This window comes from Methylocystis heyeri (genome assembly GCF_004802635.2).
GTDB lineage: Bacteria > Pseudomonadota > Alphaproteobacteria > Rhizobiales > Beijerinckiaceae > Methylocystis > Methylocystis heyeri.
In genome coordinates this window covers 3,500,179-3,557,849 of the sequence record NZ_CP046052.1, presented here as the reverse complement: position 1 = coordinate 3,557,849, position 57,671 = coordinate 3,500,179, and the positions used below count along the sequence as shown (strand labels likewise).

The following is a 57,671-nucleotide window of genomic DNA, read 5'->3' as shown; positions in this document are numbered from 1 at the left end:
GGAATATTGCGGCGACTGGACCGGCGCCGACGCCACGCCACTGCGGGCGGCGGTCTGCAAGAAATGCGTCTATTGGTCTTTCCTCGAAGGCGGGTTGACCCCCGTCGACCGTCGCGACGAACTGACGTCCTGGTGGAGCGCCGCCGGCCACTGCCTGCGTTTCGCCCCGCAGCCCGCGGCGCTCTCGGGCCACAAGGCTTGCTGGAGAGTGACCCATGCGGAGGACGGGTGCTTCGACGGGGAAATGATTTCTTCGTGATCGATCGCCGGGACGCTGGAACTCTTGATGGCGAAGCCGTTCCGGGCGGCCAAGGAAGGATCGGAACGCCGGGGGCCGAGGGGCCGCGCGAATGGTTAATGCTCGGCTTCGGCATTACGCGAGGTTTACGGTGTCGCTGCGGAATCGACATGCAATTGCCACGTTGCGCCACAAGCTACTGTATACGAATGTATTTAATCGTCAGGCCGCATTTCCGCTGAACACGACCGAAGGCGTGGCATTCGCGCAACACCAAGCCCAAATTTAGTCAAAACAAAGGTTTGAGACACGACTGTTACAAAAGCGTCATGTAGCGCTTCTACCTCTTCGCGCACGGATTGAGCCGCGCGCTCGCATTTTTTCCGCGAATGGGGGGTAAGTAATGGATGTTACAGTGAAAAATCGCGCTGGCGGTCAGGGGCTGACAAAGTTCCTCGCGGGCGTGTCTTCGGCGGCGGTTTTCGCTGCTTTCTGCGCTCCGGCTCTCGCGGACGACACCAAGGCCGAGATCCAGGCCCTCAAGGCTCAGCTGCGCCACCTGGAACAGAAGCTCGAGGCTCAGGCTCAGGCCCAGAAGAAGACCCAGCAGGAGGTCGAGCACGTCGCTCACGCCAAGGGTCAGGCCGGCGTGATCAGCGACGTCCATCCGATTGGCTCCAACGGCGACGCTCCCTGGCCGGCCAAGTTCTACTACAAAGCGGTCACGATCACCCCCGGCGGCTTCTTCGAATTCGCCACTGTGAACCGCGACCACTATATCGGCGCCGACATCGCCACGCCGTTCCAGAACATCCCCTATCCGGCGAGCGGGGCTTCGAAGAACGGCGAGACCCGCTTCTCGCCCCGCCGCAGCCGCTTTACGCTGAAGACCGACGCCGATCTCGACGAAGTCACGCACGCGACCATGTATCTCGCGACCGACTTCCTCGGCGCCGGCCAGACCGCCAACCTCAACCAGAGCGACTCGTTCAACTTCCGCTTCCGCGAGCTTTATACGCAGGTGGATCGGAAGGACCTCGGTCTGCACGTCTCGGCCGGTCAGGCCTATTCGCTCATCGGCCTGAACTCGCGCGGAACGGAAGCCGCAACCTTCCTCACCCCGCCGGTCATCGACGACCAGTACATGCCGGGCTTCACCTGGGCGCGTCAGCCCGGCGTGCGCATCAGCAAGGAAGTCACCAAGGACATCGAGGCCGCGTTCGCGATCGAAAACTTCCAGACCACCTATATCGGGGTGGGCACGGACTTCCTGGGTCATCAAGGCCCCTGTCTCGCCGGCGCCACCGCCGTCGTCGCGGGCGCGACCTGCTCGGGCGGCTCGCTTCCCGGCCTGTACAATGTCGGCCCGGTTGGCGGCTCTCTCTACAACTCGCTCAACCCGGTCACCTACGGCAGCGTTCCGGACATGATCGGCAAGGTCGCCTGGGATCCGACCCTATTCGACCGCACGATCCACGTCGAAGTCGGCGGCATGCTGCGCAACTTCACCGATCGCGTCTTCTGGGGCAACCACACCACCTGGGGCTCCAACATCGAGGCGGGCATCATCATCCCGATCATCCCGAAGCTGCTTGACTTCCAGTTCTCGGGCGTGAGCGGTCTCGGCAACGGCCGCTACGGCGCCGCGCAGATCAACGACGCCACCTTCACCTGGAGCGGCGGCGCCCAGCCGATCCACGAGCGCCAGGTCATGGTCGGCGTGACCGCCCATCCGACCCCGGCGACCGACGTCTATGTCTTCGCCGGCGGCGAGTTCGCCAGCAAGAACTACACCTTCGCCGCCTGGCCGAAGACCGTGTTCGGCACCGTTCCGGGCGTCTACGCCTATGGCTACGGCAACCCGGCCTACAACAACTTCGGCTGCGCCTTCGAAGGTCCGACCACCGCCACCTGCGTCGGTCAGATCAAGGACGTGCGCCAGGTCACCACGGGCTTCTGGCATAACTTCTATGACGGCCCGGCCGGCAAGATTCGCGTCGGCGCCCAGTATTCCTACACGGTCAAGGACTCCTTCACGGGCTACTCGGGCGCCTACAAAGGCACCGAGAACATGTTCTTCACCAGCCTTCGCTACATACCCTTCAACTGATTTGAAGGCGCCGCGCAGGCTGGTTAAGCCTGCGCTTTCCGCAACTTACCTCCGGCCCGCGCGGCCGGAGGTTTTTTTGTTTCAGGCGCAGCGTTCACCGATCGAAGTCGTATCCGTCAGTCGAAGGGGGAGATCCACCCCGGGCGGGGCATGCCGGGCTGCGTTTCATTTGCACATGTATTGACCCAGTGCTCATTGGGTCCGGCGCCGACGGCCCTCAGACAGTCGAAGCACTTATATTGCTCGCCGCCGCCATTCCCTGTCCATCTGCGGCAGGCGTCCATCGCGCTCTCTTCGGCATGCGCCGGGGCGAAGGACAAAACGAGAAAGAACCCCGCGACCGCGGGAAAAACATGGCGAATTGAACGTCCAATCATAGTCTTTGCTCCCTATTCAGTCGTGCGCACCCCCCAAAGCCCCTGCTTTGGCCTATTCTGAAATCGTGTGTCATATGGCTGTCATATACAAATGAAAAAGTATTAAGTTTGCGCGCCCGCAGGATTTCTAGCTGCTTTTTCCGGGAGACGAACAACATGACCTGCGGGTTTCCCTTTCGAAAAACGATTGGAAAACAGCTGGAAGCGCGCCATTTGTTCCCTTGTCCAACAGAGCCGGTCGAGCTCCATGAGGCGCTTTTTTCGGGAGTCGTCGATGATCCGCACCAGGCTTTTAATGCTCGCCTTTGTGGTCCTGGAGCTTGGTTTGGGCGCAGCCGCCGCCCAGCCTGGGCCAAGCATGGCGACCCTTTCCTGCGCCGACTTCCGCCTCAGGCAAGACGGCGCATGGGTCGCTGTCCATCCCAGCGTGATCTACGGGCCCCACGGCCCCTTTGCTGTCGAAGCGGGCGAGATTTTCAGGATCCAGCTTGGAGGCACAACAAATTATGGGGTGAAGGTCGCCGAGATCCTCGACAGTCGCTGTCGCTGACGAGGCCTCCTCTTGTTTTCGATCGAGCGCCCGCGAATGTTGCCTGAGGCCGTTCGGCCTATTCTGCGGGCGACAGGAGTTCACCTACCACCTATAGTCTATAGATCGACTTGACTTTGTTGCCGACTCGGGTTTTTCTGGGCGCGAGCTGAGCGCATGCGGAGGTTTTCCGCAGCGGCGCAATCGTTGGGGCAAAAATTGAAACATTCAGGAAAAGGCAAACCACTTACCGTCGCCGCGCTGAGCGCATTTGCGCTCCTGCCAACGCAGGCGGCGCGGGCGGACGACACCGCGGCCGAAATCCGTGAGCTGAAGAAAAAACTCGAACAGACCATCGGCGAGGTCCAATCGCTGAAGTCGCAGTTGCACCGCTACGAGGGAAAGACCGCCGAGCAGGACCGCAAGCTGAAAGAAGTCCGCACCGAAACCCACAAAAGGAAGGTTGCGGACGCCTCGCGCGACGTCGAACCGGGGAAAAGCGGTTCCGGCCACGCGCCGCTTCCGTTCTTCATCGACTTGAGCCACGGGCTTTCCGTGCAGTCGCTCGACCACGCCGACTCCTTTCATCTGGGCGGCCGCATTTATGTCGATGGCGGCGGATCCACCCAACCTGAGAAAGGCCTTTCGGAGACCGCCAATCTCACCCAGGCGCGCCTCCAGGTCGAAGGCCGGCTGCGCAGCATCTGGGAATATAAATTCCAGTACGATTTCGTCGGCGGCAGCAACGCCGCGACGGTCGGCGCGGTCGGCGGCATCCGCGACGCCTATCTCGCCCTGATACATCCGGGGCTCAAGCCGCCCTTCCTCGATAATCCGATCGAAATCCAGATCGGCAATTTCTACCTGCCTCACGGCATGGAGCGCACCGGCTCCAAAAACTATATCGACTTCATCGAGCGCTCGCTGATGTCCGATACTTTCGGCGCCGCCCGCCATGTCGGCGTCGCGGCTCTGACCCACGGCGCCAACTGGACCTTCAAGGCGGCCCTCAGCAGCACCAGCGTCGAAGACGCAGCGCTCAAGCCGACCGCCGACTATCCGGTCCCGCTCTGGGTTCCTTCCAAGGCGGGCTGGATCTCCACGGGCGGCAGCCAGTATTTCGACGTGACGGCTCGCGCCACTTACGCGCCGATCTGGTCGGAAGATCGCCTGCTGCATTTCGGCGCCTCGGGCCGCTATCATCGTCCCAACGACTCGACCGCCGGCAACGACGACCGCGTCCTGACGCCGGGCGCCAACACCTATATGGAAAGCAACGTGCTGAAGACGAATCTTCTCGGCACGCCCGACCTTTCCTGCGGCGCCTATGGCATAGCGGGCAACCCTGCCGTCGCCGGTCATTGCGTGAAAAACCTGCTCGGCTACGGCCTCGAGGGCGTCGCCGTGTTCGGGCCGGCGTCTATCCAGGCCGAATATATGAATGCGCAGTACAACCGCGACAACTCGCGCATTCTCGAGGCCAATCTGGCCGGGATTCTTTCCCCCGGCGGCTCCTCGCTGAACTACAGCGGCTATTATGTGTCGGGGATATATTTCCTGACCGGGGAGTCCAAGGCCGCCGCTTATCAGGTCGACAACAATTCCGGCGGAGGCAGCTTCAGGCAAATCCAGATCAAGCATCCGCTCAGCCAGGGCGGCTGGGGAGCCTGGGCGCTCACCGCGCGCTACAGCGAGGTGGATTTGAACAGCGGTCCGTATCAGGGAAGCACATTCGCCAATCTGATCGCATTGGCGCCTACGACCAAGGCGAAGACCCTCATTTTCAACTCCGGGGTCAATGGCGGACGCGAACAGGACGTCACCGTCGGCCTCAACTGGTACGCCGAACCGGGCGTGCGCGTGATGGCCAACTGGACCAGAGTGATGGCGCTCGCGGCGCCCTACAGCCAGCCCTATCTCAACGGCGCGCACCCCAACACCTTCCTGGTGCGCACGCAGATCGACTGGTGACGCGGCCCGCTCGACCGGTTTACCGCTCGCGCCGAGAGATCGGCGCGAGCAGCGGCGATCGCGCGGATATTTGACCGAAGCGCAAATGCGCTTACGCTTTTGGCCCGGGGGGAAACCTTCGCCCCATAAACGGTCCGAATCCGGATTTACCGGCACTGGTCGTTCAGTATTCGGGCGATTCTCAGGTTGAAGAGATGGCCTCCGGTCTCGATGCCGAAGGATTCTCCCGGCTCGACGGTGAAGGGCCCCTGCGGCGCGGTCAGCGTCACTCGCCTGACCGGGGTCCAGGCTCCATTCGACAGCTGACGGAAGTCCTGGCAGTGAATGCCGGTTTGTTCCGGCGGCGGGGACGGGGGGATCGGGAATTGCGCGAAGACGGGGGTCGAAGAACCGACCAGGATCGCAAGCACTGCTGCGCTGCTGAGCTTCATGACGGCCTCTCTATATTCGACGTGCGATATCAGACGAAGGTAATTCAGCGGGCGGCCGACTCAAGTTAAGTTTGCTTAAATGTCGGCGCTTGCGTTCCCCTACGGACCCACGGCCGGGAATCCTTCGCGACGGCGTTTTTGATCGGAGGTCCACGGAGAGATCTTCTCCGAAGGATCAGCGCCTCCTCGGCGCCGAGAGAGCGACGACGCTCTCGCAGCGCTTCCCTTGCGCACAGTCATCAGACAAGGCGTGTCGCGAAAAACTCCGTAAGCCAAATCTATGATCTCGAAGCGCGTTCGGCTCGATTTGTACCGAATGCGCTTGAGCCGGCTTTCGTCATGATATCAGCCGAAGCCTTTGGCGATCAGCGTGACGAAGAAAATTCCGAGCGTGATCGCACCCGCCGCCATGGCGGCCCGCACACGATCGGATTTGCCTTGGATCGTTTTCATAGTGATGTTCTCCATAAGCGACGCGCCTCTCGTTCTGCCGGAATTGTTGTACCGAAAGGAAAGCGCGCATGATAAAGGAGTTGGCGCGCATTCGCCGCCACATGAACCCATATCGGTTTAGCGGCTTAGCGCCCCGACGCGGATAATATACATCGTAATACGATGTAGTTTTTCGGCGTTGAACGCAAGGACGTTGAGTGTGACGGATCGACGCAGGCGGATATGTCCGATCAGCGATCCCGATAGCCGCGGAACCGATCATACGCATAGGGTGAATAATGCTCGCCATCCTCATAGGGATAGGCGTAGCCGTTGGCGGGATGCCGATACCCGTAATCCGACGACCGATCTTCCGTATGTCGCTGATAGGCGTAAGGGTTGGCGGTTTCCCCCGAAAGATAGGAATGGCCTCCCCCGGACTCATATTGTTGCCCGGCGGCGCTCTGTGTGAGGCACATGAGACAGGCCCCGTAGCGCAGAACTCGTTTCATCAGCGAACGCTCAATTGAATGCAGGATAGTGAGCGCGAAACTCCGCGCGAACTGATCGGCGCGGAGGCGACGCCCCGATCCAACGCGGAGCCCGGTGGCGAAACGCCGAGACCGTCAAATTCGCGGTCCCGGCGTTTTTTGGAAATCGTCCTATTTCACGACGAGCACCGGGCATTTGGCGAGCTGCACGATGCGATCGGCGCGGCTCCCGATCAGCCGCTCATACAGCGCGGAATGTCCCACCGCGCCGATCACGATCAGATCGGCTTTCAGCTCCTCCCCGAGCCTGACGATATCCCGCACGGGATGTCCTTTCAGCACATGGGTCACGAGCTTCACCTGCTCGGCTTCCGCCATCGCCTGCGCTTGCTGCAGGAGCTTATCGATGCGGCGCGCCGTTTTGTCGTCGAGGACCTCCACCTCCTGCACGAATTCGGGCATGTAGGGAATTTCCTCCACGCAAACCATGTGCAGCTCGGCGCCGTCCCGCTTGGCGAGCGACATCGCCAGCGAGAAGGAGCGGAAGGCGGTCTCGGAACCATCGTTGGCGTTCAGGATTTTGGCGAACATGTGTGGCCTTCTCTCGAATCTATTGGTTCTCTTGCTCGGGAGCTTTCGGGAGCAGGTGGGTCGGCAGGAAGTAGATATTGGCGACGATGGTCGGTATCACGGCCGTCGTGATGACCGCGGCGACGAGGCTCGAATACTGACCTGCGTCGATGATGCCGTGCTTGAGGCCGAACAGCGCCGCGATCGTGCCGAAAGTCAGCCCGGTGGACATGATCAGGCTGGTGTACATCGCCTCCCTGGTCGTCGAACCGAAATGCTTCGCCACCGGAAAGATGCCCGCGGTTTTGGTGAGCACCTTGGTCACGAAGAAGAAAATCGTCGCGCCCGGCGCGGCTATCAATGCAGGCACTGAAACCAGCGACCCGACGAGTATGAAAAAGAATGGCGTCAGCAGGCCGAAGGTCAATGTGCGCAGCCGCCGAATGAGCTCGTGGTTGGAGCCGACGCTGCCGGCGAGCACCATGCCGACGACATAGCCGGCCAGCACCGCCTCGCTGTCGGCCCATGTAGCCAGAGCGGCCATGCCGAGCAGGCACAGGAGCAAAAATTTGGTCTCCAGCTCGGACAAGAGTCCGCCGAACTGCCTGAAGAAAGGAGTCGCGATCTTCGGCAGCGCCAGCAGAACCACCACCGCGATGAACACGGCCGTGAGCGTCTTCATCGTGAACGGGGTGAAGGTGAGGCCCAGCGCCAGAACCGTGGCGACATCGGTGACGAAGGTGGCGATGAGAAGCGTCTTGCCATATTCGACCTTGTTGAAGCCGAATTCCAGCGTCACCGCATAGATCACAGCGGCCGATGTCGTCGACATCGAAAGACCCGCGAGCCAGCTGCCCATGACGCCCCATCCCAGCAGAAAATGGGCGGCGCCGGCGCAGATCAGAAAGGGAGCCAGAAAGCTGGCGAAGCCGACGGAGCCCGCCTCTTTCCATTTGAGCTTGAGGACCTCGGGCTCGATTTCGGTGCCGGCGAGGAAGGTCAGAAGCACCGCGCCGACGGTCGACAGAAACTTGATCCAGCTCGCGTCGGCGCCCATGATCTCCGGACCGAGCAAGAGTTGGGCGACGACCCCGATGACGATTTCCATCAGGGCGGCGGACACCCTGAACGAGTAGGAAAGAAGGCCTGCGATCAAGGCCAGCGCGACCCATAGCGCTGCGACGGTCAAAGCTGCGGTCATATTACTTCCTGCGGATCGAGTGGTTGTCGTTCTCACATTCTTTTTTGATGCGGCGCTTCCCGGAGCCCTTTCTGCGGCGAGGAACGCGAATGCCCAGCATCGAAAAGCGCCGTGTCGGCGCGGAGCCCGACCATGCGCTTCGTGTCTGTCTGTCGCGGGAAGAACGAGGCGCCGCCCGCAATGGCTGAGCGATATCATCGTGCTACGATATATTCATGACGGATGCAACACTCGCCGCCTTTCCGCAATGACGATCATGGCGACTCCATGAGCTCCTCGGCCTGCAGATGCGCCCGATCCCCGCGCCTCCAGAAGGCGATGAGGGTCGGATGCGCAAACCAGACGAGGATCGCCAGCGCGACGAACACCGACGCGCCGAGAAGAAAGGCGTCGTTCATCCCCAGCAGCGAGGACTGTTCGCGCATCAGGTTTCCGAGTTCTCGGGTGATCGCGGCGGGCATGACGCCGGCGGCTTCGAGTTTGGCGGTCAATTGCGACACGAGGTCCAGCGAGGCGAAACGCCGTCCGCCGAGGTGGTCCGCGAGACCCAGCTGATGGAAAGGCGTCCGCCGGAACTGCACCACTGCGATCAGCGAAATGCCGAAAGCCCCCGCAACGGTGCGCAACAAGGCGAGTTCCTCCGCGGCGCGGATCAGCTTCGACCCCGAGAGCCCATGCATGGCGAGGCTCGCGAGCGGCGCGAAAAACAGGGCGATGAAGACGCCGAAGGACAGCACCGGCCAGGAAAGCTGATCGAACCAGGCGAATCGGTCGAATAGACCGAACCAGGTCAGCGTCGCCGCAAGTCCCAGGAAGTCGAAGAAGGAAACCAGCCGCACGTCGACCGTCTTGTTGAGTTCGTGGAGAATGGCGACGATGGGCCCTGCGACCGCGAACATCAGCAGATAGACCAGGCCCGCGAGCGAGGAGGAATAGCCGTTGAGCACCTGCAGCTGGCTCACCAATATCGACAGCAGGCCCTGGATGACCAGGAAGCCGAATACCGAGCTGAAGGTCGCGATGGCGTAATTGCGGTTCCGGAACAGGCGCAGGTCGAGCGCCGGGTTGCGCTCGCCGAGCTCCCAGATCACGAAAGCGGGAAGGGCGATCGACACCACGACGAGGGCCGTCTGCAATATGGGCGAGGCGAACCAGTCGAAATCATTGCCCATGTTGAAGATGGTCTGCAGGCCGTAAACCACGGCCGTGAGCAGCGCCACGCCGATGAGGTCGAAACGCACGATCCTGGCGCTGAAGCCGCGTCCGTAAAGCAGAGCGCCGACGACGCCCGCGATCAGCGCGCCCGCAATGATGTCGGTGTAGAACAGAGCGCGCCAGCTCATGAATTCGGCGAACCAGCCGGCGATGAAAACGCCGATGGTGAAGGGCGTCATGCTCAGGACGCCCCAGAATCCGACGACGAGGGTCCGGGATTGTTCCGGAAACTCCCGCAGCGCGAGCGATTGGCCGAGGGGAAGCGTCACGCCCCCGATGAAGCCGAGCACGATGCGCCCCGGCAGGAACTGCCACAGGGTTTCGCTGGTGGCGCAAATCCAGGCTGCTGCTGCATAGAGCAGGAAGGCGACGACATAGACCCGGTAATCGCCGAAACGGGCCGAAAGCCAGCGCGCGAAAGGCAGGCCCAGCGCGAGCCCGACCATGTGGTCGGTCGTCGCCCAGCCGCCGAAACTCGGCGTAACGCCGCCCAGGCTGCCGGAGACATAGGGAACGGTGATGGTGTAGCCGGGCACGTTGGTTAAGACGACCATGGTGCCGAGAGCGAGCACAGCAGTGAACAACCATAGGCGCCAGCCGCGCAGGGGCTTCTCGTCGGCGATCATCGCTCGCTCCGATGGCGCCGTGGTGGGCGCGTCTTCCGGCAGGACCTGCTTCGCGTGAGCGGGGGTCTCGGGGGTCAAGGCCCCGCCCCGATGGAAGCATCCGTGTTCCAGTCGAATTATATCGTATAACGATATATGTCAAAATCACGGCGGAGAAAGCAAAACAGCGATCGGACGAAGATGGGGAGGGGGCGACCGCCGAAGACGCGCCTTCGGCTTAAACGCAGTCGAACGCGCCCCGGATCTCATTGACGGAGCATTTTTCTTTTCCAAAAACCGCTTCGCGCTCTGGAGACCGCGCTCACCCTTTCCCGGCGAGGGCGGCCTCGCGGATCGCCGTCAGGCCGGCGGTCGGCGTGATGCGGTCGGGGTCCATCTTCACATGCAGTATGGCGGGTTTTCCGCTGGCGCGCGCGGCCTCGAAGGCCGGGGCGAAATCGTCGGTGCGCTCGACCGTCGCGCCAAAGCCACCATAGGCGAGGGCGAGGGCGGCGAAATCGGGATTTTTCAGATCCGTTGCGATCACACGGCCGGGGAAACTGCGTTCCTGATGCATGCGTATGGTGCCGTAGCTGGCGTTGTCGCAGACGATCGCGACTATGGGCAGATCATATTGAACGGCGGTCGCGAATTCCTGACCGTTCATGAGGAAATCGCCGTCGCCGTTGATCGAGAGCACCAGACGATCGGGTAAAAGCTGCTTGATGGCGACGGCGGCGGGCACGCCGTAACCCATGGTCGCGGAGGTCGGCGCGATATGGGAGGCGAAGCGCCTGAAGCGGTAGTAGCGATGGATCCAGGCCGCATAATTGCCGGCGCCGTTGCAAATGATGGCGTCCTCGGGGAGATTGTCGCTCAGCCAGCTCATGACCCGCGCGAGATCGACCTCGGCGGAAGGCTCGCTCCGCGACGAGAACTCCAGATAGGCCTCATGGGCGCGGGCGGTCTCCCCGGCCCAGGCCGGAGCTTTGGGCGGGCGCAGCGAGCAGAGCGCCTTGACGAAGGCGCGCGGCGTCGCGTGAATGGCGAGGCTCGGCGTATAGATCCGGCCGAATTCTTCCGCCTCGGGGTAGACATGAACAAAGTTCATGCCTGGAATCGGAATATCCAGCAGCCGATATGATTGCGAGGGAACCTCGCCCAGACGCCCGCCGACAAGGACCAGCAGGTCGCTTTCCCGAACCCGCTTTACAAGCTCGGGATTGGCGCCGAGCCCGAGATCTCCGGCGTAATGCGGGTCGAGCGCGTCGAACAGGGGAAGACGCCGATAGCTGGTCGCGACCGGAACAGCGAATCGCCGTGCGAATTCATGCATCAGGCGCCGGGAGTCCTGATCCCAGCGGGATCCGCCGAGCACGAAAACCGGCTTCTGCGCCTGGGCGATCAGCCGCTCCAATTCGCGCATCTCATAGGCGCCGGGCGCGGTTTCAATGTCCCGATGGGGCGGATAGGCCGGGCCTTCCGCTTTTTCGTCGAGCATGTCCTTGGGAAGAGAAAGGACCACAGGTCCCGGCCGTCCGGCGGCGGCGACCGCATAGGCGCGGGAAACGAATTCCCGCATCCGGCCGGCCTCGACGACCTCGGCAGTCCATTTCGCGACGCCGCCGAACATCCTTTCGTAATCGACTTCCTGGAACGCCCCTCGCTCGCGCAAGGAACGCTCGACCTGGCCGACGAACAGGATCAAGGGCGTCGAGTCGTGCTGGGCGACGAGCACGCCGCCGAAGGCGTTTGCGGCCCCCGGGCCGCGGGTGACGAAACAGATTCCCGGCCGGCCCGTGGCTTTGCCGTAAGCGTCGGCCATCATCGCCGCCCCGGCCTCGTTGCGGCACACCGTTATTGCGAGCTTGCGCTCGTAGCAGGCGTCGAGAACCGAAAGATAGCTCTCTCCCGGAACGCAGAAAATCCGGTCTGCGCCGTTGACGATCAGTTGATCGACCAGGGCCTGCGCCGCGGTTGCATGTCCTTGCGTCATGATGCGCTCTTTGAAGCTGGTTGTCGGGCGGTTGGTTTCTCAGGGGCCGAAGACGACCGATTCGCAGAAGCTCAGATCGCCGATGCGCGGGCGTTCCGGGCCCTTGAAATATTTCGGTCCGCGCTCGGGGCGATAAAGCCCTACCGTTCGGGGCGGCTTTCCCTCGGAATCGACGATCGCGGCGAAATAACCCCTGCGCCACAGCCTGCGGCCGAGCGCTCCCGAAAAACGCACATAGTCCTTCAGCTCCCGGCAGTAGATGAGTTGCAGCGCGGGCAGGACTTCGGAAAACAGACGCCTTTCCAGAAAGACGAAAGGATGGGTCTCTCCTTTTTCCCGGACGACGAGGGAAAGGCAGCCATAGTTGCGATGCGTCTCCAGAATGTTTCTTTCTGCGCTGGTCAGGGAGGGGCCGTAATCCTCGTCGCTTGAAAAGTCCTGCACGCCGGCTCCCGGCGCCCATGGGCCGAGGGCGGGGATGGAGACGACCTGCCCGGAGCAATAGCGCCGAAACCCCTGAGCCTCGATGACGGGCCAGGTGTGGATCGCGGGCGAGACGTTCATATAGGTCACGTCTTTGAGGCGCACCGCTGCGGCGATCAGAAGCGAGGCGTAGCCCTGATGGCGCGGATCGACATACCAGCTGGAGATGTTGCAGCGCGCCCTGGCGGCGCCCCCGTCCCGGCCTTTGGAGAATATCATCAGGATCACGCCGACCGCGGTCCCCCCGCATTCGAGCATATAGCCGAAGCGGGGACAGCCGGGCGGCGTCTCCCGCTGCGCAAGCCTTTCGAGCGCGCGAGACCAATATTCTTTCGGTCGCGAAGGGAATCCCCGGGCCAGCAGCCCGGTTATTTCAGGGGCGTCCTCCTCGGTGATCAAGCGGCACCGAATGCGAGGAGCCATATCGCCGGTCATTTGTTCACCATCAATTTCCGAACAGCTTGCACGGCTCAGACAAAAAAAGAAAACTATTGAAACTCTGAGAACGGCGGGACCGATACGTGTCTATAAGATTAACGATCACTTCACAGATTCAAAACATCGCCGCCGAGCAGCACAAGAAAATCGCGCCGCTCGACGACAAGCTCCTTCTTTCCGAATCCGGGCTGGATTCGCTGTGTTTCGCGATATTGGTCGCGCGTCTCGAGGACGAGCTCGGGGTCGATCCCTTCACCGCGTCCGAAGAAGTTTATTTTCCGACCACACTCGGCGAGTTTATCGAACTTTATGAACGCCGCCCCGCCTGAAACCCTTCGCGCGCTCCTCCGCTCGGGGCCCGGCCTGCGTTTCGAGACGGCGGCCGGGTCGCTCCTCGGCGACGCCCCGCGGGGTCATGTCCGCGGAGCCGCGGCGCTCGCCGGCCGCTCGGTTCTGATCGGCGCGCGCTCGCAGCTCGCGGCCGCCCGGGCCTTGGTGGAGCTCGACGGCCTCGCCGCGCGCCTCGTCATCTGCCCGCCGGACTTTACAGCCGAACGCCTCGCCAGCGCCATTGAACAGGCAAATGTCGAGGTCGTCGCGAGCGACGATCCGCAAAAAGACTTCGGTGTCCCGCGCCCGGTGGCGGAGATCGCAGATTGCAGCGCCCGCCAGGATGAGTCGGCGTGTTCGGCGCCGCTGCACAGCCAGTGGTTGCTACCGACCTCCGGCACCACGGGCGCTCCCAAGCTGGTCGCCCACAGTCTCGCCAGCCTTCTCGGCGCGATCAAAGCTCCCGGCGACGCCCGGCCTCCGGTCTGGGCCACCTTTTACGATATTCGCCGCTACGGCGGCCTGCAGATTTTCCTGCGCGCCTGCGTGTCCGGCGCAGTCCTGCTGATCGCCGAGGCGGAAGAAACGCTCGATGAATTCATCCTGCGCTGCCGCTCGGCCCGCGTCACACATGTGTCGGGAACGCCCTCGCACTGGCGCAAGCTTCTGATGCATCCCGGGCGCAAGCTGCTGGAGCCGGAATATATTCGCCTCTCGGGCGAGATCGCCGATCGCGCGATCCTCTCCGCCTTGCGCGAGGCCTATCCCGGGGCGCGCATCGTCCACGCCTACGCCTCGACTGAGGCCGGCGTCGGATTCGAAGTGACCGACGAAATGGAAGGATTTCCGGCGTCTTTCCTGGACGGGTGCGGAGAGGTCGAGCTTCGCCTCCGCGACGGCTCGCTACACCTGCGTTCGCCGCGCACCGCGGCGCGCTATGTCGGCCGCGACGATCTGAAGCTGCTTTCCGAGGACGGCTTCGTCGACACCGACGACATGGTCGAACGGATAGGGGATCGCTGTTTCTTCAAGGGCCGCCGCGCCGGCGTGATCAATATCGGCGGCCTCAAGGTCCATCCGGAAGAAATCGAGCGCGTCATCAATGCGGACGAAAGGGTGAGGATGTCCCGCGTCGGCGCAAGACGCAATCCGATCAGCGGAAACATCGTCGTTGCCGACGTCGTGTTGAAGGACGCGGCCGACGGCGACGAGGAAACGAAGCGGGAAATCCTCGAGAGCTGCCGGGCGCAGCTCCCGCGCCATATGGTCCCCGCGGTAATGAGGTTCGTCCCGCATATCGAGGTTCTCGCGAGTGGAAAGCTGGCCCGCAACCATGCGTAACGTCATTGTCACTGGAGCAAGCCGCGGCCTCGGACTCGCGATGGCGCAGCGCCTCGTCGGCGACGGATTCCGCGTCGTCGCGGTGGCCCGGCGCGAAAGCGACGATCTACGCCGAGAGATGGGGAACGCGCCGGAAGGCGCGCTCTGCTTCGAACCCTTCGATCTTTCCGATATCGACGCCTTGCCCGGCCTCGCAGCCTCGATCAGGAAAAAATACGGCCCGCCTTTCGGCCTCGTGAACAACGCCGCCTGCGGAACCGAGGGGCTTCTCGCGACCATGCATAATTCACAGATCGAGGAGCTGCTGCGCCTCAACGTGACCTCTCCCATCGTGCTGACCAAATATGTCGTTCGGCAGATGATGGCGGCGGGCGGAGGCCGGGTGGTCAATATCTCCTCGATTATCGCCGGAACCGGCTATAACGGGCTGAGCGTGTACGGAGCCAGCAAGGCGGCTCTGGTCGGGTTCACCAAATCGCTGGCGCGCGAGGTTGGCGGGCTCGGGATCACGGTCAACGCCGTGGCGCCCGGCTTCATCTCCACTGAAATGACCGCCTCGCTCGACGAGCGGGACCGGGCGAAGATAGCCGGCCGCGCCGCCCTGCGCCGTCTCGCCGAGCCTTCGGATGTCGCCAGCGCGGTCGGCTATCTGCTCGACGACCGCGCCCGCAACATCACCGGCACGGTGCTGACGGTGGACGCCGGCGCGACGGCCTGAAGCGCCTCGCATATTGAAGCGTTTCCAGCCGAAGCGGACACGGGTTCGGCGTGGGAAACGCAGCGTGTTTTCATGTTTCCGTGAAACATGAAAACACGCTGGGTGACGAACGCGTCGAGCGTTCGAGAAGCCTACCCTTCCTCCAAAGCCAGATAGCGGCCCCAGAGCGGGGTCTTGCCGATCGTGCGGGCGAAGGCCCGGTGCGCCTCGGCCTCCTCGGCGGTGAGCCGCGGGGGCAGAGGCTGGGGCCGACTTTTGAGCAGGCCTTGCTGGGTTTTCGCCACGACCCTGCTCTCGACGCTCAAGGACAGCGCCGCCTGGCGCCCTCCCATCAATTCCGCATAGACTTCGGCGAGGAGCTGGGCGTCGAGCAAGGCCCCGTGCTTCTCGCGCCGCGAGGCGTCGACGCCGTAGCGCTGGCACAGGGCGTCGAGCGAATTCGAAGCGCCCGGATGTCGGCGACGCGCCAGCGCCAATGTATCGGTGACGCTCGATAAATCTATCCCGGGCAGGCTCAGCCGCGACAATTCCGCGTTGAGGAAGCGCACGTCGAATTCGGCGTTGTGGATGATGAGTTCCGCGCCAAGGATGAATTCGTTGAAATCCGCAGCAATCTCCGCAAATTTTTTGTGCCCGGAGAGAAATTCCGCGGAAAGCCCATGGACCCTGAAGGCCTCCTCGGGCATGTCGCGTTCCGGATTGATATAGACGTGAAAGACGCGCCCCGTGGGGATGAGATTGGCGATCTCGACGGCGCCGATCTCCACCACCCGGTCGCCCTTGGAAGGATCGAGCCCGGTCGTCTCCGTATCCAGCGCGATCTTGCGCATCAGCAGTTTCCTTCTTTCTCGGGGCGAAGCGCCCGCAATATGGCGCGGACCTCCTCGCGCGCGGCGTCAAATCCCTTGTCGGTGTGAATAATGAAATCGGCGCGCCGGCGTTTTTCTTCGTCGGGCGTCTGCCGCGCCAGAATGGCCTCGAATTTTTCCTCGGTCATATTGGGGCGGGCCAGCACTCTTTCCCTTTGCAGCGATTTCGGCGCCGTCACGACGACGATTTTGTCGACGTCCTTTTCCGACCCTGTTTCGAACAGCAGGGGGATGTCCAGCACCGCCACGTCCTGCCCGAGGCGCTCCTGCTCCTCGAGGAATTTGCGCCGCCCCTCCCAGACCAGCGGATGCACGATGGCTTCAAGCCTCTTCATGGCTTCGGGATCGTTCAGGACCATGCGGGAGAGAAGACTGCGGTCGACCGCGCCCTCCCGGGTCGAACCGGGAAAAGCCTTTTCGATCTCCTGCGCTGCGGCGCCGGCGTAAATCTCATGCACGAGCCGGTCGGAATCATAGACAGGCGCTCCCTCGCTGCGAAAAATTTCGGCCGTTGCCGATTTGCCCATTCCGATGGACCCCGTAAGGCCGACGAGAATCATGTCGCGAATATCCTTTGGTCAGCCGGCGAGCGCCGATTCGCGCCGCAAGGCTTCCAGCACCGGCAGCAGGGGAAGCCCGAGGATGGTCCAGTGATCCCCCGAAATCTCGCTGAAAAGATGAACGCCCAGTCCCTCGATCTGATAGGCGCCGGCGCTGCCGAGCGCCGCCTCGCCGACCGTCCCGAGATAGGCCTGCAAAAAATCCGCGCTCAAGGGGCGCATGGTCAAATCGGCGTGGCTGACCGTCTCGAATCCTACGATCCCCCCGCGCGCCAGCGCAACTGCGGAATGCAGCCGGTGGACGCGCCCGGAAAGAAGCGACAATTGCTCCGCCGCCGCCGGCAGATCCTTGGGCTTTCCGAACAGCCGTCCTTCGCAACTCGCGACCTGATCGGCGCCGAGGACGAAGCAGTCGGGCGATCCCGCGGATATTTGCAGCGCCTTGGCCCGCGCCAGCCCCAGGGCCACCGCGTCCGGACCGCCCCCTTCGGCGCGAATTTCGCGTTCCAGCGCCCGCTCGTCGATCTCGGCGGGAACGCAATCGAAGGGAATGCCGGTCTGTTGGAGAACGAGACGCCGGCCCCAGCTTTTGGAGGCCAGAATCAGAGGTTGATCGCGGCGCCACAGCTTTGCGCCCGAAGCTTTGGTGTTTTGCGAGGTCACGAGGGCTCCGTCCACAGCGCCTGGGAGAAAGTGGAATAATGGGGAAAAATCAAAGCCGAAACCAGGGCGGATTGTATGGCTTCGGATAAGCCGGGCGATCTTTCAACAGGCGTTTTGCTCTGGGTTGGAATCCGACCGGAAACGTTGTTCAACGGGCGCCGTCTACGTGTTGTTACGGAAGGGAAAGCCGCATATCCCGTAAGACACTGATAAATCACAAAATTATAAAGTTTTCCACATTTTCACAGGAAGGGCTGGGGGATTTTCCACCGTGGGATAAGCTGTGAAAAAAGCGTTAAGAAAAGTTTACCAACGATTCGAGCGTGCCAATAAGAAACATTAATATCTTATTAGTATTCTCTTTCTTTTTACTTTCATCCGGTTTAGGCCGTTGTCTGTCCACGTTTTCCGCCGCAAACCGAAGCGGCTTCCTCCGCAGTCGGTCAGGGCCCTCGCGCCGCCGCACTGGGCCGTCACCCCGCATTGGGCCAGCACATGAACGAACAAAAACCGCTGCTGTCTGTTCTGAGCGGAAACAAAACCCCGGTTCCCCCGCTCTGGCTCATGCGCCAGGCCGGACGCTATCTTCCCGAATACCGCGAGCTGAGGTCGAAGGCGAAAAGCTTTCTCGATTTTTGCTATTCGCCGGCCGCCGCCGCGGAAGTCACCTTGCAGCCGATCAGGCGCTTCGGTTTCGACGCCGCCATTCTTTTCAGCGACATTCTGGTGGTGCCGGATGCGCTGGGGCAAAAAGTCTCCTTCGAGACGGGCGAGGGGCCGAAGCTGGAGCCCATCGAGCTGCCGGAGCAGCTGTCCCGCCTGCAGCAGAGCATCGACCTCGCGCGTCTCGATCCCGTGTTCGAGACCATCGACCGGGTGAAAGGGGCCCTCCCGCGCGAAACCGCCTTCATCGGCTTTTGCGGCGCGCCCTGGACGGTGGCGAGCTACATGATCGCCGGCCGCGGCACGCCGGATCAGGCGCCGGCGCGGCTGTTCGCCTACCGGCATCCGGAAGCCTTCGAACGGCTGATCGGGCTCCTCGCCGATGCTTCCGCCGCCTATCTCCTCCGGCAGATCGAAGCGGGAGTGGAGGCGGTTCAGATCTTCGACAGCTGGGCGGGGGTGCTGCCGCCTGCCGAGTTCCGCAAATGGGTGTTCGCGCCGCTGCGCAGAATGGTGCTGACGATCAAGAAGGAGCGTCCGCAGACGCCGATCATCGCTTTCGTCAGAGGGGCGGGGACCCATCTGGTTGAGCTTATCGACGGCCTCGGCGCAGACGCCTATGGGCTGGAGACGGCGGAGGACCCCGTGTGGGCGGCGCGCCTCGGCGCAGGACGCACGGCGCTGCAAGGCAATCTCGATCCGCTGGCGCTGCTCGCCGGGGGCGAAGCGCTCGATCGGGGCGTCGACGACATCTTGGCGGCTTTTTCGGACTGCGCGCATATTTTCAATCTCGGCCACGGCATTCTGCCGCAAACGCCGATCGAGAATGTCGAGCGGCTGGTCGCCCGCGTGCGCTCATCGGAAAATCGATTTTCATAAGGGATCAAAATGTATCTCTGGATCAAAGCCCTGCATGTAATCGCCATCATCGCCTGGATGGCGGGCATGTTCTACCTGCCGCGGCTCTTCGTCTACCACGCCGGGGTTCCGGCCGGGAGCGGGCAGTCGGAGCTGTTCAAGACGATGGAGCGCAAGCTGCTCCGCATCATCATGATCCCGTCGATGCTGCTCGCCTGGGCGACCGGACTGACGCTGGCCTTCGAGGCGGGTTTTTTTCACGCCGGCTGGTTTCACGCCAAGCTGCTGGCGGTCGTGCTGATGACCGGAGTGCACTTCTACAATGGGCGGCTGGTCGCCGCATTTGCGGAAGACCGCAACGTCCGGGATCCGAAATTCTATCGTTTCTACAACGAAGTCCCGACCGTGCTGATGATGGCGATCGTTATCCTGGTGATCGTGAAGCCGTTCTGAACCGTGCTTTGCGATCGATTATGGCCCGGGTGCGCGCGACCGCGCCGTTAAGCCGACGGCGCTTTCCGGCCGTCGTCGGAGCCGTAGCGGAGCCCACGATCGGCCTTGGGCGGCAAATCTCTCTTCGCGGGAGGGCCTTGCGTCTTGCGCTCGGCGCGAAAAGCGTTTATTGCACAATTGTCTCACCCGAAGGCAGAATGTTGCAGTCGCGACCGCCGGTCTTTAGCCGACGCATAGGGTGTCGATCTCCCCTCTTTCCTGCCATCTCTCCGCTCAATCCGCTCGCCTATCTATTCGAGGCTTCTCCCCATGCGGGAAATCAAACTTTCAGAACTTAAATCGAAAACCGCTGCAGAGCTGCTGGCTTTTGCGGAAGAGCACGAGGTCGAGAACGCCTCGCTGCTGCGCAAGCAGGAGCTGCTGTTCGCAATACTGAAGCAATTCGCCAGCCGCGACGTCGAAATCGTCGGCGAAGGCGTGGTGGAGGTTCTTCAGGACGGTTTCGGCTTCCTGAGGTCGCCCGACGCGAACTATCTCGCGGGCCCAGACGACATCTATGTGTCCCCCTCCCAGATCCGCAAATTCGGCTTGCGCACCGGCGACACCGTGGAGGGCATCATCCGCAGCCCGAAGGAGGGCGAACGCTATTTCGCGCTCCTGAAGGTCAATACGATCAATTTCGAGGAGCCCGAGAAGATCCGGCACAAGGTACCGTTCGACAATCTCACGCCGCTCTATCCGAATGAGCGCCTCAAGCTCGAGATCGACGATCCCACCCGCAAGGAGCTTTCGGCCCGCGTCATCGACATCGTGGCGCCGATCGGCAAGGGCCAGCGCGCGCTGGTGGTGGCCCCGCCGCGCACCGGCAAGACCGTTCTGCTGCAGAATATCGCCCAGTCGATCACCACCAATCACCCGGAATGTTATCTGATCGTTCTGCTGATCGACGAGCGTCCCGAGGAAGTGACCGACATGCAGCGCTCCGTGCGCGGCGAAGTCGTCTCCTCGACCTTCGACGAACCGGCGGTCCGGCATGTGCAGGTCGCCGAAATGGTGATCGAAAAGGCCAAGCGCCTGGTCGAGCATCGCCGCGACGTGGTGATTCTGCTCGATTCGATCACGCGTTTAGGGCGCGCCTACAACACTGTGGTGCCTTCCTCCGGCAAGGTTCTCACCGGCGGCGTGGACGCCAACGCCCTGCAGCGTCCCAAGCGCTTTTTCGGCGCCGCCCGCAACATCGAGGAAGGCGGTTCGCTCACCATCATCGCGACGGCCCTGATCGACACCGGCTCGCGCATGGACGAAGTGATCTTCGAGGAATTCAAGGGCACCGGCAATTCCGAGATCATCCTCGACCGCAAGGTGGCCGACAAGCGCGTCTTCCCCGCCATCGACATCACGCGCTCCGGCACCCGCAAGGAGGAATTGCTGGTTCCGACCGATATCCTCAAAAAGACCTACGTGCTGCGGCGCATCCTCAACCCGATGGGCACGGTGGACGCGATCGAATTCCTGCTCGGGAAATTGCGCGAGACGCCGAAAGGCAACGCCGCGTTCTTCGATTCGATGAACACCTGACCCGGACGACGACAAGTCCCGGAAACGACATGCAAGGGGCTCGCGAAGCGCATTCGCGAGCCCCTTTCTTTTGGATAAGCTGCACGGTTCGTTGTGATACGAAATCCAGTTGATCTGCTCGGGAGCAGCCATATCGAGAAAATAAGTCCCCTCGCCCTGAGAGCCCGTGCAGCGGGCGTCTCGAAGGGCGGTCGACTGCCGCGTCTGCTGGAACATTCTTCGAGACTTTTTTGCGTTCCACAAAAAGCGCCTCAGGATGAGACGTCGGGCGGGCGGCTCGGCTCGCGGGCATGGCCTCTTAAGGCGAGGCGATGGCGATATGGGTCTTGCAATTTTGCGGCTGAATCCCCCAAATCCTTGGTGGCGCATCCCATAAAAATTGACGCGCATTTGCGATGAATGCGCTCCAACGTGATCCGGCGCGATTTCTTCAGGCTCGAACGGTTCCGTTCGCGGGTGAGCGCGCCAGGGTGAGGTCGAGAATGCCAGCGGATACTATCTTTGCTTTGGCGACGGGGGCCGGCCGTTCTGCGGTCGCGGTCGTGCGCCTTTCCGGGCCTGAGGCGGGATCGACGCTGAAGGAGCTGACCGGCGTCGCTCTAAAGGCGCGTCACGCCCATTACGCTTATTTTCGCGATCCGCAGACTCTGGAGATATTGGACCACGGTCTGGCGCTCTATTTTCCTGCCCCTGGTTCTGCAACCGGAGAAGATTGCGCCGAGCTGCATCTGCACGGCGGGCGGGCGATCGTCGAGGCCGTCCTGTCGATGCTGGCGCGCTTTCGCGGCTTGAGGCCAGCGGAGCCCGGGGAATTTGCGCGGCGGGCTTTTCTGCGCGGGAAGATGGATCTTTCCCAGGCCGAGGGTCTGGCGGATTTGATCGACGCCCAGACCGCTTTTCAGCGGCGCCAGGCGCTGCGGGTGGCCGAGGGCGCACTCCGGGAGAGGATGGAGCTGTGGCGCGCGACTCTCATCGGGGCGCAGGCGATGACGGCGGCCGAGCTGGATTTTGCCGACGAATCGGACGTTGGAGTTTTTTCAATCGATTCGCTCACCGGGCTTATTGCGCCGATGCTGCTCCAGATGGAGGAGGCGCTGAAGGCTGCGCCGGCCGCGGAACGACTGCGCGAAGGGTTCCTGGTCCTGCTGCTCGGACCGCCCAACGCGGGGAAATCCACTTTGATGAATCGCCTTGCGCAAAGGGAAGTTGCGATAGTGTCGGAACTGCCCGGAACGACCCGGGACATGATCGAGGTGCAGCTGGATCTCGAAGGATTGCCGGTGATCGTGGTCGACACCGCCGGCCTGCGGGACAGCGGAGACGAGATCGAGCGGATCGGCGTCGCCCGCACAAGGGCGCGCGCCGGGCAGGCCGATCTGATCTTATGGCTATCCGAAGGGGGGCGCGCGCCGGTTCCGTCCTTGGGTGGGGATGCAGAAGTCATCAGGATCGGGACCAAGGCCGACATAGCGGAAACGGCTCCGGGCGTAATTTCGATCTCGTCGGTGAGCGGGGAGGGAGTCGAGGCGCTTTGCCACGCGATCGCTGAGAGAGCTTATAAGGCTTTAGGTGGCGGAGAAACGGCTCTGCTGATCCGGGAGCGTCATCGCGCGGCGATCGAAAGCGCGCGAAGCCTGTTGGAAGGTGCGATGGTTCGGGATAAACCGCTCGAGATCGTTGCTGAAGACATCCGATTGGCCTCGCGGCAGTTGGAGAGGATTCTCGGCGCGGTGGAGGTCGAGCAGGTTCTCGACGCGGTTTTTTCCCGTTTTTGCATCGGGAAGTGAAGGATTGTTTCACGTGAAACAGGCGCGAGCCTTTGACGTTGTGGTGATAGGGGGAGGCCACGCCGGCTGCGAGGCCGCAGCCGCATCGGCGAGGCTCGGCGCAAAAACCGCGCTCATCACCCACTCATGCGAGACTATCGGCGCCATGTCCTGTAATCCGGCCATAGGCGGGTTGGGCAAGGGGCAGCTGGTTAGAGAGATCGACGCACTGGACGGCCTGATGGGGCGAGTCGCCGACGCTGCAGGAATTCAGTTCAAGGTCCTCAATCGCTCCAAGGGGCCCGCAGTCCGGGGTCCACGCGCCCAGGCCGATCGCAAGCTCTATCGCCAGGCCATGCAGGCCGCCATAGCCGGAACAGCGGGGCTGAAGCTTCTGCAAGCCTCGGTCGAGGATCTCCTGATCGAGCAGGGGCGGGTGATCGGCGTTCGCCTCGACGTAGGTTTTATCGAGGCGGGCGCGGTCGTGCTCGCGACCGGCACATTCCTCGACGGCGTCATCCATATCGGACCCAAGCGCATCCCTGCCGGCCGTATGGGAGATCCAGCCGCAATCGGCCTCGCGGCGAGCCTCCGCAACGCGGGCTTCTCGGTGGCCCGGCTGAAAACCGGAACCCCGCCGCGGCTGGACGGAACCACCATCGCCTGGGAGAAGCTCGAGCAACAATGGGGCGACTCCGAGCCAGAGCCGTTTTCGTCTTTGACCAAGGTCGTGGTCAATCGGCAGATCGCCTGCCATATCACTCGGACCACGGCCGAGAGCCACAAGATCATTCGAAAGGATCTGGATCTATCGCCGATGCGCACCGGCGCTATCTCGGGCCCGGGCCCGCGTTATTGTCCTTCGATAGAGGACAAGGTCACGCGCTTTGGCGACCGCGATGGACATCAGATTTTTCTGGAGCCGGAAGGATTGGACGACGCCACCATCTATCCCAATGGCGTCTCGACCTCTCTGCCGGAAACCACCCAACAGGCCTTCATCAATTCAGTGCCGGGTCTGGAGCAAGCTCGAATCTTACGTCCCGGCTACGCCATAGAATATGACTTCATCGACCCTCGCGAACTTCTCGCGACGCTCGAAACCAAGAAAATAAAAGGACTGTTCTTCGCGGGGCAGATCAACGGCACTACGGGTTATGAGGAGGCTGCAGCCCAGGGTCTTGTCGCCGGCCTCAACGCCGCGACGTCGGTCGGCAATATGGCGCCGGTGCTGTTCGATAGGGCGGAAGCCTATATCGGGGTCATGATCGACGACCTCGTGACCCAGGGCGTCAGCGAACCCTATCGCATGTTCACTTCCCGCGCTGAATATCGACTCTCTCTCCGGGCCGACAATGCCGACGAGAGACTCACGCCGCGCGGTGTGATTATCGGCTGTGTGGGTAAGGAGCGGGCCGATCATTTTAAAGACAGGGCGGCGCGGCTGGAAAAAGCAAGGCGGCTGCTTTCCGGGTTGAGTCTGAGTTCATCAGCGGCCGCGCGTCATGGGCTTGCGGTGAATCAGGATGGGCAGCGGCGCAGCGCTTTTGCGCTGCTGTCTTTTCCGGCGATCACGCTGGATCGTTTGCGGACCATCTGGCCGGAGCTTGGGGCGATAGACTCCGCGACCGGAGCTCAGGTTGAGATCGACGCGCGTTATGCGGTCTATCTCGATCGGCAGGCTTCCGATATCGAGGCCTTCCGGCGCGATGAGCAATTGTCGCTTCCGCCGGAATTGGATTACGGGGCGATCTCCGGGCTGTCGGCCGAACTGAGGTGCAAGCTCGCCTTCCTCAAACCACGAACCATCGGACAGGCTCAGCGTATCGAAGGCATGACCCCCGCGGCCCTGACTCTTCTGGCGGCGAGGGCGAGACGGGCATGAGCAGGTCCGCCGCCCAGAGTGATCGGGAGATGGCTCTCGATCTTTGTCCGATTTTGCGCCCCGTGACCGCTGAGCTCGATATCTACGAAACGCTTCTGCGCGCCTGGCAGAAGAAAATCAATCTGGTATCGGCCCAGACGTTGCCCTCGCTTTGGCTGCGGCACTTCGCCGATTCGGCGCAGATCGCCGCTTCGTTCCCCGATATTTTGTGCTGGGCCGATCTGGGGTCTGGGGGCGGTTTTCCGGGCATGGTCACAGCTCTGCTGCTGAAAGGGAGAGAAGGGGCAGTGGTTCACCTGATCGAGAGCGACCAGCGCAAGGCCGCCTTCCTGCGCGCTGTTTCACGTGAAACAGGAGCCCCTGCCATTGTTCATGTCGGACGAATCGAGCAGGAACTGCCCGCTCTCGTCGGCAAAATCGAAGGCGTGAGCGCGCGCGCTCTGGCGCCTCTGCCGCAACTCGTCGCCTGGTCGCAAGAAGTTCTGTGGAAAGGGGGGATTGGCGCCTTTTTGAAGGGAGAAGACTGGCGCAATGAATTGACCAGCCTCGAGGCGGAAGGTAGTTTTCAATTCAGAACCATCGCCAGCCGCACCAATTCCGCTGCGCGGTTGATCGCTGTAGCGAAAGAGTTTCGCGCCGACCGCCAATTTTCAGGGCAAGTCTCGGGAGATTAAGTCCTTGACCGAAACCCGCAACGCCTCGCGCGTTCTCGTGCTGGCAAACCAGAAAGGCGGCGTGGGTAAAACCACGACGGCCATAAACCTCGGAACCGCTCTCGCCGCCGTGGGCGAGAATGTTCTGGTCATCGATCTCGATCCGCAGGGCAACGCCTCCACCGGCCTCGGCGTCGACAGAAAGAGCCGGACCGTCTCGACCTATGACGTATTGGTCGGCGAAAGCAGCCTGGACGACGCCATTGTCGAAACCGCCGTGCCCCGGCTGTCGGTTGCGCCTTCCACCCTGGATCTGCTGGGCGTCGAACTGGAGATCGCCGGCGACAAGGATCGCGCTTTTCGCATGAAGCGCGCTCTCGGGGAGTTGGCGGCGGTCGCCAATCATGCCGAGGGTCGTCATTACAGCTATATACTGATCGATTGTCCGCCCTCGCTGAACCTGCTGACCATCAATGCCCTGGCCAGCGCCGACGCCATACTGGTGCCGCTGCAATGCGAGTTCTTCGCCCTCGAGGGTCTTTCGCAGCTTCTGTCCACGGTCGATCAGATCAAGCGGACGCTAAACCCCAAGCTTTCAATCCATGGCATTGTGCTCACCATGTTCGACGCGCGCAATAATCTCGCGACGCAAGTGGTGGCCGATGTGCGCCGTTTCATGGGAGATAAGGTCTATGAGACCATGATCCCTCGAAATGTGCGCATCTCCGAGGCCCCCTCGCATGGCAAGCCCGTCCTGCTCTATGATTTGAAATGCACCGGCAGCCAGGCCTATTTGAGATTGGCTTCGGAAGTGATCCAGCGTGAACGGCGGCTGCGCGCAGCATAGGGCAGGCCGAGGGAAATAACACAAATGGCTGAAGAAACGCGGCCGCGCCTCGGCAGGGGATTGGCGGCTCTAATTGGCGACGCCGGCGATGATGCGCCGACTGCTGAACGCTTCCGAGGACAGCGCCGCATTCCCATCGAATTCCTGCGCCCCAACCCGCGCAACCCGCGCACCACTTTCCGCGAGGATGAGCTTTCCGATCTCGCCGCCTCGATAAAAGAAAAGGGCATCATCCAGCCCGTCGTCGTGCGCACCATCGCCGGCGTCGCCGACGCCTATGAGATCATCGCCGGCGAGAGGCGCTGGCGCGCCGCCCAACTCGCGGGTCTGGCCGATCTTCCCGTCGTCATCCACGAGGCCGACGACCGCGAGGCGCTGGAGCTGGCCATCATTGAGAACGTCCAGCGCGCCGATCTCAACGCGATCGAAGAAGCCAAAGGTTATGAAAGACTTGCGGCAGACTTTGGCTATTCGCAGTCCGACCTCGCCAAGATCATCGGCAAGAGTCGGCCTCATGTCGCCAATACGCTGCGGCTGCTGAATTTACCCGAGGCGAGCCGCCGTCTGGTGGCGGACGGCGCGATTTCGGCCGGGCACGCGCGCGCGCTTCTGGCGGTGAAGGATCCCGACGCGGTGGCGCGGCGGATCGTCGACGAGGGCCTGACGGTTCGCGATATCGAACATCTCGCTCAGCGCCAGGCGTCCGAAGCCGGGGCGAAGCCGCGCAAGCCCAGGGAAGAGAAGGACGCCGATACGAGGGCCATGGAAAAGCTCCTCAGCGACAGCCTGGGTCTTTCCGTCGCCATCCGCCACGAGGGCGAACGGGGCGAGCTCAAGATTCGCTACGAAACCCTGGAACAGCTCGACGCCTTGTGCCGGCGCCTGACCGAGTGACGTTTGGAAACGGCAGACGCGCCTTTGGTTTCGATCGCATCAGAACCGGCGCTCTAACCGTTGCCGCAATTTCCAGGTCGTCAGCTGTTTCCCCCTGTAAGCGATATTCGATCGGCGCGAGGAAAAGCCGGGTGCGCGGCTGGCGAAGTAAAAATGAGCATTTTCTTTAGCAAACGCGCGCGCGAAATTTCCCCTTAGAGCGCCGGTTTTGATTGAATCAAAACCGGCGCTCTAACTTCTTGGAGTATCGCATTTTCCGAGTCGTCAGGCGTTTCCGCCTGACTTGAAAATGCTCTAGGCGTCGGATGAACGGCATCAAACTCTCAAGAGCATGTGGCTCGATGTTTGCTGCTGATTCGGAAGGCCAGGCGCGAGTTCGATAAACGGGCCGCCTCGCCTTCGAGCAGCGGAATATGTCCGGCGCATCCTCAGATTCGGCCAATGAGCACAGTGACCGTATCGAGACAGTCGTCGCGAGCGACGGGTCTGTAGTGAGGGGTCCACTCGACTTTTCGGGTTCATCGCTCGGTTTTCCGGAGAAGTCGGCGGGATCGGCTCAGCTAGGGGATGAGCCGTTTCGCGCGCCGGAATTGGCGCTGGATACAGCCGGGCTCTCCGATGCTCTCTGCGCTAAAATCGCGTCAGTTTCTTTTGGCCACCGCGCCTTCTTGTTTGATTCCGAGGCGGAGGCTTGGCGCTGCGCCGTGGAGACGATGCGGCGTCATCATCGGATCGGCGGCCGTCCAAAGCGGCGCCGGCTCATAGTCTGCGCCGGAGTTTCGGATGGACCGGGAGGCTTGCCTCCTGGCTTGGAAGGCGATGACGAAATCACACTGCTTCAAACTGACCATCCGGGCCGATTGGCCACGGAAATCGACAATAGGGCCGCTGGAATTCTGATTGCTCCGGTGAGGACGAAAGCCGGTTTCGAGATCGTCCCGCCAGAGATGCTGGCTCGGCTGCGCGAGACCGCGGACGAATATGGGCTCGTCCTTGCTTTCGACGAAAGCGTTTGTGGCCTCGGTCGCACAGGCATGCTGTGGGCGCATGAATGGGCGGGCGTGGCCCCGGACGTGATGGTCGCCCTTCATCGGCATGGAAACGCCTCGCCATTGGCCGCGCTGGTGGTCACGCAAAAGGTGGCGCGCGGGGCGCCGGGGCGCCCGACTTTCGTCGATCGGGCGGCGCTTCTGGCCGGGCACGCCCTGGTGGATGCGCTGGCGACTCCTGGCTTTCTGGAACAGGCGCAGAATCGAAGTTGGCGTCTCGAAGATCGGCTCGCGGCATTGTTCTATAAGCGCCGCGGAGCGTTTACGGCGCGGGACGGCATTGGCCTGATGCAAGGCCTGGCATGCCCCGGAGGAGCTGAGCCAGTGCGTGCGATGCTGGCTGAATGCGGGCTCCTGACCCGGGCCATGGGATCGTTCCTTGGCCTATTTCCTCGGCTCACCGTCGAGGAAAGCGAAATCGACGCAGCGGCGTCCATCATCGACGCGGTTTGCGCGCGGGAAACGCAATGAGAGACCTGTGTCGCCCTATCCGCCATCGACCAGAGACTGCGGAACTATGCCTGTATCTGGGACGGCGTGACAGGGAAGCTTCTAAATCAACGGATTATGTCTTAACCTGGTTTTTCGCCCCCTCCCGCAACGACGCCAATTAGACCCATGCAGTCAAATCTCTTCTCCCTCTTCGACTCGTCCGCGCCAGACTGGCGGGAAAATCTCGAAGCGCGCATCCGCGTCGTCTCGAAACGCAAGGGCGGTCTCGCCGCGGAACCGGATGAGATGATAATCGATGTCGACCGGACTAACCCCGTTCTCGGGAATCCCTATGTCCTGCGTGACCAGCACGACCTGCAGGAGCGGCTGCGGGTCATCGCGGCTTATGAGAGCGACCTCGACAAGGATCTCTCAGAAAACGGCCCCAAAACCCTAGCCATAAGCGCGATCGCCGACCGTCTGCGTGCGGGCGAGAAAATCGCCTTGCGTTGCTGGTGCGCCCAACCGCCGGGCCGGCCGCAGCGGCCCTGCCATGGCGATCGCATTCGGCGCGAGGTCATCCGCCTTGCTGCGAATGAAGCGTAACGGAGGCAGCAGCGCCTTCGTCGCCCCCTCGCTTGGCGGCGGATATATTTGAGACGACTCCGACGGCTCCGAAACGGCTCACAGCCCGGCAGGCCTTGGTGAGATTGACCTTGATGCGGTCACGTTTGCGCTGATCGCGGCGAGTCATTTCGGCGCTGGCGCGGCCGAGCTGCTTTTGCACATGCGCCTCTTCGATTTGCGCCGAAGAGGCAAGGCCGGCGCGCAAGGAATGGCCGCCGAAAGTCTTTTCGCGCTCGCCCTCGGTTAGAGCGTTTTCATGTTTCATGGAAACGTGAAAAGGCTCTAAGCTTTTGATTTAACGCGTTTCCTACGCCGAACTGGCGTCCACTTCGGCTGGAAATGTTCAAAAGGAAAAGGTTTGAGGCGCGCTCTCATTTCGGCGGCGGCGATGAGCCTGCTATTCGGCGCCTGGCGCTTGTTAGACAGCGCCGTTTGGTCGTGCGGCTCTTCTCGATCCACCGACGCGACCGCTTCAAAATCAGTAATCCGAGCCGATTTTTGCAACGGGGCAATCATATCGCAAAAACAAAAAAGCCGGCCCTTTCGGACCGGCTTTTTCCTGGCTTTGCAGCCGATCAGTATTTCGCGAGAACCGGGGCCGCAGAGCCGCCGCCGAAGCGATAGGTCAGACCGGTGCTGACGACGAGCGGGTCGATGTTCACATGCCCGTGAACCGGGATGTAGAGCGGGCCAAGAGCCGGGATCTGCGGGCTGAAGGCGACGATACGAGCCTGCGCGCCGGTCTCCATCTGGATGTATTTGACGTCCAGGTTCACGCCCCAATGTTCGTTGAACATGTAGTCGAAGCCGACCTGGCCGACCACGCCCCAGGACGGGGTGATGTTGAGGTTGTAGAAGCTGGCGTTGACGCCGACGAGACCCGCAGCGCCGAGAACCGGACCGCCAACGCCGAGCAGAGAGCCCGGAACGACGTTGAGCGCCCAGTTGTTGTTGCCGGCGCGGGTGCCCCAGAAGGTGGTGAAGTTCACGCCGACGCCGAGGTAAGGCTGGAAGGCGCCGAAGTTGGTGAAGTGATACTGCAGCATCACGGACGGCGGGAACGCCCAGGTGCGGCCGAGATCGCCGCCAGCGAGCGTGCCGGTGCCCTGGATGTGATGCGGGGTGACGCAGCAGATCGCCTCGATCGCCCAGTTCCGGGTCAGGTAATAGGCGACGTCCAGCATCGGAATGACCGAGGTGGAGATGGAGGTGCTGGCGCCGGGAACCTGCGTGCCGAAGCCGCCGGAAAGGCCGGTGGCGATGCCGAGGCTGCCCGCGTTGGGGAGACCCGGGTAAACCGCGCCGGCGTCAAAAATGCTGGCGGTGCCCTGGGTGGGGACGACCGCGCCGACCTTCAGGCGAACCTGAAAAGGCTGATAGGTGTCCACGAAGACCGGGGGCGGCGGCGGCGGCGCCTTGACGGACGGAAGATCGGCGGCCAGGCCGGGAGCGCTCGCGGCGCCCAAAATTGCGGCGGCTAGTGCGCCACGAAAGGCAGTCTTCATTGTAACCCCCTGAGAGAATTTGGTATCAACCCGGGCACAGGTCCCAAGTCGAGTCGGCGTAAGGTTGCATTGATTTGCTCAAAAATGACTTGATCTTGGTCAAATTCTGGGCGGAACCAAGCTGTTTCTTCGCCGCTGTGTCTCTTTGGCAACAGGGAGAGGCGGTTGCCATATGAGAGGGCGGGCTTTAATCGGGATTTGCAGAGAGCGGCCGCGGCGGAAGAGTCTTCGATAAAGCCGCTCCGGGCGTTCAATCTCAGGATTTGCCTCAATTCTCAAGCCGGGGTGCGACCTTTTGACCACTCAAGAACCGCAGATCACCGACGTTCTCGTCGCGGCCCACGGCCTGAAGCCCGACGAGTATCAGCGCATCCTCGCCCTCATCGGCCGCGTTCCCAGCTTCACCGAGCTCGGGATTTTTTCAGCGATGTGGAACGAGCATTGCTCTTATAAATCTTCACGCGTTCATCTGCGGAAGCTGCCTACAAAAGCGCCATGGGTCATCAAGGGGCCCGGCGAAAACGCGGGCGTGATCGACATAGGCGACGGAGACGCCTGCGTCTTCAAGATGGAGAGCCATAACCACCCCTCGTTCATCGAACCCTATCAGGGCGCGACGACGGGCGTCGGCGGAATTCTCCGCGACGTCTTCACCATGGGGGCGCGGCCGATCGCCTGCCTCGACCTGCTGCGGTTCGGGGCGCCGTCGCATTCCAAAACCCGGCGCCTCGTCGCCGGCGTGGTCGCCGGCGTCGGAGGCTACGGCAATTCCTTCGGCGTGCCCACGGTCGGGGGCTCGACCGCCTTCGATTCGAGCTACGACGGCAATATTCTGGTCAACGCCATGGCGGTCGGCCTCGCGCGCGCCGATTCGATCTTCTATTCCGCCGCTGCGGGGGTCGGGAACCCGATCGTTTATCTCGGCTCCAAGACCGGACGCGACGGCATTCACGGCGCCACCATGGCCTCGGCGTCTTTCGAGGCCGACGCCGAGGAAAAACGCCCCACCGTGCAGGTCGGCGACCCCTTCTCGGAAAAGCTGCTGCTGGAGGCCTGCCTGGAGCTGATGGCCTCCGGCGCGGTCATCGCCATTCAGGACATGGGCGCGGCGGGACTGACCTCCTCCGCCGTCGAGATGGGAGCCAAGGGAAATCTCGGGATCGAGCTCGATCTCGACGCCGTTCCCTGCCGCGAGGAGGGCATGACCGCCTATGAGATGATGCTGTCCGAAAGCCAGGAGCGCATGCTCATGGTCCTTTTGCCCGAAAAAGAGAAAGAAGCCGAAGCGATCTTCAGGAAATGGGGGCTCGATTTCGCCATCGTCGGCAAGACCACCGACACGCTTCGCTTCGTCGTCAAGCACGAGGGCGAGATCAAGGCCGATCTCCCGATCAAGGAGCTGGGCGACCAGGCCCCCCTTTACGACCGCCCCTATGTTTTGACGCCGCGGCCGCAGCCGATCGACTCTTCCTCGGCGATCGCGCCGCTCTCCAACCGGGACGCTCTTCTGGCTTTGCTGGCGACGCCCGATCTTTGCTCCAGGCGCTGGATCTGGGAGCAATATGACCATCTCATTCTGGGCAATACGGTGCGAGCCCCGGGGGGCGACGCCGCCGTGATCCGGATCGGCGAGGGTCCCAAGGGCCTCGCCCTCGCGACCGACGTGACCGCCCGCTACTGCGCCGCCGACCCGCGCGAAGGCGGCAGGCAGGCGGTCGCCGAATGCTGGCGCAACATCTCCGCGCGAGGCGCCAGGCCGTTGGCGCTGACCGACAATCTCAATTTCGGCAATCCCGAAAAGCCGGAGATCATGGGCCAGTTCGTCGGCTGCCTCGAGGGGATCGGCGAGGCGGCGAGGGCGCTCGATTTCCCCATCGTTTCGGGCAATGTCTCGCTGTACAACGAAACCCGGGGCAAAGGCGTTCTGCCGACGCCCGCGATCGGCGGGGTCGGCGTCATCGCCGATGTCGCTCTCGCGGCGCCGACGGGTTTTTCTGGCGACGGGCATGCCCTCTTCCTGATCGGGGAAACATCCGGCTGGCTGGGCCAGTCGATTTATCTTCGCGATCTCGCCGGACGCTCCGACGGCGCGCCGCCGCCGGTCGACCTCGCCGCTGAACGGCGCAACGGCGATTTCGTTCGGGAGGCCGTCCTTTCGGACGCGGTCGACGCGGTTCACGATCTCTCCGACGGGGGCCTCGCCGTCGCCCTGGCGGAAATGATCCTCGCGGGGGGCGTCGGCGCCGCCGTCGAGACTTTGCCGGCAGGGCCCGTCCATGCCGTTCTGTTCGGCGAGGACCAGGGGCGCTATCTCGTCTCCTGCCCGCCGGAGAAAGCCGACGCCTTGCTCGGCTCGGCGCAGGAAAGGGGCGTCCCGATCATGCGGATCGGCTCGACCGGAGGAGACGCATTGAACTTGCCGAAAGAGGCGCCGATATTGCTCTCGGAGCTTCGCGAGGCGCATGAAGCCCCGTTTCCCGATTACATGGCGGGAAACGACCGTGCTTTTTACGACAAGGATGTACGTGAAGATGCCGATGCCCGCCGTTGAGATCGAACGCATTATCAAGACCGCCTTGCCGGACGCCACCGTCGAACTTACGGCGCTCGCGGACGACGACGACCATTGGGCGGCGACCGTCACCTCGTCGGCTTTCGCCGGATTGACCCGGGTGCGCCAGCACCAGCTGGTCAATGCGGCTTTCGGCGACAGGCTGGGAACCGAGCTGCACGCTTTGGCGCTGACGACCAAGGCGGCTTGAGGGTTTGCGGCGGGCGTGAGACGATTGTCCCGCCATAAACGCGGAACCTTGAATTCCGCAGGAAAGGACAAATAATGACCGACGTAAATTCACGCATCAAAGGCGAGATCGAAAGCGCCGACGTCGTGCTCTTCATGAAGGGCACGCCCCAGGCGCCGCAGTGCGGCTTCTCGATGCAGGTGGTGCAGATCCTCAATCACCTCGGCGCCCCCTACAAGGCGATCAACGTCCTCGCCGACGGCGACATCCGCGAAGGCATCAAGACCTATTCGAACTGGCCGACCATTCCCCAGCTCTATATCAAGAACGAGTTCATCGGCGGCTGCGACATCACCCGCGAGATGTTCCAGTCCGGCGAGCTGGCCGCGCTTTTCGACAAGGAAGGCATTCCGCACAAGCAGGCCGCCAAGGCCTGACGGCGCGAGAGCGAACCGGTCGGCGCACGCCGCCGTGGCGTGCGTTTCGTCACGCGGTCCGCCTCGTCGCGCCGGCGAATTCAATTCCGCATGCCGGATCGGGCCTGAGTCCGGTCCGGTTTTTTATTGGACCGCGCTGCGGCTTGCGGCCGCTTCTAGGTTCACTACAATTTCCTTCCGCCGCAAACCACTGAAAAACGGCCGTAAATTTGCGGCGGGGGCGTCAAAAAAGTTCCATTTGCGAGGGCGCCGGAGCGCCTTTTTGCCGTTTTTTGCCCCAAAACACCTTGATTCGAGCGAACTGCCGATCGGTGATGGCGAGAAACCGGACTTCGCCCGCCGGGGGCAGTTTTTGGCCCATTCGGGCGATGTGGGCGTCGGCGTTCTCCATTGAAGCGCAGTGCCGCGTGTAGATCGAATACTGCATCATGGTGAAGCCGTCCTCGAGCAGGTTCTTTCGAAAACGCGCATAGGCCTTTCGCGCAGCCGGCGTATCGGTCGGAAGGTCGAACATGGCGATGACCCACATGCTGCGCCATCCCCAGGGCAGATCAGGCGCCCGGAGCTTCCTGGCCATCGCCTCACCCTTCCGTATCCGCCGCGACGTCCTGGCCGAGAGGCACGCTTTTGGGCAAAACCAGCGTCCGGTCGCCGGCGGTGAGGGCGCGCGCAAGAGAAGCGGCGCCGGCTTCGATGGCGAGAAGCAGCGGCAACTTCCGGTCGCCGATCAGAACGGTTTCGTTAAACAGGGAAAGCAGGGCCGCGCGAATGGCGCGGTTTTCCAGATTCAGGGGTTCTTCCCCCCGCTCCTGCGTCAGCAGCTTCACCCGCCAATCGACCAAAGGGCGGTAGGGCTCGAAGAGATCGTCGGCGAGGCAAAAGGGGTTTGAGCGGTTTTTGTGAAAAACGCCGAGCGAGGGAATGAGTCCGCTCGCCACCACGGCACGGGCGAGCGCCGCGCGCACCACCGCGTAACCATAATTCAGCGCGGCGTTGATCCCCTCCGCCGAGCGGTCGCGTCGAAAATCCTTTCCGAAAAGCAAGGGCCAATAGCGCTGCGCGCCCTGCGCCTCCAGATTGTCGGGATCGCCAGAGCGGACCCGGCCCGCCATCGCGGCGAGGCCGTTGGGCTTGGCTCCGAAATGATCGAGCACGCGGCCTTGCTGCAAAAGCTTGTTTGAAACCAGGGCTTTCCAAATCTGTTTGCGAATGGGCTCGCTTGCTTCGATCTGTGCGCGGTGGCGTTCTGTTTGGACATGATGGGCGTCGAGCGGCAACATCATGCCGAGAGGCAGGTGGTCCGGCCCTGTCACCATGACCGTGGCGCCGGCCGCGAGCAGCTCAATGAAAACCGCCTGCGTGTAGCTCGCGCGGCGGTCGTCGACGATGAGCACGCCGATGTCTTCGATAGGTAGGGTCGCTTTGGGCTGTTCGGGCCGCTCGATTACCAGCTGGCGTAAGGCGACTGAAAGCCGCGTTCCCGGCGTCGCGATTTCGATCGTTTTGCGCAGCATGGCGGATCAATCGTTTGCTGGGCGGACGCGGCCGATGGGATCGACCGAGATTTTTTTCGCTCCGAGTTTCACGAGAGGCCCTGGACTCGGCCCCCATTGGCTTTTCGAGTCCTTTCCTGCGTCATTGATCGGTCGAGAGAACATTTGACCGTTGCCGGCGATGGAATTCACCACCCAGTAGCCGACACGCTCTCCACTTGGGACGAAGAAAGTGTCGCCGAGCGAAAGCGACATCAAAAAGGCGCCGCGTTCGTAGCTTTGGCGGCTTATCACCGGCTCATGTCGCGCCATGCGTTTTGCCGCTTCGTAGAGGCTGACGACCCGGCCCTCGATTTTTCCGTCTGGTAGCCGGTAAATGGCGATGTGATGGTTGTTTCCGGTCGTTGCGTAGCCGTTCTTGAGTGGCGCCATCCCCCGCAATTTCTGCGGCGCGATAAGGCGAGCCTTCTTGATTTCAGGGCCGTCGGGACCACGGAGCGGGAATGCAGCGAAGGCTTTTTTCGGATCGCCGCCACGGGCCTCGACCCAATCCTCGACGATGCGTCTCGCGCCTTCGTCGCGAATATCGCCCAATTCGCTTTTCGAGAGCGACGCCAGAGGCTTACGCGAGACAAAGAGGCGGTAGGTTCCGTTGCTGTTCGTCACGTCCACGCCAGTGTCGCCATAAGAGGTTTCTTTGTGCAGCGGCCCCGAAACTTTTTTGCGCACACGGTGCGAGACGATGATCTGATCGACCGCTCGCTTGGCGTCTTCCCGGATCGTCGGCCAGGGTTCGGGAACGAGCGCGGCCTCTGGCCTCGGGGTTCCATAATGCCGCGCGTCCCATTCCTTGGCGAAATATTCCGAAAGCCTTTGCGTATTGCCGTTGTCGGCGCAGGCGACGACGAGTGCGTCGACGGCGTGATGACGATGGTCCTCGCGCGTTTTTTCGCCGTCATCCGCGAGAATATGGTTGAGCCCCCAACGTCGGCGCAGTTGCGCTGTGACCTTGCCGGTCACCGGCCGCACATTGATTTCCGATCCCTTGATTTCGACATCGGGCCATAGGCGCTCCAGAAAAGCACGAGCTTCCCGGGCGGCGTAGCTGGTGTCGTTGAGCTGGCGTCCGGCGAAGTCGTCCGGCATAGATTCCGCACAAAAGCGCTTGGCCTTGCCTTTGGTCATGCCGCCCTTTGCGACCAATTTCCAGATGCGGTCCTTGGCGGCGGCCCAAGCGTCGGGTCGATCTCGAAAATATTGGAAAGGAATTCGCGCGCCCTTGTCGCGGTTCGCCCGCTTTTCGCACAGCGTCTTGTTGCGCAGAGAATTATCGAGCGATTGCGACCGTGGCCAGATGTGTTCCACTTCGAAGGCGGGATTGCCGCCGAAAAGATCGGCGAAAGCGATCCTGGCACCAGTGTAGGGGCATTCCTCGCCGCATTCCCTCCATAGCAGCCATTTTTCTACATCGTCGTCGTTCGGATCGGCGATACCCTTTTCTTTCAAATCTTTTCGCGCTTTTTCGCGCAGCCGTTCCCGATCGCGCATCCCCTTTTGCATTTCCTCGCGCTCGCGCTTCGATTTCCCGACGTCGCGCGCGAGTTCGATGCGGATGAGGTCCGGCTTGCCATATTCCCTGATCAGATTGTTGACCACTTTGCGCAGTTCGTTCTGCACCCGCACAACGGTTGGGTTGCGGACCCGTGATATTCGTTCCGCCTCTTCTTCCTGGGGGGTACTCGCATGGCGATCCGCGCGTGGGCTGGGCAGAAGATCGAGAAATTGGCCTGTCGGCTGCTCGCGTTCGGGAAAATATTCGTCGCGCCATCCGGCCCAATCCGGGCCGTTGAGGAGCGCGCCGAAGCGCGTTCCCTCTTCCAGCTCCGGCAGCATGATCCGCAGCGCCTCGGTGGAGTAGGGCTCCCAGCCTTGCGGGAAATGCAATTGCGAAAGCGATGCTGCGATTTCGTGGTTGACGGCAAATTCAGCGGCGAGCCGCGCGGCGACCTCGCGTCGCTGCTCGGCGCGTTTTTGCGCCGACCGGATGACGACGCGTTGGTCGCCGATCTCTCCGTAATCGGCGCGCCAAAGCGCCTCGGGCAGAAACTCGCGTAATTCCTGCCTGCGCGGGTGATTCGCCCAGGCCGCGCCGAAGGCCTTGTTCAGCTCGACATCCACCAGATTCCCTTTGAGGCCGGCGGCCTGATCCTTGTCGGTCTCGTGATTGAATTTGAGCGCCCTGGCGCTCTCGCCGCGTTTTTCGAACTGGGGTTCGAGGATTTTGCGGGCCTGCGCCCACGTCAGTTTCGGTTTCACCCGAAGCGCTTCGATCAGAGCCGATCGCTCCTCGGCGTCGAGCGGGCGCGCATTGCCGCCTAAAAATTCGAGATTATTGACCTTCTCCAGCATTCGCCGTTCCTGCGAAATCCACGAGCCCCTGGGGCATAGCGGACTTTCCGGCATGAAGCGGCATTTTCCCAACGTTTTCTTACGCCAGAATACCGGCCGCTGGGCGAAAATCGCCTCATGCAGCGCGCCCTTCAAGGCGGAGTCCTTGAGAACCGGATGATGCGCCTCCTGCGCGGCCAGGATTTTCTCGAATTCGTCTTCGACCAGGGCGCGGGTGGCGTGTTCGCCGCGCAGCTTCACATCGCTTTCGCGCTCGCCGCGGAGTACCGCGTCTCTCTTGCGCTGGGACAAAAACGCCCCGATGGTCTGGCCGGAAGCTTTGACCTCGGCGGTAAAATGCGCCCTCGCCTCGGCGGCTTTGGCCTCGTCCGCGACCTCTTGCTCTTTTTCGGCCTTCTGCTTGGAGATCCCCTTACGGCGCTTCGACGGCGCTTCTTCCGCCACGGGCGCCTCGGGAGCTTCGGTTTCGCCGGTTTCCGCGATATCGCGCTCCTTGAAGTGGCGGCGCTTGGCGAGGTGGTAGAGCGTCCGCCCGAGTTCGAAGGTCTCCAGAAGCTCGCCCAGCGCCCGGGTGCGCAGGGCGTAGGGATCGAGCTTCATGATCTCGTCCCACTCTTTCCCGCCGAAAGGCGGCAGAAGTCCGAACGAAGACAAAAGTTCGTTGAGCGAGCGTCGGCGTTCGCGGCGTCGGCGCAATTGCCGCCGCATCATCCGTTTTGCACGCCTCTGCTGGTTCAGGGGCGTTCCGTCGGGGTCGCGCGCCTCGGGAAAAATGCGCGCCCCAAGGCGGAGGATTTTCCCGGCCTTGCGTTCCTTGCCGAAGTCGATGACCGCGAATCCGATGGAGGTCGTGCCGATGTCGAAGCCAAAAATGCGCTGCATATCAGACGCTCAAAGTTTGAATTATCCGCAGGTTCCCAGATGCGCTGGCGGATATGTCGCCGCGTTATCCGTTCTTCAAACCGTTCTTCGCCAAATCGCGCGTTTCCTTGAAACCTGAGGAAACGAATCGCAGTAGCATCTGACGACAATTTCAATCATGGGTGTACGGTCCGGTCAACAGAATTGTTGGTTTGTTTATGTAATAAATTTTGCGTTCACCCAAATGATCCGCTACTAACGTGTGTTCATAGCGACCGTCGACCTAAGACGTTTGTTTAGCTGCGGCTTGCGATCTTTCGTCATTCAGGCTCGGCCTTGCCAAGCCACGCTTACGATGCCATTCTGGCGTCGTAGTGAACCGAGAGGCGGTCGCTTGTCGCAAGCAAATGACCCTTCGCGCGGGCTGGGCAACCCAAGGTCAGTCGCCCCAATTTAAACTCCTCCGGCTAACGCTTGGGGAGTTTTGTTGTTTTAGGACGCTTTCGGTATGCAACTCCCACGGCTGAGCGCGCCCGGTTCACTGCAGTTTGCGGCTTAGTGCATTTTCCCGAAAAGTGCGAAGCGGTTTTTGGGAAAGAACATGCTCCGTCAATGAGATTTCGAGCGCGTTCAACTGCGTTTAAACCAACTGGCGAAAGTCGTCCAGAAGCGACCCCATATCTCGCAAATCCCGTTTTCCCGAATCGGGGCGTCTGGAAAAAAATGACAAAAAAAGTCCTGGCGACTGAAAATCGACAGCATTTTTTGATGCCCCCGCCGCAAAATTACGGCGCTTTTTCAGGCATTTACGGCGGGGGCATTGTAGTGAACCGAGAAGCGGTCGCAAGCCGCAGCTGGCGGAGCTGCATCGCCGCCTCGCCGGCCATTGTAGTGAACCGAGAAGCGGTCGCAAGCCGCAGCACAGAGGCACGGATGCGATCGGCGGTTTCAATTGTAGTGAACCGAGAAGCGGTCGCAAGCCGCAGCAGATCGCGAACACGCCGCCGTCGCCGTCGTATTGTAGTGAACCGAGAAGCGGTCGCAAGCCGCAGCTCGTGTCCAACAGCGCTTCCCGCCCCGCCGATTGTAGTGAACCGAGAAGCGGTCGCAAGCCGCAGCGCACGACCGATGTTTCCGATTACGCCGGACATTGTAGTGAACCGAGAAGCGGTCGCAAGCCGCAGCACGCCATCGCGGATGCTCAGGCGCGCCCGTATTGTAGTGAACCGAGAAGCGGTCGCAAGCCGCAGCGGGTGCTCGTGATGGAAACCATCAAGGAATATTGTAGTGAACCGAGAAGCGGTCGCAAGCCGCAGCCCAATGGGCGCGCCATGTGGCCTTGTCCGCATTGTAGTGAACCGAGAAGCGGTCGCAAGCCGCAGCTGGGGGGAGCCAAACCCGATGACGGTGGATATTGTAGTGAACCGAGAAGCGGTCGCAAGCCGCAGCAAGCCGTCGAGTGTGGCTGTGAGGTAGGAAATTGTAGTGAACCGAGAAGCGGTCGCAAGCCGCAGCCGCTGGCGACGGTCAAAGACGGCAATCTGGATTGTAGTGAACCGAGAAGCGGTCGCAAGCCGTAGCTATTGCGCTTCGGCTCGCGTCCGGCGGGGGAAGTGGCTTCCCCGCGCCGGTGGTTGATGTTCCGCTGTTTCAGCGGACCAGAATATTCTTGAACTGCCAGGGATCTTCGAGGTCGAGATCCTCGGGGAAGAAGCCCGGGCGGTTCGCGAGCGGGGTCCAATCGGTGTAGACGCCGACGACCGGGCCGAGATAGGGCGTCTGGACTTCGAGGCAGCGGCCATAATCCACTTCGTCGGCCTCGACGATGCCGGCTTCCGGGTTTTCCAGAGCCCAGACCATGCCAGCCATGGCGGCGGAGCTCACCTGAAGCCCGGTGGCGTTCTGGTAGGGCGCGAGCTCGCGGGTTTCCTCGATCGAGAGCTGCGAACCATACCAATAGGCGTTCTTGCCGTGCCCGTAGAGCAGCACGCCGAGCTCGTCGATGCCGTCGACGATTTCATGCTCGTCGAGAATATGGTCCTCGGGCTGGCGCACTCCCGCCGCGCCGAACATCTCATGCAGCGACAGCACGGCGTCGTCGGCGGGATGATAGGCGTAATGGCAGGTGGGACGGTAGACCGCCTTGCCTTCGCCGTCGCGCACGGTCAGGTAGTCCGCGATCGAGATGGCCTCGTTATGGGTGACGAGGAAGCCGTATTGCGGGCCCGGCGTGGGCGTCCAGCTGCGCACGCGGGTGTTGGCGCCGGGAGAATTGAGATAGATGGCGGCGCCGCAGCCGGTCTCGTGCCTGCCGGCGATGTCCGGCAGCGACTTTTCGTGCGTGCCCCAGCCGAGTTCGGCCGGCTGCATGCCTTCCGAAATGAAGCCCTCGACCGACCATGTGTTGACGAAGACGTTGCGCGGCTTGGGGGTGCGCGCCCGCTGGGTGTCGCGCTCGGCGATATGGATGCCCTTGACGCCGAGCTTTTGCGCCAGCGCGCCCCATTCCGCGCGGGTGGTCGGCTCGGTGGTGAAAACGCCGGTCTCCCTGGCGATATTGACGAGGGCCTGCTTGACGAACCAGCTCACCATGCCGGGATTGGCCCCGCAGCAGGATACGGCGGTGGAGCCGCCCGGATTGCGGCGCCGCTCGGCCAGCACCGTCTCGCGAAGGGCGTAATTGGTGCGCGCCTCATTTCCGAGCTGGGAATCGAAATAGAAGCCGGGCCAGGGCTCGACCACCGTGTCGACGTAGAGAGCTTTCAGCTCCTGCGCCAGCTTGATGATGTCGAGCGAGCCGACGTCCACCGAGAGGTTGACGATGAAAGCCTGGCCTTCGCCCTTGGTGAGCAGGGGCGTGAGGATCTCGCGGTGGTTCTCTTCGGTCAGCGCCGCCTTGACGAAGGCGATGCCGCGAACGTCCAGGAGGCCCCGGTGTTCGTCGGAGGGATCGATGACGGTGAAACGGTTTTTGTCGAATTCGAAGTGCCGCTCGATCAGCGGCAAAATACCCCGCCCGATGGATCCGAAGCCGATGAGGACGATGGGGCCGGTAATTTTACCGTGAACGGGCCAGTGCGGCGACATTAGGCGGGTCTCCTGGGTAAATTGAATTTGTGCGGTGCGTTAAAAGCAATTGCCGCTGACTTAATCAACCCCTCGATCCCGGAAGCGGGCCGGATCTGGCGGTCGGTTGCGATATTGACCCGGCCGCGACGGGAAGCGAAATTAAGTGAACCATATATGCGCCATAGGCCGTAACGGCCGGGGCGAGAGCTGCGGCGATCGGCCACGCCGCAGGGGCCGGGCGACATTTTTTTGAGAATGGATCAGGGAACCGCTGAATGAACGACAGAGAGATCGGTTCCCTTTCAGGTGATGCGGCGTCAGGATCGAGAGCATTCCCGGTGGTCGCGCTCGGCGCCTCGGCCGGCGGCGTTCGCGCCCTGCGCGAGTTTTTCGACAATCTTCCTTTCGAGGTCGGCGCCGCTTTCGTGGTGGTCGTCCACCTCGATCCGGCTTACCCGAGCGAGCTGAGCCGGGTTCTCGCCGCCCATACGCCCATGCCGGTGCATGAGGCAGTCGGCGCGGCGACCGTCGAGCCGAATCATGTCTACGTGATTTCTCCCAATCTTCGGCTGCGCATATGCGGCGTGACCCTGAAGGCCGAAGAGTTCCGCGAGCCGAAGGCGCGGCTTACGCCGATAGATTTTTTCTTCAGGTCGCTCGCCGACCGGCCGAGCGACGACTTCGCGATCGTTCTTTCGGGAGCGGGCTCCGACGGCGCGCTGGGAGCGCGAGCGATCAAGGAGGCCGGCGGAACCATTCTCGTCCAGGACCCCGAAGAGGCAGAATACGCCTCGATGCCGCGCAGCGCGATCGCCGCCGGCGTCGCCGATTTCGTCTTGCCGGTGCGGGAGATCGCGAAGCGCCTGCCGGAACTCGTGGATGAGAGACGCAGCCTCGCCGATGAAGATCTCGCCAAGACCGACGATCACGACCGGCAGCGTATTTTATCGCATCTGCGGGTGCGAACCGGCCATGACTTCGCCAAATACAAGGGCACCACCGTGCGCCGCCGCATCGCGCGGCGGATGCAGGTGCGGCGCGCGGCGACGCAAGGGGAATATCTGCGCGTCCTGCGTGAAAATCCGGACGAGACCCAGGCCCTCTTCTCGGATCTGCTGATCTCCGTCACGACTTTTTTTCGCGATCCGGCCGCCTTCGAAACGCTCGAGCAGGCCGTCGTTCCGAGGCTGTTTTTCGACAAGAGCCCCGGCGACGCGATCCGGGCCTGGATCGCCGGATGCGCGACCGGCGAGGAGGCCTATTCCATCGCCATGCTTCTGGCGGAGGAAGCCGAGAGACGGGAGACGCCCTGCGAAATCCAGATTTTCGCTTCCGATCTCGACAGCGCCGCGCTGCTCGTGGCGCGGGAGGGATGCTATCCGCTCACCATAGAAGCGGATGTGAGCAAGGAGCGTCTGAGCCGGTTTTTCACGCGCGAGATCGACTGCTACCGGGTGAAGCCGGAGCTGCGGGAGATGGTGCTCTTTGCAAGGCACAGCCTGCTCAAGGATCCGCCTTTTTCGAAGCTCGACCTCATTTCGTGCCGCAATCTGCTCATCTACCTCGATCGCGAATTGCAGCGGCAGGTGTGCGGGGTCTTTCATTTTGCGCTCCGGCCGGGCGGATATCTCTTTCTCGGCTCCTGCGAGAGCGTCGAGGGTCCGGCGGGGATGTTCCGGGTCGTCGACCGCGAGGCGCGCATTTATGAAAGCCAGCGCCCGGTCGAAAGCTCGAAAAACATCGCGCCCACGTTGTCGGCCCTGGGCTCGCGGGCTTTCGAGCCTGCGCCCGCGAGAAGAACGCCGGCGTCCCGGCAGCGGGCCGAAGCTTCGATGCACCGCGAGGCGCTCGAACGCGCCGCGCCGCCGAGCGTGCTGGTCGATGATTCCTACCGGGTGATTCACCTCTCCGAGACCGCGGGACGTTATCTCCAGCCGTCCGCTGGCCCCTTGAGCAACGATCTCTCCGAACTCGTCCGCGAGGATCTGCGGTCGGATCTCCGCGCCGCCCTGCACAGGGCTTTTTCAAACGGAGGGAACGCCCTCGGCGGCCCCACGGCCATGACGTTCGAAGACGGCCGGCGCAGGGTTTACATTCACGTAAAACCCCTCGTTTTCGATTCCCGGAAAATCCAGACCGCCATCGTCTTCTTTTTCGAGGGCGAAACGCCCGGCGACTCCCCGGAGCGCGGCGCCGTGGAAGCGCAGGAGCCGGACCGGCGGGTCGGCGAACTGACGCAAGAACTCCAATTCATCCGCTCGCAGCTTCTCAGCTCGCGCGAGGAATATGAGACGGCCAACGAGGAGCTGCGTTCCGCCAATGAGGAGCTGCAGTCGATCAACGAGGAATATCGCTCCACCTCGGAAGAGCTCGAAACCAGCAAGGAAGAGCTGCAGTCGATCAACGAGGAGCTGCAGACGGTCAACAGCGAGCTGAAAACCAAGCTCGAGAGCGTCTCGCGCGCCCACAGCGACATCCAGAACCTGATGGTTGCGACCGACGTCGGGATATTGTTCCTAGACAGGCGGCTCCGCATCAAGCGCTTCACGCCCCGGGTGACCGACCTCTTCAACATAGTCTCCGGCGACGAAGGCCGGTCCATCACCGACTTCACGCATAATCTCGATTACGAGGGCCTGGAACGGGACGCCCAGGCGGTGCTGCGCGATCTCTCTTCGATCGAGCGGCAGGTGCGCAGCCGGGACGGCAGCTGGCGGCTCATGCGCATGAGGCCCTATCGGACGGTCGAAAACAAGATCGACGGCGTGGTGGTCACGCTGGTCGATTTCACCGAGCGCAGGCGCGCGGAAGAGGCGCTGCGCGAAAGCGAAGCCCGCTTGAGGTCGGTCATCGACGGCGTGGGCGACGCCATCGTCACCATCGACGCGTCGGGCGCGATGAGATCGGTCAACAGCGCGACCGTCAGAGTGTTCGGCTATTCGCAGGAGGAAATGCTCGGCAAGGACGCGGCCGCTCTCATCCCGCCGCCCTTCGGCTCCCGGCGAAAATCCTTCGTGCAGAATTACGCCGAGGCCGGCGCCGCCGAGATGTTCGGCTCTCCGCGCGAGGTCGAGGGGCGGCGCAAGGACGGTTCGTATTTCCCGGCGGAGCTGATGGTTTCGCAAGTCCGGCGCGACGAGGAACTGCTGTTCATCGTTTTTGTGAGAGACCTTTCCGAGAAGCGGAAGTTCGAGGCCCGTCTCGACAGGCTGCACAAGAACCGGCTCTCCTCGATGGCCGAGATGGTGACGGCGCTCGCCCATGAGATCAACCAGCCGCTCGCGGCCGCGGCGACATATCTGCAGGCGGCGCGGCGGCAGTTCGTCGTGCTCGAGGAAAAGCCGTTCGATATAGACAAGACCCTGAACAGCGCAGCCGGCGAACTGGTCAGGGCCGGGCGCATCATCGGGCAGTTGCGGCAGTTCATTTCACATGGCGAGCCCGAGAAATCGATGCAGAATCTGCATCAGCTGATCAGGCAGGCCTATGAACTCTCTCTTTCCCGCGTGCAGAAGGCCGGCGTCGAATTCGTGCTGCGCCTCGACGCCGGAGAGGACGCCGTCCTGGCCGACAAGCTGCAGATCCAGCAGGTGCTGCTCAATCTCATTCGCAACGCCAGGGAGGCCATGATCCATTCGAACGAGCGGGTTCTCACCATATCCACCCAGCTCAGGAACGGGGATATCCAGACCGATGTGATCGACACCGGCTGCGGTCTCACCGAAGCGGCGAGGGCCGAGTTGTTCGAGCCTTTCAACAGCACGAAGTCCGACGGTCTCGGCGTGGGACTGGCGATCTCGCAGTCGATCATCGAAGGCCATTATGGCAAGCTCTGGGCCGAACCCAATACGCCCTCGGGCTCCAGATTCAGCTTCACCCTGCCGCTGGCGGGAGCGATTTCCCTGGAAGAGTGACCGCCGTCCGCGTTCGGGCTCAGCCCGTCTTCGTCGGAAACTGCGCCGGATCGACAAATTGCGGCGCGTTCCCGTCAACTTTTGCGGACTGCGCCGTAATATTTTTTTATGATCGGTCGGACCCCGCCTTCGGCCGAAACGAAATCGCTCCAGATCATATGGCGGAGCGCATTTTGGTCGCAGAGCATATTGGCTTTCGCGAAAATGCGCTTTTCCGAAAAGGGACGAGCGAGATGATGCTGACGTCGACCGCTTTCCATGACGGGGCTGTCGTTCCGCGCAGATTCACCTGTGACGGGGAAAATCTTTCGCCTGCGCTTCAGTGGACCTGCGCGCCGATGGACGCCAAGAGCTTCGCTCTGCTTTGCGATGACCCCGACGCGCCCGCCGGCACATGGCGCCATTGGGCGGTTTTCGACATTCCTTCGGGGCGCAGCGAGCTGGCGGAGGGCGCCGGCCGGGCTGAAGGTTTCGAGGACTTCAGGCAGGGCGTCAATGATTTCGGCGAGGTCGGCTACGGCGGTCCCTGTCCCCCGCGCGGCCACGGGCCGCATCGTTACCGTTTCCGGCTCATTGCGCTGAACCGGGCGGAACTCGTCCTCCGTCCCGGCGCCACTTGCAAGGAGGTCGAGCAGGAGGCCGGGAAGCATCTTCTGGCGGAGGCTGTGCTGGAGGGGGTTTATCAGCGCTAAAGCGTCTTCGAGCGAAGCGGATGCCGGTTCGCGTGATGAAAACACGACTAAACAAAGAGTTCTGGAGTCTTTCCAGTTCGATCTGAACCGGAAAGACTCGAGCTCAAGGGCGTTCCGCCTCCAGCCGCTTCAACCACGATTGCGCCTGCGCCCTCACATTGGAAGGAGCGGCGCCGCCGTAGCTGGTGCGGCTCTCGACCGAGCGCTCGACGCCGAGCACGCCGAACACGTCCTCGGTTATTCGCGGCTCGACCCCCTGGAGATCGGAGAGTTCCAGCTCTTCGAGTCCGAGGCCGCGCGCCTCGGCGATTCCGACGATCCGGCCCGTGACGTGATGGGCCTCCCTGAAGGGAAGGCCGAGCGCCCGCACCAGCCAGTCCGCGAGATCGGTGGCGGTGGCGTAGCCGGCGCCGGCCGCGGCGCGCATCCGCTGGGCGTTGACGGTCATGTCGCGGGTCATTCCGCAAGCCGCGGCGATGCAGAGCGCGAGGGAATCGAGCGAATCGAATGCGCCCTCCTTGTCCTCCTGCATGTCCTTGGAATAGGCGAGCGGCAGCCCCTTCATGACGATCAGCAGCGCCTGGAGCGCGCCGATGATGCGCCCGCTCTTGCCGCGCACCAGCTCCGCCGCGTCCGGGTTGCGCTTTTGCGGCATGATCGAGGAGCCGGTGGTGAATTTGTCGCTCAAGGACACAAAAGCGAACTGCGACGTGGTCCAGAGCACGATCTCTTCCGCGAAGCGCGAAAGATGCGTAGCGCAGATCGCCGCCGCCGCCAGCGTTTCGAGCGCGAAATCTCGGGCCGAGACGCTGTCGAGCGAATTTGCGGTGGGGCGGTCGAAGCCCAGCGCCCTGGCGGTCATCTCCCGGTCGATCGGGAAGGAGGTTCCCGCAAGGGCGGCGGCGCCGAGGGGGGATTCGTTGAGCCGCCTGCGCGCGTCCTGGAAGCGGCCGCGGTCGCGCGAGATCATCTCGACATAGGCGAGCAGATGATGGCCGAAGGTGACGGGCTGCGCCGATTGCAGATGGGTGAAGCCCGGCATGACCGAGGCGGCTTCGGCCAGCGCCTTCTCCGCCAGGGCCTGTTGGAGGTCGTGCAGCTGGGCGTCGATGCGGTCGATGCAGTCCCGGATATAGAGGCGGAAATCGACCGCGACCTGATCGTTGCGCGAGCGCGCCGTATGCAGCCGCCCCGCCGCCGGGCCGATCAGCTCGGCGAGGCGCGCCTCGACATTCATATGGATGTCTTCGAGCTTGCGCGAGAATACGAAAGCGCCGGACTCGATCTCCTGGCGGATGCGAACGAGGCCGTCGGCGATTTTTTCGGCGTCTGCTTGCGAAACGATCCCGCAGGCCTCTAGCATCGCCACATGGGCGAGCGAGGCCTCGATGTCCTGCGGCCACAGGCGCTTGTCGAAATCGATGGAGACGTTGATCGCCTCGAGAACGGCGTCGGTTGCGTCTTGGAAACGCCCGCCCCATATTTTGCTCGTCATGTGACCCTTTCGAAACGCCGACAACCCGGACTCGTCCCAGATGAACGATACCAAGGCTGCGCCGCCGCAATTCAAACGCGGCGCTTTTGCTCTCGCCGCCGCCCTGCTCGTCGCGGGCGCGGCTTTTCTATACGTGAAGGCCGGCCACGGCGGCAAGAAAGCGCACAGCGCCGCCTGCGACGCCGCCCGGATCACCGCCAAGCTCGCCGGGGACATCGCCAAGGGCGACATCGCGGCTTTCGCCGCCGCCAGGGACCCCGAGCCCATGACGGCGCTGACCTTCAACGGCCCCGACGGGAAGCCGACCACGCTGGAGGCTTTTAAAGGCAAGGCCCTCCTCGTGAATATCTGGGCGACCTGGTGCGTGCCCTGCCGCGCGGAAATGCCCGCGCTCGACCGGCTGCAGAAGGCGGCCGGCTCCGACAATTTCGAGGTCGTCGCCATCAATGTCGACACCAGCCGACTCGACCGGCCCAAGGCCTTTCTCGACGAGATCGGCGTGAAGAACCTGAAATTCTACGCCGATCCCAAAGGCGAGGCCTTCGTCGCGCTGCGGCAGAACGGGGGGCTGCTGGGCTTGCCCACGAGCTATCTCGTGGACGCCAGAGGCTGCGAGATCGGTCAGCTCGCCGGCCCGGCGGTGTGGGATTCGGCCGACGCTCTCGCCTTGGTTCAAAGCGTCAGCGAGGCGTGGCGGTGACGAAAGACGCCTTGCGGCCCTGGAAGGCGGATTCTTCGCGCGTTCTGGTGGATTCGCCCTGGATCAGGCTTCGCGCCGAGCGCTGCGTCACCCAGCGCGGCGCGGTGCTCGATCCCTTTTATCTGCTCGACTACCCGGAATGGGTCCATGTCGCCGCATTCGACGATGAAGACCGCCTGCTTCTGGTGCGGCAATATCGTCATGGCGCGCGGCGGATGACGCTGGAGCTGCCGGGCGGCATGATGGATCCCGGCGAAGACGATCCGCTCGCGGCCGGCGCGCGGGAATTGCTGGAGGAAACCGGCCATGTGGCCGAGACTCTCGCCCATCTCGCCCGCCTGTCGCCCAATCCGTCGTCGCACACCAATGGTTTGCACATTCTGCTGGCGACGGGCGTGAAGCGGCGCGGGGAACTGAGTCTCGACGCCACCGAGGATGTCGTGGTCGAGCCGACGCCCTGGCGCGAGGCCGTGAGAATGGCGATCGCGGGCGAGATGATCCACGCCCAGCACGTGGGGCTGCTGTTCATCGCCTTGGCCCGGGCGAAGGGCCTGGAGTTCGCTGGGAAATAGCAGACCCCGGGCGGACGAGCCGCCGCCCGGAGTTTTTAGGCGGCGATTACGCCGCGACCTTCTGGCACTCTTCGGCGCAGGCCTTGCAGGCCGCGGCCATGGCCACGCATTCGCTGTATTGCGGGAATTTGTCGCACTCTTTCTTGCAGTCGACGCAGAGCTGCGCGACGACCTTGGCGAAAGCGGGCGTGTAGCTGGAATTCACCGAGGCGAGGGTTTGCAGCGCGCCGCAGGCGGCGATCGTGTCGTAGGTGATCTTGGTGCAATCGGCCATGCTCGTGTCGTTCATCGACAGCATGCCGAAGCAATGACGCAGGCAGTTGTCGCCTTCGGCGACGCATTTGCCGGAGGCTTCGGACAGGCCCTTGTATTTGGGCGGATGGTTATGGACGTGCTTGCCCTCTTCGGCCATGGCGGAAGAAACCGAAGCGGCGGCGGCGACCGCGCCGAGCGCGGCCATGAATTCACGGCGTTCCATTGAAAGGCCTCCCAAAATATTCAATCCCGGAATCGGATCGATGGGGCAGATTGTTCTGTTTCGCTGCTGAAAACAAGAAGAAAACTGTCGCGGCCCCGCTGCCGTCCCGGTTTGGATTTCGAGAAGCGTCAACTATTTCTTTAAGTAATGAGGGAAATTTCGATGGGCCAGCTCACTCTCGTGACCTTCGACTGGGTCCCCGAGACGCCTCGGGGACATGTGCGCGACATACGCGTGCGTTGGGCGCTGGAGGAAGCCGGACTGCCCTATCGCGTCGAGAGCACGCCGTTTCGCGAACGCAGCGCCGAACACTTCAGGCGCCAGCCTTTCGGCCAGACCCCCTGGCTGATCGACGGCGATATTTCGATCTTCGAGAGCGGGGCGATCCTGCTTCATCTGGGCGAGCGCAGCGAAGCCTTGATGCCGACCGACCGGCGCGGCCGCAGCGAAGTCATCCAATGGCTGTTCTCGGCGCTCAATTCCGTCGAGGCCGCGAGCCTGCCCTGGTCCATATTCAAGTTCTTCGGCGATACGTCCGAAACGCCGGGACGCAAGCATCTGGACGAATTTCTCGAGAGCCGCCTGCGCCACATGGAGAAGGCGTTGGCGGGCCGCGAGTGGCTGGTCGCGGGGCGATTCTCCGTCGCCGACATACTCATGGCGGACGTGCTGCGCCTCGTCGATCGGTTCGGGGGATTGGCGGAGCGCCCCGCCTGTCGCGGCTATGTCGCGCGCGCCACGGCGCGCCCGTCCTTCGTAAAGGCGCAGGCAGACCAGTTCGCGCATTTTGCTGCGGCGGACTGATGCGAAATCCGCTCGACTGGAGCGGCATTTCGTATTCGTTCGCCGCAAAAAGCGATGCCGATCGGCGATTTTTGCGGCGGTCGCTTCTGCGGATCGCGAAGCGATCTCGCGGAAGCCGTATGACCGAACGAGCCGGCAGAGATTCGAGGACGCCGCCGCGCCCCTGACGCTTGACTCTTTTCATTAAGGATTCCAGCATAGAACATATCAAGAACACAAGGCGAAGCTCGATGACGCGGAACAGCGTTTCCGAACGCATTCTCTTTTTGCGCCGGCGCATCGCCGCCCTCGAGGCGCGCGGCGGAGCGGCCGGCGGCGGCGATGCCACGGGCAGGGAAGCCGGCGTCTTTCCGGTTCTCGCGCCGCAGGATTCTCCCGAGCTTCTGCTGCAAAATCTTTCGGGGGGCGGCCTCGGCGAGATCCTTCCCGCCCATCCCCGCGACTGCGGCGCCGCGGCGGGCTTCGCCTGCGCTCTCGCCTTGCGCTCCTGCGCCGCGCGCCCGCACGGCGGCGTCGTCTGGATCAGCGAGGACATGGCGGCGCGCGAGATCGGCCTGCCCTACGGCAGGGGGCTGGAGGCGCTGGGCCTCGATCTTTCCCGGCTGGTTTTCGTGCGCACGCGCGGGCCTTCCGAAACCCTGTGGGCGATGGAGGAGGCGCTCAAAGCCCGCGCCGCGGCGGTTGTCGCCGAAAGCTGGATCGCGCCCCGGGCCTATGGCCTTTCCGCCTCGCGCCGGCTGCTGCTGGCGGCAAGCCGCGGCGGCGGCAGCGGTCTCCTGCTTCTGCTGCGCCCTTGCGGCGAGGCCGGCAGGCTGAGCAGCGCGGCGCAGCTGCGCTTCGAGGTCGCCGCGCGGCCGCCGCTCTCGCTTCCGGCGCCGGCCCGGCCCGGGGCGTCGTCTCTCGGGACGCCGGGTCCGCTCGGCTGGCGCCTGCGCGTCGCCAAGGCGCGCGCCGGCCTTTTCGGCGCGTTCGATCCCCTGGCCTGGCGCGAAATTTCCTTTGACCCCGAGAAGGCTGTGTTTCGTCATGCGTTTCCTGAGCGTGTTCCTGCCGAGGCTGCCGACCGACCGGATTTTGCGCCGGGGCGGCGACGCGGCTGAACGGCCTTTCGCGCTGTGGCGCAAGGTCAAGGGCGCCGAACGCATCGTCGCCGTCAACGCCGCCGCGCAAAGGCGGAAGGTTTTCCCCGGCATGGCGGTCGCCGACGCCCGCGCGCTTTATCCCGCTCTTGCGCTGGAGGAGAACGATCCTGAATCCGACGCCGCCATGCTGGAGGCCGTCGCCGACTGGCATCGCCGCTTCACGCCCCTGGCCGCGCTCGACGCTCCCGACGGCGTGATGCTCGACGTAACCGGGGCGGCGCAGCTTTTCGGCGGCGAAGCCAGCCTGCTCGAAGAGATCGGGCGCCGTCTCGCCGCCCAGGGATTTTGCGCCCGGACGGCTTTGGCGCCGGGACCGGCTCTGGCGCGGGCTCTGGCGCGCTTTTCCGATGTGAACATTGTTCCGGCAGAGGCCGCCCAGGAGGACATAGACGCCGCGGCGGCGGAACTGCCGATCGCCGCCCTCGGTCTCGCCGAAGGCGTGCTCGCGGCCATGGCTAGAGCCGGCCTGCGCCGCATCGGCGATCTTCTCGCCCGCCCGCGCGCGCCGCTGGCGGCGCGTTTCGGGGAACGGGCGCTGACGAGCCTCGACGCGCTGACCTGCCGCATCCGCGATCCCATCACGCCGCGTTTCGAGGCTCCGGCTTTCATGGCTGAACGGCGTTTTCCCGATGGATTGACTCAATTGGCGGACATAGAGGCGACTCTGCGGCGCCTCGCGGACGAATTGCGGCCCTTGCTGGAGCGCGAGGGCGTCGGGGCGCGGGAGCTGGAGGCGGTGTTTTATCGCGTCGACGGCGCCGTGAAGCGGGTGAGGACGGGGACCAGCCGGCCCCTGCGCGATCCCGCGCGCATATTCGCGCTCCTGCGCGAACGTCTCGCGCGGCTCCGCGAGGAAGACGGGCTGGACGCAGGCTTCGGCTTCGATGTGCTGCGCCTTTGCGCCGATGCGGTCGAGCGGATGGACGACGAGCAGAACCCGCTCGGCTTGCGGGAGGATGAATCCGCAGCTCCCGGAGCGCTCGACATAGCCCGTCCTGTATGGGCGTCCAAAGGGACGCCCTATGATCGTTCGGGCGATAAGAAATCGCATCAGAATCAAATAGCTGGAGCGCATTCTTATCGCAAAAGCCAGTCAACTTTTGCGGAATGCGCTCTAGCGCCCGACCTCGCCGATATCGTCGACCGCCTCGGAGCCCGGCTGGGATTGCGCCGGGTGCTGCGCCTTTATCCGCAGCAGGCCCATTTGCCCGAATTCGCCATCGCCGCGATCCCGGCGGCCTATCCCGCGCCTTCCCCCTCCGTTGCGCCGGATCTCTCCCATGCCGCGGCTGCGAGGGAAGGTTTCGCGCCGACGCCCTCGCGTCCCGCAAGATTGTTCGAACGACCCGAACCCATCGAGGCGATGGCCCTGGCGCCCGACGGACCGCCCTTGCGCTTCCGCTGGCGGCGGGCCCTGCACGAGACCGTCGCCTTCGAGGGGCCGGAGCGCATTGCGCCGCCCTGGTGGCGCGCGCCGAAAAACGCCTTCACCCGCGATTATTTCAGCGTCGTCGACCGCGAAGGCCGGCGCTTCTGGATTTATCGAGAAGGCCTGCTCGGCGAGGAATGCGCCTGCGCCCCCTGGTTCGTGCACGGGCTGTTTTGACCGTCGAACCGCGATTCCTCATGAATCGTCATCGTCTTGTCACGCTTTGAGCCCGAAAGTCGATCTCGGCGCCGCTTCGGCGGCGAGCGGCGCTTCGGCCGGCGCCAGGGCTCCGCGCGATTATTCGAGAGGCCGCCGCGCCGCTCCAAAGAGGAAAAAAGATGCGGGAAAGGCCTGAGTTTTCAGCGCTCCCGGCGCTTGTGCAGCAGCCTGTGCAAAGGCCGAAGCAAGGCGCGGCGGCGTTGCTCGGCGGTGTGATGAGCCTGATCCTGTTCCTTCTTGCGGCCTATACGATCGGCTGCGCCCTGGCGCAGATGCGATTCGCCGACGTCGCTACGGCTCTCGCGCAAATCCGCGGCGGCGCCATAGGCGAAGCGCTGTTCTTCACGGGCCTGTCCTATCTCGCGCTCACCGGATATGATTTCGCGGCCCTGCGCCAGATCGGGGCGCGCGCTCCGGCCGCGGCCGTGGCGATGGCCTCCTTCACCTCCAACGCCTTTTCCTTCACGCTCGGATTTCCGCTTCTGACCGGCGCGGCGGTGCGCTACTGGATCTACGCCGGGGTGGCGCTGAACGCGCGCCAGATCGCCGTGGTCACTTTCATCGCCAGCCTCACCTTCTGGCTCGGCATGGCCGGATGGCTCTGCCTGGGGCTGATCTCCGCCGCAGGGCCCCTCGCGCCGATCGATCACCTCCCGGCTGCGGCGAATTTCTTTCTCGGCGCATTTCTCCTCGCCCTGATCGCGGCCTATGGCGCATGGGTCGCCCAGGCCCGCCGCAAGCTGCGTTTCCTGCGCCGCGAAATCGATCTGCCCGGACTGCGCGCGACCCTCGTCCAGCTCGCGCTGGGGCTGGCCGACATCGGCTGCGCCGCGGCGACGCTTTACGCCCTCCTGCCGCCGGAAAGCCAGGCGCTGGGCTTTCCCGCCCTCGCGGCGATCTATGTCTTTGCGGCGCTGCTCGGAGCGATCAGCCATTCTCCCGGCGGGGTCGGGGTTTTCGAGGCCGCCATGCTCAGCGCCGTTCCGGCGCCTTCGCAGGAGGCGCTGCTCGCAGCTCTGTTGTTGTTCCGCGCGATCTATTATCTCATCCCCTTCGCGGCCTCGCTGGCGCTCATCGCCAGCCAGGGCGGCGCAGGCCTCTGGGCGGAGGCCTTCGGCGGTTTTTTCAAGGCCGCAGAGCGGAGGGGCGCGCCATGAGCGCGCCCGGCGCGGGGGGAGAAGAAACCGGCTTGAAACGCGACGCCGTCAAATATTGCTATGACGAAACCTGGCTCGCGACGATGATCGGCGCCTTGCCGGAGGCGATCTTCGTCATCGATTCCGAAGTTCACGCCGTCGCGGCCAATCCGGCGGCGCTTTCCGTGCTGCCCTCCCTGCGCCTCGGCGAGCCGCTCGCCCGCAGCCTGCGCTCTCCCGATGTGCTCGACGCCCTGGACCGCATCCTCGCCGGCGGCGGCGCGGAGAAGGTCTTATGGGTGGAGCGCCAGCCGGTCGAATGCTGGTTCGAGGCTCATCTCGCGCCTTTGCGCCTCGACGGCTATGAGCCCGCCGTCATCATCAGTCTGCGCGACCTCACCGAAGCGCGCCGGGTCGAGCGGATGCGGGTCGATTTCATCGCCAACGCCAGCCATGAGCTGCGCACGCCGCTGGCTTCGCTGCTCGGCTTCGTCGAAACGCTGCAGGGCCCGGCCCGCGACGACGCCAAGGCCCGCGAGCGCTTCCTCGGCATCATGCGGGAGCAGGCCCAGCGCATGGCCCGGCTGGTTGACGATCTTCTTTCGCTCTCGCGCATCGAGCAGCATCTGCATCTGCGGCCCGACACGCCCGTCGATCTGACCATGCTGGTCGCCCATATCTGCGACACTCTCGCCCCCATGGCCGAGGAGAGCGGACTCGTCATGGAGATCGAGCTCGCTCCCAATGTCATCGTGCCGGGCGATCGGGACGAGCTCGCTCGGGTGGTCGAGAATCTGGTCGAAAACGCCATAAAATACGGCCGCTCCTCCGACGACGGCGAGGGCAGGATCGAGGTTTCCCTGCGGACCTGCTCCGCCGCAGCGATTTTTACGGTGCGTGACCATGGCCCCGGAATCGCCTCCGAACATATTCCGCGCCTGACCGAGCGCTTTTATCGTGTGGACGCCGGCAAGAGCCGCTCGAAGGGCGGCACCGGCCTCGGCCTCGCCATCGTCAAGCACATCGTCTTGCGCCACCGCGGGAAATTGTCGATCGACTCGATCTCCGGCTCGGGCGCGGCGTTCCGGGTGGTTCTGCCGCTTTTGCAGCCCGACCAGATCGAAGGACTTTGAATCTATCCATGCGGGGAAGACGGTCGCGCAATCGGCTTGGGCCCGGGGCCGTTTTTGAATTATTGCTCTGACCGGGCCGATCGAGCCTGGAGCGCGCGGCGAACGACCGGGAAGCGGCTTTTCGCTGGAAGCTTCGCTCCAACTCTCCGCAATCGACCGCGAATTCGCCTTCGGACGGCGCGGTCTTTGGAAAAGCAATGACATACGAGGGGTCGGCTTTACCTGAGGGGACCCTTGCGCTCGCCTTGGAGGGGGCGCATTTCGGGGTCGGGACGGCCGACGCCGATCTTGTCGTCTCCCGGCGTCATGGGCCTCTGTCGCTGTGGCTGCCGGCGGAAGGCGAATCGCTCTGCTCCTCCCCGTTTCTGCTCCATATGGAAGGCGCGCTGCTGGCATTGAGGCGCGGCGAGGGCGACGACATCGTTCTGCCCTCGATGCGGGGGCCGGAGCTCAGCGCCGTGCGGGTGACGATCTCGATCAGCTGGAGCGCCGAGCGCCGATCTTTTGTGATCGTCACCACGCTCGACCATGGCGGCGATCAGATCGAGAGGCTGCTCGCCTCGGGACGCCGGGAAAAACAGCTATTGCAGCAGCAGGCGGAGGCCGTCGCCGCGCGTCTCCACATCGCGAACACGCTCTATCGCGACATTGTGGAATGCGCGGGCGATCTGGTGGTGCGTTTTCACGCCGATGGGCGGGTCGCCTTCGCCAACCGTTTCGCCGCCCGGTTTCTGGGGCTCGCTCAGGACGCGCTGCTGGGCCGGCCGATCGACGTTCTGTTTCCGTCCGCCGATCCCCGGAATGTCTGGCGCCTAGACGGCTACGCCGAACGGCCGGCCTCCTTCGAAATGGCTGCGCGCAATGCGCTGGGGGAGGCGGTGTGGCTGTGGTGGGACGTGCGCTACTCGGGGCCGGAGGGAGGCGGCGAATTCCAGGCGGTGGGCCGCGACGTCACCCATGTGCGCCGCCTCGCCGCCGAGCAGGAAAAGGCGCGGGAGGAAGCCCGTGCGGCGGCGCTCGCCTCGCAGCGCCTGCGCATCGCCCAGGATCTTCACGACACTCTGGTGCGTTCGATCGTCTCGCTGATCCTCGAAATGGGGCTCATCGCCAAAACCACGGCGGACCCTTCCGCCCGCGGGGCGCTGGCCGATCTGCAGGCGCAGGCGCGGGCCGGCCTGGACGAGGCCCGGGAGGCGATCACGCAATTGCGGGCGAGACGCGAGGATGGCGATCCCGCCGCGATCGTGGAGGGTTTTTCCGCAAGGATGCAAAATATCCGGCCGTTGGAATCGAGCTTCCGATCCGAGATCGATTTTTTCTCTCTGCCGGTCGAGACCGCGGAGACGCTGAACCGCATCCTGCGCGAGGCGCTGCGCAACGTCGAGCTGCACGCCAATGCGGGCGGGGTGGAGGTGGAATTATCGCAGCAGGCGGGAGGCCTTCGCCTCGTCGTCGCCGACGACGGCGCGGGGTTCGACAGTTCCCGGTTGCCGGGCGGGCATTTCGGGCTCGCCGGAATGAAGGAGCGGGCGCAATCGCTCGGCGGCAGGCTGGAAATCATCAGCGCTCCGGGCGAAGGAACCCGGGTGGTTTTCGAGGCGCCGATTGGGGAGGCGGGGCCGGGGGGCGTTCCGTTTCAGGCCGATTGACGACCTTCCCCCTTCGCCGCCAGGCCATGCTCGGTCTTTCGCCAATAGTACGGCTCTCTCCACAGCTCCCATAGCGCGCGCCAGGCCGCAGCGGTCAGCATCAGGAGCCAGAACGGCGTGATGAGCAGCGCCGGCCACAGTCGCCACAGCCTGCGCCGCGCCATGCCGAGGACGAGCGGGAAAAGGATCGCCGCCGCGCCGAACAACGCAAGGGAGCACCACAGCGTCGAGAGCGCGATTTCGGCGCCCGTCACCGGCGCCAGCAGATTCCCGAATACGCAGTTGATAAAAAGAGCCAATGTCAGTGGGAGGCCCAGCAGCGGGCCGGCCAGCCCGCCGGCGAACAGGCCGATCGTGGCCAGCGCCCGCGCCGGCCCGAGGTCGCGGATGAAGCGTCTCGGATTGCGGCAATGGGTCAAGGCCGTTTGCATCCAGCCTTTGAGCCATCGGCTGCGCTGGTTCAAAAGCGCCTTCAGCCGCGCCGGCGCTTCCTCATAGGTCTCGGAGTCGAACGTGCGAA

Annotated in this window: 48 protein-coding genes, 1 pseudogene and 1 CRISPR repeat array (2 of these 50 only partly in view); of the genes and pseudogenes, 30 read left to right on the top strand and 19 right to left on the bottom strand. The window is 63.1% G+C overall.

What is annotated here, in order from left to right; genetic code table 11:
• The 4 genes from H2LOC_RS16145 to H2LOC_RS16130 all read left to right on the top strand — a co-directional run.
• Positions 1-259, top strand: the 3' portion of a protein-coding gene (locus H2LOC_RS16145; protein ID WP_136497954.1) for a hypothetical protein. The gene continues 149 nt to the left of window position 1, outside the view; 259 of the gene's 408 nt are visible here — the last part of the coding sequence; the start codon falls outside the window, past its left edge; it ends in the stop codon at positions 257-259.
• Positions 260-653: 394 nt separating this feature from the next.
• Entirely contained in the window at positions 654-2,348 is a 1,695-nt protein-coding gene (locus H2LOC_RS16140) for a hypothetical protein (RefSeq protein WP_136497955.1), read from the top strand.
• Between the two features lie 651 nt (positions 2,349-2,999).
• Entirely contained in the window at positions 3,000-3,275 is a 276-nt protein-coding gene (locus H2LOC_RS16135) for a hypothetical protein (protein WP_136497956.1), read from the top strand.
• A 198-nt stretch (positions 3,276-3,473) separates the two neighbouring features.
• On the top strand, positions 3,474-5,225 hold the full coding sequence (locus H2LOC_RS16130; RefSeq protein WP_246206864.1) for an OprO/OprP family phosphate-selective porin: 1,752 nt from the start codon (positions 3,474-3,476) through the stop codon (positions 5,223-5,225).
• A 146-nt stretch (positions 5,226-5,371) separates the two neighbouring features.
• Here H2LOC_RS16130 and H2LOC_RS16125 read toward each other — a convergent pair whose 3' ends face one another.
• The 7 genes from H2LOC_RS16125 to H2LOC_RS16095 all read right to left on the bottom strand — a co-directional run bounded on the left by H2LOC_RS16125 (position 5,372) and on the right by H2LOC_RS16095 (position 13,072).
• A complete protein-coding gene (locus H2LOC_RS16125; RefSeq protein ID WP_136497958.1) occupies positions 5,372-5,656 on the bottom strand; it encodes a hypothetical protein in 285 nt (94 codons plus the stop codon).
• A gap of 683 nt (positions 5,657-6,339) precedes the next feature.
• On the bottom strand, positions 6,340-6,600 hold the full coding sequence (locus H2LOC_RS16120; protein WP_136497959.1) for a hypothetical protein: 261 nt from the start codon (positions 6,598-6,600) through the stop codon (positions 6,340-6,342).
• A gap of 150 nt (positions 6,601-6,750) precedes the next feature.
• The gene (locus tag H2LOC_RS16115) at positions 6,751-7,170 is read right to left on the bottom strand and encodes a universal stress protein (RefSeq protein WP_136497960.1); all 420 of its coding nucleotides are present in this window, start codon (positions 7,168-7,170) and stop codon (positions 6,751-6,753) included.
• 19 nt (positions 7,171-7,189) lie between these two features.
• A complete protein-coding gene (locus H2LOC_RS16110; protein WP_136497961.1) occupies positions 7,190-8,350 on the bottom strand; it encodes a cation:proton antiporter in 1,161 nt (386 codons plus the stop codon).
• A 254-nt stretch (positions 8,351-8,604) separates the two neighbouring features.
• Positions 8,605-10,269, bottom strand: coding sequence for an MFS transporter (locus tag H2LOC_RS16105; protein ID WP_202620478.1), 1,665 nt, complete (start codon positions 10,267-10,269; stop codon positions 8,605-8,607).
• A gap of 223 nt (positions 10,270-10,492) precedes the next feature.
• On the bottom strand, positions 10,493-12,166 hold the full coding sequence (locus H2LOC_RS16100; RefSeq protein ID WP_136497962.1) for a thiamine pyrophosphate-binding protein: 1,674 nt from the start codon (positions 12,164-12,166) through the stop codon (positions 10,493-10,495).
• A 39-nt stretch (positions 12,167-12,205) separates the two neighbouring features.
• A complete protein-coding gene (locus tag H2LOC_RS16095; protein ID WP_136497963.1) occupies positions 12,206-13,072 on the bottom strand; it encodes a GNAT family N-acetyltransferase in 867 nt (288 codons plus the stop codon).
• 98 nt (positions 13,073-13,170) lie between these two features.
• Between H2LOC_RS16095 and H2LOC_RS16090 the strand changes: the two genes are divergently transcribed.
• Genes H2LOC_RS16090 through H2LOC_RS16080 form a run of 3 tightly spaced genes read left to right on the top strand, consistent with a single transcriptional unit; the run spans position 13,171 to position 15,476 of the window.
• The gene (locus tag H2LOC_RS16090; protein ID WP_136497964.1) at positions 13,171-13,416 is read left to right on the top strand and encodes a phosphopantetheine-binding protein; all 246 of its coding nucleotides are present in this window, start codon (positions 13,171-13,173) and stop codon (positions 13,414-13,416) included.
• Positions 13,397-14,758, top strand: coding sequence for an AMP-binding protein (locus H2LOC_RS16085; RefSeq protein WP_136497965.1), 1,362 nt, complete (start codon positions 13,397-13,399; stop codon positions 14,756-14,758). The genes H2LOC_RS16090 and H2LOC_RS16085 overlap by 20 nt, the downstream gene beginning before the upstream one ends.
• Positions 14,751-15,476, top strand: coding sequence for an SDR family NAD(P)-dependent oxidoreductase (locus H2LOC_RS16080; protein WP_136497966.1), 726 nt, complete (start codon positions 14,751-14,753; stop codon positions 15,474-15,476). Before H2LOC_RS16085 ends, H2LOC_RS16080 begins: the two co-directional genes overlap by 8 nt.
• A gap of 131 nt (positions 15,477-15,607) precedes the next feature.
• Here the strand turns inward: H2LOC_RS16080 and dnaQ are convergent, their stop codons facing one another.
• The 3 genes from dnaQ to H2LOC_RS16065 are packed head-to-tail and all read right to left on the bottom strand — an operon-like array spanning position 15,608 to position 17,568.
• A complete protein-coding gene (gene dnaQ, locus H2LOC_RS16075; RefSeq protein ID WP_136497967.1) occupies positions 15,608-16,306 on the bottom strand; it encodes a DNA polymerase III subunit epsilon in 699 nt (232 codons plus the stop codon).
• Positions 16,306-16,905, bottom strand: a complete 600-nt coding sequence (gene coaE / locus H2LOC_RS16070) for a dephospho-CoA kinase (protein WP_154331689.1) — start codon at positions 16,903-16,905, stop codon at positions 16,306-16,308. Before coaE ends, dnaQ begins: the two co-directional genes overlap by 1 nt.
• A gap of 18 nt (positions 16,906-16,923) precedes the next feature.
• Positions 16,924-17,568 (bottom strand): Maf family protein, encoded by a 645-nt coding sequence (locus tag H2LOC_RS16065; RefSeq protein WP_246206863.1) that lies wholly within the window; start codon positions 17,566-17,568, stop codon positions 16,924-16,926.
• A 495-nt stretch (positions 17,569-18,063) separates the two neighbouring features.
• On the opposite strand from H2LOC_RS16065, the gene hemE reads away from it, so the two are divergent.
• The 10 genes from hemE to H2LOC_RS16015 all read left to right on the top strand — a co-directional run bounded on the left by hemE (position 18,064) and on the right by H2LOC_RS16015 (position 29,252).
• Positions 18,064-19,110, top strand: a complete 1,047-nt coding sequence (gene hemE / locus H2LOC_RS16060) for a uroporphyrinogen decarboxylase (RefSeq protein WP_136497969.1) — start codon at positions 18,064-18,066, stop codon at positions 19,108-19,110.
• Positions 19,111-19,119: 9 nt separating this feature from the next.
• A complete protein-coding gene (gene hemJ, locus H2LOC_RS16055; RefSeq protein ID WP_136497970.1) occupies positions 19,120-19,542 on the top strand; it encodes a protoporphyrinogen oxidase HemJ in 423 nt (140 codons plus the stop codon).
• 309 nt (positions 19,543-19,851) lie between these two features.
• A complete protein-coding gene (rho, locus tag H2LOC_RS16050) occupies positions 19,852-21,120 on the top strand; it encodes a transcription termination factor Rho (RefSeq protein WP_136497971.1) in 1,269 nt (422 codons plus the stop codon).
• A 482-nt stretch (positions 21,121-21,602) separates the two neighbouring features.
• Positions 21,603-22,907, top strand: coding sequence for a tRNA uridine-5-carboxymethylaminomethyl(34) synthesis GTPase MnmE (mnmE, locus tag H2LOC_RS16045; RefSeq protein ID WP_136497972.1), 1,305 nt, complete (start codon positions 21,603-21,605; stop codon positions 22,905-22,907).
• Positions 22,908-22,920: 13 nt separating this feature from the next.
• Complete coding sequence (gene mnmG, locus H2LOC_RS16040; protein ID WP_136497973.1) at positions 22,921-24,771, top strand: tRNA uridine-5-carboxymethylaminomethyl(34) synthesis enzyme MnmG; 1,851 nt, start codon at positions 22,921-22,923, stop codon at positions 24,769-24,771.
• On the top strand, positions 24,768-25,445 hold the full coding sequence (locus H2LOC_RS16035; RefSeq protein WP_136497974.1) for a 16S rRNA (guanine(527)-N(7))-methyltransferase RsmG: 678 nt from the start codon (positions 24,768-24,770) through the stop codon (positions 25,443-25,445). The genes mnmG and H2LOC_RS16035 overlap by 4 nt, the downstream gene beginning before the upstream one ends.
• Before the next feature lie 4 nt (positions 25,446-25,449).
• Complete coding sequence (locus tag H2LOC_RS16030; RefSeq protein WP_136497975.1) at positions 25,450-26,271, top strand: ParA family protein; 822 nt, start codon at positions 25,450-25,452, stop codon at positions 26,269-26,271.
• Between the two features lie 24 nt (positions 26,272-26,295).
• Positions 26,296-27,165, top strand: coding sequence for a ParB/RepB/Spo0J family partition protein (locus tag H2LOC_RS16025; RefSeq protein WP_136497976.1), 870 nt, complete (start codon positions 26,296-26,298; stop codon positions 27,163-27,165).
• A 413-nt stretch (positions 27,166-27,578) separates the two neighbouring features.
• Positions 27,579-28,685, top strand: coding sequence for an aminotransferase class III-fold pyridoxal phosphate-dependent enzyme (locus H2LOC_RS21825; RefSeq protein WP_154331688.1), 1,107 nt, complete (start codon positions 27,579-27,581; stop codon positions 28,683-28,685).
• Positions 28,686-28,832: 147 nt separating this feature from the next.
• A complete protein-coding gene (locus H2LOC_RS16015) occupies positions 28,833-29,252 on the top strand; it encodes a DUF4326 domain-containing protein (protein ID WP_136497977.1) in 420 nt (139 codons plus the stop codon).
• 91 nt (positions 29,253-29,343) lie between these two features.
• Here H2LOC_RS16015 and H2LOC_RS16010 read toward each other — a convergent pair.
• Both H2LOC_RS16010 and H2LOC_RS16005 read right to left on the bottom strand, forming a co-directional pair.
• Positions 29,344-29,520, bottom strand: a pseudogene (locus tag H2LOC_RS16010) (integrase); the annotation flags it as partial.
• A 328-nt stretch (positions 29,521-29,848) separates the two neighbouring features.
• Entirely contained in the window at positions 29,849-30,778 is a 930-nt protein-coding gene (locus H2LOC_RS16005) for an OmpW/AlkL family protein (protein ID WP_136497978.1), read from the bottom strand.
• A gap of 295 nt (positions 30,779-31,073) precedes the next feature.
• Between H2LOC_RS16005 and purL the strand changes: the two genes are divergently transcribed.
• From purL to grxD, 3 genes are all read left to right on the top strand, one after another.
• Positions 31,074-33,329 carry a phosphoribosylformylglycinamidine synthase subunit PurL gene (gene purL / locus H2LOC_RS16000; RefSeq protein ID WP_154331687.1) on the top strand — a complete coding sequence of 752 codons (2,256 nt, stop codon included), beginning with the start codon at positions 31,074-31,076 and terminating at the stop codon, positions 33,327-33,329.
• Complete coding sequence (locus H2LOC_RS15995) at positions 33,310-33,540, top strand: BolA/IbaG family iron-sulfur metabolism protein (RefSeq protein WP_202620477.1); 231 nt, start codon at positions 33,310-33,312, stop codon at positions 33,538-33,540. The genes purL and H2LOC_RS15995 overlap by 20 nt, the downstream gene beginning before the upstream one ends.
• Before the next feature lie 74 nt (positions 33,541-33,614).
• The gene (grxD, locus tag H2LOC_RS15990) at positions 33,615-33,956 is read left to right on the top strand and encodes a Grx4 family monothiol glutaredoxin (protein ID WP_136497979.1); all 342 of its coding nucleotides are present in this window, start codon (positions 33,615-33,617) and stop codon (positions 33,954-33,956) included.
• Between the two features lie 223 nt (positions 33,957-34,179).
• On the opposite strand, the gene cas2 is transcribed toward grxD, so the two are convergent.
• From cas2 to H2LOC_RS15970, 4 genes are all read right to left on the bottom strand, one after another.
• Positions 34,180-34,533, bottom strand: coding sequence for a CRISPR-associated endonuclease Cas2 (gene cas2, locus H2LOC_RS15985; RefSeq protein ID WP_246206861.1), 354 nt, complete (start codon positions 34,531-34,533; stop codon positions 34,180-34,182).
• Between the two features lie 4 nt (positions 34,534-34,537).
• Positions 34,538-35,470, bottom strand: a complete 933-nt coding sequence (gene cas1, locus H2LOC_RS15980) for a type II CRISPR-associated endonuclease Cas1 (RefSeq protein ID WP_136497980.1) — start codon at positions 35,468-35,470, stop codon at positions 34,538-34,540.
• A gap of 6 nt (positions 35,471-35,476) precedes the next feature.
• The gene (gene cas9, locus H2LOC_RS15975; RefSeq protein WP_154331686.1) at positions 35,477-38,740 is read right to left on the bottom strand and encodes a type II CRISPR RNA-guided endonuclease Cas9; all 3,264 of its coding nucleotides are present in this window, start codon (positions 38,738-38,740) and stop codon (positions 35,477-35,479) included.
• 798 nt (positions 38,741-39,538) lie between these two features.
• Positions 39,539-40,300: direct repeats of the CRISPR family, unit length 36 nt; unit sequence ATTGTAGTGAACCGAGAAGCGGTCGCAAGCCGCAGC.
• 69 nt (positions 40,301-40,369) lie between these two features.
• Positions 40,370-41,806 (bottom strand): homospermidine synthase, encoded by a 1,437-nt coding sequence (locus tag H2LOC_RS15970; RefSeq protein ID WP_136497983.1) that lies wholly within the window; start codon positions 41,804-41,806, stop codon positions 40,370-40,372.
• A gap of 257 nt (positions 41,807-42,063) precedes the next feature.
• Here H2LOC_RS15970 and H2LOC_RS15965 point away from each other — a divergent pair, with 257 nt between their 5' ends.
• The gene (locus tag H2LOC_RS15965) at positions 42,064-45,702 is read left to right on the top strand and encodes a CheR family methyltransferase (RefSeq protein WP_136497984.1); all 3,639 of its coding nucleotides are present in this window, start codon (positions 42,064-42,066) and stop codon (positions 45,700-45,702) included.
• Between the two features lie 233 nt (positions 45,703-45,935).
• Positions 45,936-46,394, top strand: a complete 459-nt coding sequence (locus H2LOC_RS15960; protein WP_136497985.1) for a YbhB/YbcL family Raf kinase inhibitor-like protein — start codon at positions 45,936-45,938, stop codon at positions 46,392-46,394.
• A 103-nt stretch (positions 46,395-46,497) separates the two neighbouring features.
• Here H2LOC_RS15960 and argH read toward each other — a convergent pair whose 3' ends face one another.
• Positions 46,498-47,889: an argininosuccinate lyase gene (gene argH, locus H2LOC_RS15955; RefSeq protein ID WP_136497986.1), complete on the bottom strand. Its 1,392-nt coding sequence runs from the start codon at positions 47,887-47,889 to the stop codon at positions 46,498-46,500.
• A gap of 40 nt (positions 47,890-47,929) precedes the next feature.
• Here argH and tlpA point away from each other — a divergent pair, with 40 nt between their 5' ends.
• A complete protein-coding gene (gene tlpA / locus H2LOC_RS15950) occupies positions 47,930-48,589 on the top strand; it encodes a thiol:disulfide interchange protein TlpA (RefSeq protein WP_136497987.1) in 660 nt (219 codons plus the stop codon).
• Positions 48,586-49,161 (top strand): NUDIX hydrolase, encoded by a 576-nt coding sequence (locus tag H2LOC_RS15945; protein WP_136497988.1) that lies wholly within the window; start codon positions 48,586-48,588, stop codon positions 49,159-49,161. The genes tlpA and H2LOC_RS15945 overlap by 4 nt, the downstream gene beginning before the upstream one ends.
• 46 nt (positions 49,162-49,207) lie before the next feature.
• On the opposite strand, the gene H2LOC_RS15940 is transcribed toward H2LOC_RS15945, so the two are convergent.
• Positions 49,208-49,639, bottom strand: a complete 432-nt coding sequence (locus H2LOC_RS15940; protein WP_136497989.1) for a four-helix bundle copper-binding protein — start codon at positions 49,637-49,639, stop codon at positions 49,208-49,210.
• A 162-nt stretch (positions 49,640-49,801) separates the two neighbouring features.
• On the opposite strand from H2LOC_RS15940, the gene H2LOC_RS15935 reads away from it, so the two are divergent.
• The 6 genes from H2LOC_RS15935 to H2LOC_RS15910 all read left to right on the top strand — a co-directional run bounded on the left by H2LOC_RS15935 (position 49,802) and on the right by H2LOC_RS15910 (position 57,151).
• Entirely contained in the window at positions 49,802-50,443 is a 642-nt protein-coding gene (locus H2LOC_RS15935; RefSeq protein ID WP_136497990.1) for a glutathione S-transferase family protein, read from the top strand.
• Between the two features lie 230 nt (positions 50,444-50,673).
• A complete protein-coding gene (locus H2LOC_RS15930) occupies positions 50,674-51,543 on the top strand; it encodes a hypothetical protein (RefSeq protein WP_136497991.1) in 870 nt (289 codons plus the stop codon).
• Entirely contained in the window at positions 51,470-53,191 is a 1,722-nt protein-coding gene (locus H2LOC_RS15925) for a Y-family DNA polymerase (protein WP_136497992.1), read from the top strand. Before H2LOC_RS15930 ends, H2LOC_RS15925 begins: the two co-directional genes overlap by 74 nt.
• A 161-nt stretch (positions 53,192-53,352) precedes the next feature.
• Entirely contained in the window at positions 53,353-54,390 is a 1,038-nt protein-coding gene (locus H2LOC_RS15920) for a lysylphosphatidylglycerol synthase domain-containing protein (RefSeq protein WP_136497993.1), read from the top strand.
• A gap of 83 nt (positions 54,391-54,473) precedes the next feature.
• A complete protein-coding gene (locus H2LOC_RS15915; protein ID WP_246207194.1) occupies positions 54,474-55,502 on the top strand; it encodes an ATP-binding protein in 1,029 nt (342 codons plus the stop codon).
• A gap of 197 nt (positions 55,503-55,699) precedes the next feature.
• Positions 55,700-57,151: a sensor histidine kinase gene (locus H2LOC_RS15910; RefSeq protein ID WP_136497995.1), complete on the top strand. Its 1,452-nt coding sequence runs from the start codon at positions 55,700-55,702 to the stop codon at positions 57,149-57,151.
• Here the strand turns inward: H2LOC_RS15910 and H2LOC_RS15905 are convergent.
• Positions 57,139-57,671, bottom strand: partial view of a glycosyltransferase family 2 protein gene (locus H2LOC_RS15905; RefSeq protein ID WP_154331685.1) — the 3' portion only. The gene runs 1,438 nt beyond the window's last position; only the last 533 of its 1,971 coding nucleotides appear in the window; its start codon lies off the right edge, out of view; its stop codon occupies positions 57,139-57,141. The genes H2LOC_RS15910 and H2LOC_RS15905 overlap by 13 nt on opposite strands.

Bases quoted from the DNA above. Each gene is read 5' to 3' on its own strand.
- H2LOC_RS16110 (WP_136497961.1), bottom strand. From the start codon at position 8,350: ATGACCGCAGCTTTGACCGTCGCAGCGCTATGGGTCGCGCTGGCCTTG.
- H2LOC_RS15920 (WP_136497993.1), top strand. From the start codon at position 53,353: ATGCGGGAAAGGCCTGAGTTTTCAGCGCTCCCGGCGCTTGTGCAGCAG.
- H2LOC_RS15960 (WP_136497985.1), top strand. From the start codon at position 45,936: ATGATGCTGACGTCGACCGCTTTCCATGACGGGGCTGTCGTTCCGCGC.
- H2LOC_RS15930 (WP_136497991.1), top strand. From the start codon at position 50,674: ATGACGCGGAACAGCGTTTCCGAACGCATTCTCTTTTTGCGCCGGCGC.
- hemE (WP_136497969.1), top strand. From the start codon at position 18,064: ATGAACGAACAAAAACCGCTGCTGTCTGTTCTGAGCGGAAACAAAACC.
- H2LOC_RS16115 (WP_136497960.1), bottom strand. From the start codon at position 7,170: ATGTTCGCCAAAATCCTGAACGCCAACGATGGTTCCGAGACCGCCTTC.
- H2LOC_RS15925 (WP_136497992.1), top strand. From the start codon at position 51,470: ATGCGTTTCCTGAGCGTGTTCCTGCCGAGGCTGCCGACCGACCGGATT.
- hemJ (WP_136497970.1), top strand. From the start codon at position 19,120: ATGTATCTCTGGATCAAAGCCCTGCATGTAATCGCCATCATCGCCTGG.
- H2LOC_RS16135 (WP_136497956.1), top strand. From the start codon at position 3,000: ATGATCCGCACCAGGCTTTTAATGCTCGCCTTTGTGGTCCTGGAGCTT.
- tlpA (WP_136497987.1), top strand. From the start codon at position 47,930: ATGAACGATACCAAGGCTGCGCCGCCGCAATTCAAACGCGGCGCTTTT.
- cas1 (WP_136497980.1), bottom strand. From the start codon at position 35,470: ATGCTGCGCAAAACGATCGAAATCGCGACGCCGGGAACGCGGCTTTCA.
- H2LOC_RS16125 (WP_136497958.1), bottom strand. From the start codon at position 5,656: ATGAAGCTCAGCAGCGCAGCAGTGCTTGCGATCCTGGTCGGTTCTTCG.
- dnaQ (WP_136497967.1), bottom strand. From the start codon at position 16,306: ATGCGCAAGATCGCGCTGGATACGGAGACGACCGGGCTCGATCCTTCC.
- H2LOC_RS16005 (WP_136497978.1), bottom strand. From the start codon at position 30,778: ATGAAGACTGCCTTTCGTGGCGCACTAGCCGCCGCAATTTTGGGCGCC.
- H2LOC_RS16080 (WP_136497966.1), top strand. From the start codon at position 14,751: ATGCGTAACGTCATTGTCACTGGAGCAAGCCGCGGCCTCGGACTCGCG.
- H2LOC_RS16035 (WP_136497974.1), top strand. From the start codon at position 24,768: ATGAGCAGGTCCGCCGCCCAGAGTGATCGGGAGATGGCTCTCGATCTT.
- H2LOC_RS16015 (WP_136497977.1), top strand. From the start codon at position 28,833: ATGCAGTCAAATCTCTTCTCCCTCTTCGACTCGTCCGCGCCAGACTGG.
- H2LOC_RS16095 (WP_136497963.1), bottom strand. From the start codon at position 13,072: ATGGCTCCTCGCATTCGGTGCCGCTTGATCACCGAGGAGGACGCCCCT.
- cas2 (WP_246206861.1), bottom strand. From the start codon at position 34,533: ATGGCCAGGAAGCTCCGGGCGCCTGATCTGCCCTGGGGATGGCGCAGC.
- rho (WP_136497971.1), top strand. From the start codon at position 19,852: ATGCGGGAAATCAAACTTTCAGAACTTAAATCGAAAACCGCTGCAGAG.
- H2LOC_RS15935 (WP_136497990.1), top strand. From the start codon at position 49,802: ATGGGCCAGCTCACTCTCGTGACCTTCGACTGGGTCCCCGAGACGCCT.
- argH (WP_136497986.1), bottom strand. From the start codon at position 47,889: ATGACGAGCAAAATATGGGGCGGGCGTTTCCAAGACGCAACCGACGCC.
- H2LOC_RS16025 (WP_136497976.1), top strand. From the start codon at position 26,296: ATGGCTGAAGAAACGCGGCCGCGCCTCGGCAGGGGATTGGCGGCTCTA.
- mnmE (WP_136497972.1), top strand. From the start codon at position 21,603: ATGCCAGCGGATACTATCTTTGCTTTGGCGACGGGGGCCGGCCGTTCT.
- H2LOC_RS16085 (WP_136497965.1), top strand. From the start codon at position 13,397: ATGAACGCCGCCCCGCCTGAAACCCTTCGCGCGCTCCTCCGCTCGGGG.
- H2LOC_RS21825 (WP_154331688.1), top strand. From the start codon at position 27,579: ATGTCCGGCGCATCCTCAGATTCGGCCAATGAGCACAGTGACCGTATC.
- H2LOC_RS15995 (WP_202620477.1), top strand. From the start codon at position 33,310: ATGCCGATGCCCGCCGTTGAGATCGAACGCATTATCAAGACCGCCTTG.
- grxD (WP_136497979.1), top strand. From the start codon at position 33,615: ATGACCGACGTAAATTCACGCATCAAAGGCGAGATCGAAAGCGCCGAC.
- coaE (WP_154331689.1), bottom strand. From the start codon at position 16,905: ATGATTCTCGTCGGCCTTACGGGGTCCATCGGAATGGGCAAATCGGCA.
- H2LOC_RS15940 (WP_136497989.1), bottom strand. From the start codon at position 49,639: ATGGAACGCCGTGAATTCATGGCCGCGCTCGGCGCGGTCGCCGCCGCC.
- H2LOC_RS15965 (WP_136497984.1), top strand. From the start codon at position 42,064: ATGAACGACAGAGAGATCGGTTCCCTTTCAGGTGATGCGGCGTCAGGA.
- H2LOC_RS15915 (WP_246207194.1), top strand. From the start codon at position 54,474: ATGATCGGCGCCTTGCCGGAGGCGATCTTCGTCATCGATTCCGAAGTT.
- H2LOC_RS16100 (WP_136497962.1), bottom strand. From the start codon at position 12,166: ATGACGCAAGGACATGCAACCGCGGCGCAGGCCCTGGTCGATCAACTG.
- cas9 (WP_154331686.1), bottom strand. From the start codon at position 38,740: ATGCAGCGCATTTTTGGCTTCGACATCGGCACGACCTCCATCGGATTC.
- H2LOC_RS15910 (WP_136497995.1), top strand. From the start codon at position 55,700: ATGACATACGAGGGGTCGGCTTTACCTGAGGGGACCCTTGCGCTCGCC.
- H2LOC_RS16120 (WP_136497959.1), bottom strand. From the start codon at position 6,600: ATGAAACGAGTTCTGCGCTACGGGGCCTGTCTCATGTGCCTCACACAG.
- H2LOC_RS15970 (WP_136497983.1), bottom strand. From the start codon at position 41,806: ATGTCGCCGCACTGGCCCGTTCACGGTAAAATTACCGGCCCCATCGTC.